Origin of the sequence: Caballeronia sp. LZ065 (genome assembly GCF_031450975.1) — a bacterium.
GTDB lineage: Bacteria > Pseudomonadota > Gammaproteobacteria > Burkholderiales > Burkholderiaceae > Caballeronia.
The window spans coordinates 2,641,445-2,696,696 of the sequence record NZ_JARUXV010000001.1 but is presented as its reverse complement, the minus strand read 5'-3'; the positions used below and the strand labels follow the sequence as shown (position 1 = coordinate 2,696,696).

The 55,252-nt window shown below is 64.8% G+C and carries 54 protein-coding genes and 2 pseudogenes (2 of these 56 cut by a window edge); 31 read left to right on the top strand and 25 right to left on the bottom strand.

Annotated features, from left to right (window positions below; genetic code table 11):
• On the bottom strand, positions 1 to 379 hold the 5' portion of the coding sequence (locus QCE63_RS12415; RefSeq protein WP_309833185.1) for an acyl-CoA dehydrogenase family protein. The gene continues 782 nt to the left of window position 1, outside the view; 379 of the gene's 1,161 nt are visible here — the first part of the coding sequence; its start codon is at positions 377 to 379; its stop codon lies beyond the left edge, outside the window.
• A gap of 106 nt (positions 380 to 485) precedes the next feature.
• Between QCE63_RS12415 and ybaK the strand changes: the two genes are divergently transcribed.
• Both ybaK and plsY read left to right on the top strand, forming a co-directional pair.
• Positions 486 to 977, top strand: coding sequence for a Cys-tRNA(Pro) deacylase (gene ybaK / locus QCE63_RS12410; RefSeq protein WP_309833182.1), 492 nt, complete (start codon positions 486 to 488; stop codon positions 975 to 977).
• Between the two features lie 36 nt (positions 978 to 1,013).
• A complete protein-coding gene (plsY, locus tag QCE63_RS12405; RefSeq protein ID WP_309833179.1) occupies positions 1,014 to 1,649 on the top strand; it encodes a glycerol-3-phosphate 1-O-acyltransferase PlsY in 636 nt (211 codons plus the stop codon).
• A gap of 18 nt (positions 1,650 to 1,667) precedes the next feature.
• Here the strand turns inward: plsY and QCE63_RS12400 are convergent, their stop codons facing one another.
• The gene (locus tag QCE63_RS12400; protein ID WP_309833177.1) at positions 1,668 to 1,937 is read right to left on the bottom strand and encodes a hypothetical protein; all 270 of its coding nucleotides are present in this window, start codon (positions 1,935 to 1,937) and stop codon (positions 1,668 to 1,670) included.
• A gap of 131 nt (positions 1,938 to 2,068) precedes the next feature.
• Here QCE63_RS12400 and QCE63_RS12395 point away from each other — a divergent pair, with 131 nt between their 5' ends.
• Positions 2,069 to 3,280 (top strand): DUF2252 family protein, encoded by a 1,212-nt coding sequence (locus tag QCE63_RS12395; RefSeq protein WP_309833174.1) that lies wholly within the window; start codon positions 2,069 to 2,071, stop codon positions 3,278 to 3,280.
• A gap of 91 nt (positions 3,281 to 3,371) precedes the next feature.
• On the opposite strand, the gene QCE63_RS12390 is transcribed toward QCE63_RS12395, so the two are convergent.
• Positions 3,372 to 3,857, bottom strand: a complete 486-nt coding sequence (locus QCE63_RS12390; RefSeq protein WP_309833172.1) for a YajQ family cyclic di-GMP-binding protein — start codon at positions 3,855 to 3,857, stop codon at positions 3,372 to 3,374.
• A gap of 154 nt (positions 3,858 to 4,011) precedes the next feature.
• On the opposite strand from QCE63_RS12390, the gene murB reads away from it, so the two are divergent.
• Entirely contained in the window at positions 4,012 to 5,043 is a 1,032-nt protein-coding gene (gene murB, locus QCE63_RS12385) for a UDP-N-acetylmuramate dehydrogenase (protein ID WP_309833170.1), read from the top strand.
• A gap of 69 nt (positions 5,044 to 5,112) precedes the next feature.
• Here the strand turns inward: murB and argF are convergent, their stop codons facing one another.
• Positions 5,113 to 6,042, bottom strand: coding sequence for an ornithine carbamoyltransferase (argF, locus tag QCE63_RS12380; protein ID WP_309833168.1), 930 nt, complete (start codon positions 6,040 to 6,042; stop codon positions 5,113 to 5,115).
• A gap of 540 nt (positions 6,043 to 6,582) precedes the next feature.
• On the opposite strand from argF, the pseudogene QCE63_RS12375 reads away from it, so the two are divergent.
• Positions 6,583 to 6,900 (top strand): annotated as a pseudogene (locus tag QCE63_RS12375) (DUF3579 domain-containing protein); the annotation flags it as partial.
• A gap of 244 nt (positions 6,901 to 7,144) precedes the next feature.
• On the opposite strand, the gene rpsT reads toward QCE63_RS12375, so the two are convergent.
• The gene (gene rpsT, locus QCE63_RS12370) at positions 7,145 to 7,423 is read right to left on the bottom strand and encodes a 30S ribosomal protein S20 (protein ID WP_309833165.1); all 279 of its coding nucleotides are present in this window, start codon (positions 7,421 to 7,423) and stop codon (positions 7,145 to 7,147) included.
• A gap of 436 nt (positions 7,424 to 7,859) precedes the next feature.
• On the opposite strand from rpsT, the gene murJ reads away from it, so the two are divergent.
• Both murJ and QCE63_RS12360 read left to right on the top strand, forming a co-directional pair.
• Positions 7,860 to 9,410, top strand: a complete 1,551-nt coding sequence (gene murJ, locus QCE63_RS12365; protein ID WP_309833164.1) for a murein biosynthesis integral membrane protein MurJ — start codon at positions 7,860 to 7,862, stop codon at positions 9,408 to 9,410.
• Positions 9,410 to 10,255 carry a SirB1 family protein gene (locus QCE63_RS12360; protein ID WP_309833163.1) on the top strand — a complete coding sequence of 282 codons (846 nt, stop codon included), beginning with the start codon at positions 9,410 to 9,412 and terminating at the stop codon, positions 10,253 to 10,255. The genes murJ and QCE63_RS12360 overlap by 1 nt, the downstream gene beginning before the upstream one ends.
• A gap of 54 nt (positions 10,256 to 10,309) precedes the next feature.
• On the opposite strand, the gene QCE63_RS12355 is transcribed toward QCE63_RS12360, so the two are convergent.
• The 5 genes from QCE63_RS12355 to lpxK form a co-directional block, all read right to left on the bottom strand.
• Complete coding sequence (locus QCE63_RS12355) at positions 10,310 to 11,068, bottom strand: 3-hydroxyacyl-CoA dehydrogenase (protein WP_309833162.1); 759 nt, start codon at positions 11,066 to 11,068, stop codon at positions 10,310 to 10,312.
• A gap of 184 nt (positions 11,069 to 11,252) precedes the next feature.
• Positions 11,253 to 11,918 (bottom strand): adenylate kinase, encoded by a 666-nt coding sequence (gene adk, locus QCE63_RS12350; protein WP_309833160.1) that lies wholly within the window; start codon positions 11,916 to 11,918, stop codon positions 11,253 to 11,255.
• A 294-nt stretch (positions 11,919 to 12,212) separates the two neighbouring features.
• Entirely contained in the window at positions 12,213 to 13,013 is an 801-nt protein-coding gene (gene kdsB, locus QCE63_RS12345) for a 3-deoxy-manno-octulosonate cytidylyltransferase (RefSeq protein WP_309833159.1), read from the bottom strand.
• A gap of 12 nt (positions 13,014 to 13,025) precedes the next feature.
• Positions 13,026 to 13,241 (bottom strand): Trm112 family protein, encoded by a 216-nt coding sequence (locus QCE63_RS12340; protein WP_309833157.1) that lies wholly within the window; start codon positions 13,239 to 13,241, stop codon positions 13,026 to 13,028.
• Positions 13,222 to 14,238, bottom strand: a complete 1,017-nt coding sequence (lpxK, locus tag QCE63_RS12335) for a tetraacyldisaccharide 4'-kinase (protein WP_309833155.1) — start codon at positions 14,236 to 14,238, stop codon at positions 13,222 to 13,224. The genes QCE63_RS12340 and lpxK overlap by 20 nt, the downstream gene beginning before the upstream one ends.
• A 503-nt stretch (positions 14,239 to 14,741) precedes the next feature.
• On the opposite strand from lpxK, the gene xseA reads away from it, so the two are divergent.
• From xseA to QCE63_RS12320, 3 genes are all read left to right on the top strand, one after another.
• Positions 14,742 to 16,109: an exodeoxyribonuclease VII large subunit gene (gene xseA / locus QCE63_RS12330; RefSeq protein ID WP_309833153.1), complete on the top strand. Its 1,368-nt coding sequence runs from the start codon at positions 14,742 to 14,744 to the stop codon at positions 16,107 to 16,109.
• A gap of 210 nt (positions 16,110 to 16,319) precedes the next feature.
• A complete protein-coding gene (gene sodB / locus QCE63_RS12325; RefSeq protein ID WP_309833152.1) occupies positions 16,320 to 16,901 on the top strand; it encodes a superoxide dismutase [Fe] in 582 nt (193 codons plus the stop codon).
• A gap of 357 nt (positions 16,902 to 17,258) precedes the next feature.
• A complete protein-coding gene (locus tag QCE63_RS12320) occupies positions 17,259 to 17,411 on the top strand; it encodes a hypothetical protein (RefSeq protein ID WP_309833151.1) in 153 nt (50 codons plus the stop codon).
• A gap of 56 nt (positions 17,412 to 17,467) precedes the next feature.
• Here the strand turns inward: QCE63_RS12320 and QCE63_RS12315 are convergent, their stop codons facing one another.
• From QCE63_RS12315 to QCE63_RS12305, 3 genes are all read right to left on the bottom strand, one after another.
• Positions 17,468 to 18,742, bottom strand: a complete 1,275-nt coding sequence (locus QCE63_RS12315; protein ID WP_309833150.1) for an EAL domain-containing protein — start codon at positions 18,740 to 18,742, stop codon at positions 17,468 to 17,470.
• Between the two features lie 232 nt (positions 18,743 to 18,974).
• Positions 18,975 to 20,408: a multidrug transporter subunit MdtD gene (mdtD, locus tag QCE63_RS12310; protein ID WP_309833149.1), complete on the bottom strand. Its 1,434-nt coding sequence runs from the start codon at positions 20,406 to 20,408 to the stop codon at positions 18,975 to 18,977.
• A gap of 6 nt (positions 20,409 to 20,414) precedes the next feature.
• On the bottom strand, positions 20,415 to 21,161 hold the full coding sequence (locus QCE63_RS12305; RefSeq protein ID WP_309833147.1) for a GntR family transcriptional regulator: 747 nt from the start codon (positions 21,159 to 21,161) through the stop codon (positions 20,415 to 20,417).
• A gap of 146 nt (positions 21,162 to 21,307) precedes the next feature.
• On the opposite strand from QCE63_RS12305, the gene QCE63_RS12300 reads away from it, so the two are divergent.
• Entirely contained in the window at positions 21,308 to 21,622 is a 315-nt protein-coding gene (locus tag QCE63_RS12300) for an addiction module antidote protein (protein WP_309833145.1), read from the top strand.
• A 31-nt stretch (positions 21,623 to 21,653) separates the two neighbouring features.
• Here QCE63_RS12300 and QCE63_RS12295 read toward each other — a convergent pair whose 3' ends face one another.
• Complete coding sequence (locus QCE63_RS12295; protein ID WP_309833143.1) at positions 21,654 to 22,874, bottom strand: MFS transporter; 1,221 nt, start codon at positions 22,872 to 22,874, stop codon at positions 21,654 to 21,656.
• Between the two features lie 334 nt (positions 22,875 to 23,208).
• On the opposite strand from QCE63_RS12295, the gene xdhA reads away from it, so the two are divergent.
• The 3 genes and pseudogenes from xdhA to xdhC all read left to right on the top strand — a co-directional run bounded on the left by xdhA (position 23,209) and on the right by xdhC (position 27,622).
• Positions 23,209 to 24,732 carry a xanthine dehydrogenase small subunit gene (gene xdhA, locus QCE63_RS12290; protein WP_309833142.1) on the top strand — a complete coding sequence of 508 codons (1,524 nt, stop codon included), beginning with the start codon at positions 23,209 to 23,211 and terminating at the stop codon, positions 24,730 to 24,732.
• 15 nt (positions 24,733 to 24,747) lie between these two features.
• Entirely contained in the window at positions 24,748 to 27,111 is a 2,364-nt protein-coding gene (xdhB, locus tag QCE63_RS12285) for a xanthine dehydrogenase molybdopterin binding subunit (RefSeq protein ID WP_309833141.1), read from the top strand.
• Positions 27,108 to 27,622 (top strand): annotated as a pseudogene (gene xdhC, locus QCE63_RS12280) (xanthine dehydrogenase accessory protein XdhC). The gene xdhB and the pseudogene xdhC overlap by 4 nt, the downstream one beginning before the upstream one ends.
• A gap of 9 nt (positions 27,623 to 27,631) precedes the next feature.
• Here the strand turns inward: xdhC and QCE63_RS12275 are convergent.
• From QCE63_RS12275 to QCE63_RS12260, 4 genes are all read right to left on the bottom strand, one after another.
• Positions 27,632 to 28,576 (bottom strand): AraC family transcriptional regulator, encoded by a 945-nt coding sequence (locus QCE63_RS12275; protein WP_309833139.1) that lies wholly within the window; start codon positions 28,574 to 28,576, stop codon positions 27,632 to 27,634.
• Positions 28,577 to 28,645: 69 nt separating this feature from the next.
• A complete protein-coding gene (locus tag QCE63_RS12270; protein WP_309833137.1) occupies positions 28,646 to 29,665 on the bottom strand; it encodes a LysR family transcriptional regulator in 1,020 nt (339 codons plus the stop codon).
• Positions 29,666 to 29,906: 241 nt separating this feature from the next.
• Positions 29,907 to 30,566, bottom strand: coding sequence for a 2-hydroxychromene-2-carboxylate isomerase (locus QCE63_RS12265; protein ID WP_309833136.1), 660 nt, complete (start codon positions 30,564 to 30,566; stop codon positions 29,907 to 29,909).
• A 136-nt stretch (positions 30,567 to 30,702) separates the two neighbouring features.
• Positions 30,703 to 32,211: a TAXI family TRAP transporter solute-binding subunit gene (locus tag QCE63_RS12260; RefSeq protein ID WP_309833134.1), complete on the bottom strand. Its 1,509-nt coding sequence runs from the start codon at positions 32,209 to 32,211 to the stop codon at positions 30,703 to 30,705.
• A 653-nt stretch (positions 32,212 to 32,864) separates the two neighbouring features.
• Here QCE63_RS12260 and QCE63_RS12255 point away from each other — a divergent pair.
• Positions 32,865 to 33,218, top strand: coding sequence for a BON domain-containing protein (locus QCE63_RS12255; RefSeq protein WP_309833133.1), 354 nt, complete (start codon positions 32,865 to 32,867; stop codon positions 33,216 to 33,218).
• A 247-nt stretch (positions 33,219 to 33,465) separates the two neighbouring features.
• Positions 33,466 to 35,601: a 3-hydroxybutyrate oligomer hydrolase family protein gene (locus QCE63_RS12250; protein WP_309833132.1), complete on the top strand. Its 2,136-nt coding sequence runs from the start codon at positions 33,466 to 33,468 to the stop codon at positions 35,599 to 35,601.
• On the opposite strand, the gene QCE63_RS12245 is transcribed toward QCE63_RS12250, so the two are convergent.
• Positions 35,585 to 36,328: a DUF2242 domain-containing protein gene (locus QCE63_RS12245; RefSeq protein WP_404990104.1), complete on the bottom strand. Its 744-nt coding sequence runs from the start codon at positions 36,326 to 36,328 to the stop codon at positions 35,585 to 35,587. The genes QCE63_RS12250 and QCE63_RS12245 overlap by 17 nt on opposite strands.
• Before the next feature lie 203 nt (positions 36,329 to 36,531).
• A complete protein-coding gene (locus QCE63_RS12240; protein ID WP_309833131.1) occupies positions 36,532 to 36,870 on the bottom strand; it encodes a DUF4148 domain-containing protein in 339 nt (112 codons plus the stop codon).
• A gap of 463 nt (positions 36,871 to 37,333) precedes the next feature.
• Here QCE63_RS12240 and QCE63_RS12235 point away from each other — a divergent pair, with 463 nt between their 5' ends.
• Both QCE63_RS12235 and groL read left to right on the top strand, forming a co-directional pair.
• On the top strand, positions 37,334 to 37,624 hold the full coding sequence (locus tag QCE63_RS12235) for a co-chaperone GroES (protein WP_061168960.1): 291 nt from the start codon (positions 37,334 to 37,336) through the stop codon (positions 37,622 to 37,624).
• A gap of 95 nt (positions 37,625 to 37,719) precedes the next feature.
• The gene (gene groL, locus QCE63_RS12230) at positions 37,720 to 39,360 is read left to right on the top strand and encodes a chaperonin GroEL (protein WP_309833129.1); all 1,641 of its coding nucleotides are present in this window, start codon (positions 37,720 to 37,722) and stop codon (positions 39,358 to 39,360) included.
• A 124-nt stretch (positions 39,361 to 39,484) separates the two neighbouring features.
• On the opposite strand, the gene QCE63_RS12225 is transcribed toward groL, so the two are convergent.
• From QCE63_RS12225 to QCE63_RS12215, 3 genes are read right to left on the bottom strand one after another with little or no spacing between them, the layout of a single operon-like run.
• Positions 39,485 to 39,916, bottom strand: a complete 432-nt coding sequence (locus QCE63_RS12225; RefSeq protein WP_404990103.1) for a hypothetical protein — start codon at positions 39,914 to 39,916, stop codon at positions 39,485 to 39,487.
• 28 nt (positions 39,917 to 39,944) lie between these two features.
• Entirely contained in the window at positions 39,945 to 40,724 is a 780-nt protein-coding gene (locus QCE63_RS12220) for a DUF72 domain-containing protein (RefSeq protein WP_309833128.1), read from the bottom strand.
• A gap of 54 nt (positions 40,725 to 40,778) precedes the next feature.
• Entirely contained in the window at positions 40,779 to 41,654 is an 876-nt protein-coding gene (locus QCE63_RS12215; RefSeq protein WP_309833800.1) for a hydroxymethylpyrimidine/phosphomethylpyrimidine kinase, read from the bottom strand.
• Positions 41,655 to 41,977: 323 nt separating this feature from the next.
• On the opposite strand from QCE63_RS12215, the gene QCE63_RS12210 reads away from it, so the two are divergent.
• Together QCE63_RS12210 and QCE63_RS12205 are read left to right on the top strand one after the other, a co-directional pair.
• Entirely contained in the window at positions 41,978 to 42,169 is a 192-nt protein-coding gene (locus QCE63_RS12210; RefSeq protein ID WP_309809560.1) for a rubredoxin, read from the top strand.
• A gap of 301 nt (positions 42,170 to 42,470) precedes the next feature.
• Positions 42,471 to 43,886: a hypothetical protein gene (locus QCE63_RS12205; RefSeq protein ID WP_309833125.1), complete on the top strand. Its 1,416-nt coding sequence runs from the start codon at positions 42,471 to 42,473 to the stop codon at positions 43,884 to 43,886.
• Here the strand turns inward: QCE63_RS12205 and QCE63_RS12200 are convergent.
• Positions 43,883 to 45,379: a deoxyribodipyrimidine photo-lyase gene (locus QCE63_RS12200; protein WP_309833123.1), complete on the bottom strand. Its 1,497-nt coding sequence runs from the start codon at positions 45,377 to 45,379 to the stop codon at positions 43,883 to 43,885. The genes QCE63_RS12205 and QCE63_RS12200 overlap by 4 nt on opposite strands.
• Positions 45,380 to 45,409: 30 nt before the next feature.
• Between QCE63_RS12200 and QCE63_RS12195 the strand changes: the two genes are divergently transcribed.
• From QCE63_RS12195 to QCE63_RS12170, 6 genes are read left to right on the top strand one after another with little or no spacing between them, the layout of a single operon-like run.
• Positions 45,410 to 45,988: a YqgE/AlgH family protein gene (locus QCE63_RS12195; protein ID WP_309833122.1), complete on the top strand. Its 579-nt coding sequence runs from the start codon at positions 45,410 to 45,412 to the stop codon at positions 45,986 to 45,988.
• Entirely contained in the window at positions 45,985 to 46,431 is a 447-nt protein-coding gene (gene ruvX, locus QCE63_RS12190) for a Holliday junction resolvase RuvX (RefSeq protein WP_309833120.1), read from the top strand. The genes QCE63_RS12195 and ruvX overlap by 4 nt, the downstream gene beginning before the upstream one ends.
• Positions 46,418 to 46,933: a bifunctional pyr operon transcriptional regulator/uracil phosphoribosyltransferase PyrR gene (gene pyrR, locus QCE63_RS12185; RefSeq protein ID WP_309833117.1), complete on the top strand. Its 516-nt coding sequence runs from the start codon at positions 46,418 to 46,420 to the stop codon at positions 46,931 to 46,933. The genes ruvX and pyrR overlap by 14 nt, the downstream gene beginning before the upstream one ends.
• Positions 46,934 to 46,976: 43 nt before the next feature.
• The gene (locus QCE63_RS12180) at positions 46,977 to 48,002 is read left to right on the top strand and encodes an aspartate carbamoyltransferase catalytic subunit (protein WP_309833116.1); all 1,026 of its coding nucleotides are present in this window, start codon (positions 46,977 to 46,979) and stop codon (positions 48,000 to 48,002) included.
• A gap of 9 nt (positions 48,003 to 48,011) precedes the next feature.
• Positions 48,012 to 49,289 carry a dihydroorotase gene (locus tag QCE63_RS12175; protein ID WP_309833114.1) on the top strand — a complete coding sequence of 426 codons (1,278 nt, stop codon included), beginning with the start codon at positions 48,012 to 48,014 and terminating at the stop codon, positions 49,287 to 49,289.
• Positions 49,290 to 49,291: 2 nt separating this feature from the next.
• The gene (locus QCE63_RS12170) at positions 49,292 to 50,098 is read left to right on the top strand and encodes a lysophospholipid acyltransferase family protein (RefSeq protein ID WP_309833113.1); all 807 of its coding nucleotides are present in this window, start codon (positions 49,292 to 49,294) and stop codon (positions 50,096 to 50,098) included.
• Here the strand turns inward: QCE63_RS12170 and QCE63_RS12165 are convergent.
• Positions 50,067 to 50,921 (bottom strand): symmetrical bis(5'-nucleosyl)-tetraphosphatase, encoded by an 855-nt coding sequence (locus QCE63_RS12165; protein ID WP_309833111.1) that lies wholly within the window; start codon positions 50,919 to 50,921, stop codon positions 50,067 to 50,069. The two genes, QCE63_RS12170 and QCE63_RS12165, sit on opposite strands and share 32 nt — an antisense overlap.
• A gap of 358 nt (positions 50,922 to 51,279) precedes the next feature.
• Between QCE63_RS12165 and rfbB the strand changes: the two genes are divergently transcribed.
• The 5 genes in view from rfbB to QCE63_RS12140 are tightly spaced (at most 14 nt apart) and all read left to right on the top strand, a layout consistent with a single transcriptional unit that may run on beyond the window.
• Positions 51,280 to 52,341, top strand: a complete 1,062-nt coding sequence (gene rfbB, locus QCE63_RS12160) for a dTDP-glucose 4,6-dehydratase (RefSeq protein WP_309833109.1) — start codon at positions 51,280 to 51,282, stop codon at positions 52,339 to 52,341.
• A 10-nt stretch (positions 52,342 to 52,351) separates the two neighbouring features.
• On the top strand, positions 52,352 to 53,245 hold the full coding sequence (gene rfbA, locus QCE63_RS12155; protein WP_309833108.1) for a glucose-1-phosphate thymidylyltransferase RfbA: 894 nt from the start codon (positions 52,352 to 52,354) through the stop codon (positions 53,243 to 53,245).
• Positions 53,230 to 53,781, top strand: a complete 552-nt coding sequence (rfbC, locus tag QCE63_RS12150; protein WP_309833107.1) for a dTDP-4-dehydrorhamnose 3,5-epimerase — start codon at positions 53,230 to 53,232, stop codon at positions 53,779 to 53,781. The genes rfbA and rfbC overlap by 16 nt, the downstream gene beginning before the upstream one ends.
• A complete protein-coding gene (rfbD, locus tag QCE63_RS12145) occupies positions 53,778 to 54,686 on the top strand; it encodes a dTDP-4-dehydrorhamnose reductase (protein ID WP_309833106.1) in 909 nt (302 codons plus the stop codon). Before rfbC ends, rfbD begins: the two co-directional genes overlap by 4 nt.
• Positions 54,687 to 54,700: 14 nt before the next feature.
• Positions 54,701 to 55,252, top strand: the 5' portion of a protein-coding gene (locus QCE63_RS12140; protein WP_309833105.1) for an ABC transporter permease. Its footprint extends 273 nt past the window's final position; 552 of the gene's 825 nt are visible here — the first part of the coding sequence; the start codon lies at positions 54,701 to 54,703; its stop codon lies beyond the right edge, outside the window.

Genomic DNA, 55,252 nt, shown 5'->3' with positions numbered 1-55,252 from the left:
GTTCAGTGAGACAGAACGAGCCGATCAATTCGCCAGAAGCGAGCTTTGGCAGATAGTGCGACTTCTGCGCCTCGGTGCCGTCCAGCACGATACCGATGGAGCCGATGCCGTTGTTCGTGCCGATCACCGAGCGGAACGCCGGCGAGGTCTGCCCGAGCTCGAACGCGATGCGCACTTCTTCTTCCATGGTCAGGCCGAGACCGCCGTAGGCTTCGGGAATGGTCAGCCCGAACATGCCGATCTCGCGCATGGCGTCGATGAGGTCCGCGGGAATCTCGTCGGTTTCGTCGACTTCACGCTCGCGCGGGACGAGCTGTTCGCGAACGAAGCGGCGAATGGTGTCTTCGAGAAGGGTCTGGATTTCGGTGTCGCGGATCATTTCATTCTCCTGGTGCTGGAAAACGATCGTGCCACAGTTGCCGGGGCGCGCACACTCGGCCATCCGGCCAATGGTGACGCGCTGGACGCGCCGCTACAATGCGTCCATGTCGAAAAGCAAACACGTATCCGAAACGCCCGCAACGCAGTTCCTGCGCCGCCATCAGGTCGCGTTCGGCGAGCATCCGTATGAGTACGTCGAGCACGGCGGCACCGAGGAGTCGGCACGCCAGCTCGGCGTGGACGAGCATCACGTCGTCAAGACGCTGGTGATGGAAGACGAACACGCCAGGCCGCTCATCGTGCTCATGCACGGGGACCGCACGGTGTCCACCAAGAACCTCGCGCGGCAGACGGGGGCGAAGCGCATCGAGCCGTGCAAGCCGGAAGTCGCGAATCGCCATTCAGGGTTCCTGGTGGGCGGCACGTCGCCGTTCGGCACGAAGAAGGCCATGCCGGTGTATGTCGAGGCCAGCATTCTCGAACTGGATCGCATCTATCTGAACGGCGGACGGCGCGGTTATCTCGTCAGCCTCGCCCCGGAAGTCCTGACGCGCCTGTTGCATGCCACGCCCGTGCAGTGCGCAAGCGTCGATTAGAATGCACTCCGCTCTCGTCACCACCGAAAAGACACCATGATTTCTTTGATCGTCGCCGTCGTGTCCTATCTGATCGGCTCGATTTCATTTGCCGTCGTCGTCAGTCACGCCATGGGTCTCGCCGATCCGCGCTCCTATGGCTCCGGCAATCCCGGCGCCACCAACGTCCTGCGCACCGGCAACAAGAAGGCCGCGATCCTCACGCTGATCGGCGATGCGTTCAAGGGCTGGCTGCCTGTGTGGGTCGTTGTGCATTTCGGCGCGAGCTTCGGCTGGGATCCGGTGGTCATCAACACGGCCACCGCGCTCGCGGCCATCGCCGTGTTCCTCGGGCATCTGTTTCCGGTCTTCTTTCGTTTCCAGGGCGGCAAGGGCGTGGCCACGGCGGCGGGCGTGCTGCTGGCCATTCATCCGGTGCTCGGTCTGGCCACACTGCTGACCTGGCTCATCATTGCGTTCTTCTTCCGCTATTCATCGCTGGCGGCGCTCGTCGCGGCGGTGTTCGCGCCGTTCTACCAAGTGTTCCTGTTCGGCCCCAGCCGTATTTCGCTCGCGGTGCTCGCCATGAGCCTGCTGCTCATCTGGCGGCATCGCGCGAATATCTCGAAGCTGCTGGCGGGGAAGGAAAGCCGTATCGGCGACAAGAAGAAGGCGGCGGAAGCGGCCGAATAAGGCGCCGGCCGAAACGGCTCAGCTGACGAAGACCACATACGTATCCGCAGGACTCGAATAGAAGAAGCTCGCGATGCGTCCTGCGCGGACGGCGGACAAGACCTCGCCAATGCCGTTGACTTCGGCGCCGTCCTTCCTCTTGCCGACGATGATCGACGGCCCGGCCGTGCCCGGCAAGCCGCGCCTGATGCAGACGAGCCGTCGAATGGCGCCTTCCTGTGTCGTGAAATAGTTGTCCATGCGTGCGTGACCGTGCGTGACCGTGCGTGGCGTGCGGTGATGCGCCAAGCCTAGCTGTCATCGTCTGATGATTATGTTGGCCAAGGCACACCCGCATCCGGCGTGCCCGCTGTAAGACGACTGCAAGACCGCGGCACGCATTCTGCGCCCGAAGCGTTCGAACGCGAGCGCAAAGGCACATGAGCACAATCACAAAAGCAAAGAAGGGGCTGCCCACAGCCGAGGACCGGCAGGCCGTATTGACGGAACGACGTCGATGGAAAATGGCGCGTTCCCCGCATGCCTATGTCAGAGGCAATACGGAGCGCTTCTACGAGTGGGTGATCGAGGCAAATGGCGATACCTTGCCGCATGGCCCCGCTGTCTGGATCTGCGGCGACTGCCACACGGGCAACCTGGGCCCGATCGCCAACGCGAAGGGAAAAGTCGAAATCCAGATTCGCGATCTGGATCAGACCGTCATCGGCAATCCGGTGCATGACCTGGTGCGGCTCGGGCTGTCGCTTGCGACTGCCGCGCGGGGTTCGTCGCTGTCCGGACTGAATGTCGTCCGCATGATCGAAGCGCTGGCCGCCGGCTATGAATCAGCCTTCTCGAATCAGGTCGTCGAGTCGAGGCGTCCCGAACCCATTCACTTGACGATGAAAGAGGCGGTCCGGCGCTCGTGGCAGAACCTCGCACGTGAGCGCATCGACGACCTGCATCCGTCGATACCGCTGGGCAAGCGGTTCTGGCCGCTCACAAAAGCAGAACGGCGCGAGATTGAAGCGCTCTTCCGGGAGAAGGACATCGCCAGCCTCGCGACGGGCCTGCGAGGCCGCGACGACTCCGGCGACGTCGTGATGCTCGACGCCGCCTATTGGGTCAAGGGCTGCAGCTCACTCGGCCGCACGCGCTATGCGGTCTTGCTCGACGTGGATGGCGGCGTCATCCAGGGCGACGATCTCTGTCTGATCGACATCAAGGAGGGCGTGAAGGCGGCCGCTCCGCGCTACAAGGACGTCACGATGCCACGCGACAACGCGTTGCGCGTCATCGAAGGTGCGCGGCATCTCTCGCCATTTCTCGGCGAACGCATGCGGGCAGCGCGTCTGCTTGATCGCGCGGTGGTCATTCGTGAACTTCTGCCGCAGGACATGAAGCTCGAAATCGAGCAACTGGACAAGGACGACGCGATGCACGTGGCGCACTATCTGGCCGCCGTCGTTGGGAAGGCGCACGCACGGCAGATGGAGGCGGCCACCCGGAAGGAATGGCAAGCCGACCTGCGACGCAACCGGTCGAAAACCATCGATGCGCCGTTGTGGCTCTGGAACAGCATCGTGCAGCTGGTGAGCAGTCACGAGGCTGGCTATCTGGAGCATTGCCGCCGTTACGCGACCGGGACGTAAAGGCCTCGGAAGTCAAAGAGCGGTCAAAAGACAAAAGCCGTTCCGGTGCAACCGGAACGGCTTTGTCGAATCGTCAAAAACCCGCAAACAATCAGTCGCGGAAGTTGTTGAAGTCGAGCGGCGTATCCGTCACGTCCTTCTTCAACAGTGCGATGGCGCTTTGCAGGTCGTCGCGCTTCGTGCCTTGTATGCGCACCGCGTCGCCCTGAATGCTCGCCTGCACCTTGATCTTGCTGTCCTTCACCACTTTGACGATCTTCTTCGCGAGATCGCCCGACACGCCTTTCTTCACGGTCACGACCTGCTTGAGCTTGTCGCCGCCGATCTTTTCCTGCTTGCCGTAGTCGAGAAAGCGCACGTCGACGCCGCGCTTGGCCATCTTGTTCAACAGCACGTCCTTGACCTGGCCTAGCTTGAAGTCGTCGTCGGCGTAGAGCGTGAGTTCACGCTCCTTCTGCTCGACGCGCGAATCCGAACCCTTGAAGTCGAAGCGCGTGGAGATTTCCTTGTTCGCCTGCTCGATGGCGTTCTTCACTTCGATCATGTTTGCTTCGCTGACGACGTCAAACGACGGCATGTGCCTTCTCCTTCGATGAGGCAAGCGCGCTGGGCGCGGCTCGCATAATGGCATTGGTTATAATTCGATCTCCCGTCATTCTACCGACGCGGCGCCGAGTTCCCCAAGGCCGCGCCGATTCTCCTGAATCTCCCGAATTTCCACGCGGTCATTCATGCCTCACGCATCCCACGCGCCCGAACTTCTCGACGCCTATCCGCTGCGCTCGCACAATACGTTCGGCTTCGACATGCGCGCGCGCCATGCGATGAAGATCAACAGCGTCGAAGCCGCGTCCATGCTGTGCCGCGACGGCCGTATCGCCGGGATGACGCAGCTGGTGCTCGGCGGCGGCAGCAATCTCGTACTCACGCAAGACTTCGACGGCGTTGCGCTGATCGTGAATATTGCGGGCAAGCGCGTGATCGCCGAAGATGCCGGCACATGGCTCGTCGAAGCCGGCGCGGGTGAGAACTGGCATGGCTTTGTGGCGTGGACGCTCGCGCAGGGCATGCCGGGACTCGAAAATCTCGCGCTGATTCCGGGTACGGTCGGCGCGGCGCCGATTCAGAATATCGGCGCCTATGGGCTGGAAATGGGCGAGCGCTTCGAGCGGCTCGGCGCCGTGGAACTGGCGACGGGCGCGTGCGTCGAGTTCGATCGCGCCCAGTGCGCGTTCGGCTATCGCGACAGTTTTTTCAAGCGGGCGGGGCGCGGGCGTTTCATGATCACGTCCGTGGTGTTCCGTTTGCCGAAGCGCTGGCAGCCGCGAGCGGATTATGCCGACATCGCGCGCGCGCTCGAAGGCGCCTCTAGCTACGACGCACAAGCGATCTTTGACGCGGTAGTCGCCGTGCGGCGCGCCAAGTTGCCCGACTGGACCGTGCTGGGCAACGCGGGCAGTTTCTTCAAGAATCCGGTCGTGAGTGCCCAGGCATTCGCTACGCTCAAGCAACGCGAGCCGGGCATCATCTCCTATCCGCAGCCCGACGGCAACGTGAAGCTCGCGGCGGGCTGGCTGATCGACCAGTGCGGGTGGAAAGGGCGCAGCATTGGCGGCGCGGCCGTGCATGACCGTCAGGCGCTCGTGCTGGTGAATCGCGGCGGCGCGACGGGCGCGCAGGTGCTCGAACTGGCCGGCGCCATTCAGCGCGACGTGCGGGCGCGCTTCGACGTGGAACTGGAAATCGAACCGGTGACGCTCTGAAAAAGCGTGGCCCGCAAAATGAAAAACCCGCCGGTGCGGGTTTTTTCATAGGCGGCGCGCTTCAGCTGCTCAGTGATTGAGCTTGCCGAGCAACAGATACTCCATCAGCGCCTTCTGCACGTGCAGACGGTTTTCCGCTTCGTCCCAGACGACGCTCTGCGGACCGTCGATCACCTCCGCGCTCACTTCCTCGCCGCGATGCGCGGGCAGGCAGTGCATGAACAGCGCGTCGGGCTGGGCGCGCGCCATCATGTCGGCATCGACGCAATAGTCGGCGAACGCCTTCATGCGCGCTTCGTTCTCCGCCTCGAAACCCATGCTGGTCCACACGTCCGTGGTCACCAGATGAGCGCCGGTGCAGGCGTCGTTCGGATCGTCGAATTCCTCGAAGAACGGCTTGCTGTCTTCGGAAACCAGCGCGGCATCGAGCTTGTAGCCTGCCGGCGTCGACAGCCGCAGCTTGAAGCCCAGAATCTGCGCGGCTTCGATCCACGTGTAGAGCATGTTGTTCGCGTCGCCGACCCACGCGACGGTCTTGCCGTGAATCGGCCCGCGATGCTCGTAGAACGTGAAGATGTCCGCGAGCACCTGGCACGGATGGTATTCGTTGGTAAGACCGTTGATGACCGGCACGCGCGAGCTTTCCGCGAAGCGCTCGATGATGTCCTGGCCGAACGTGCGGATCATGATGATGTCGACCATGCGCGAGATGACCTGCGCGGAATCCTCGATCGGCTCGCCGCGACCGAGTTGCGTGTCGCGCGTGTTCATGAACACCGCATGGCCGCCGAGCTGGAAGATGCCGGCTTCGAACGAGAGGCGCGTGCGCGTGGAGCTCTTCTCGAAGATCATCGCGAGCGTGCGGTCGTGCAGCGGATGATAGGTCTCGTAGTTCTTGAACTTGCGCTTCAGGATGCGCGCGCGTTCGAGCACGTACTCGTAGTCGTCGAGCGAAAAATCCTTGAACTGAAGATAGTGGCGAATTTTCTTGGAGGTCATGAAACGCAAGCGGCGGCTTCGAACCGGCGCGTAGCGCTGCGCTCATTGGCGAGGCGCCCGGCCGGACGGCGCCGCCGTCGGGAGTGGTATCGCGTTTGAGCATAAAGGATTTCACGATGTTTGACGAGGCCGTTGGTGCGGGCGCATGCGCCGCACGTGCCCGTCCAGCGGCCTTCAGAGCTGGCTTTGCCGCATGCGCGGTGTTTGTGTGCGCTGCGGAAAACAGGTCGCTGCGGTATAATCGCGCTCGCTCGTTTCAACAGTTCTGCAACATCAAGCACCGTTTCACTCGCATGTGCGAAGGGGCTCGCAAGCGTCCCGCAGGCGTGTTTTTGTGCGTGTTTTGTGCATACGGATCGCGGTGAAGAACCCAGTGCTGTCGAGTCTGCCATCCTCTCGCGGACGCGGATGTTCCCCTTCAACGGAGAGCACTTCGCGAACAACCGCCCGGCGCCTTTCGCTGCGCTGGCACCCGCGGTTTCCGTCGTGCGGATGTGCGTTCGCCGGTGCGCGTCACCGGCCGTCAACAGGTATTGCTACATGGCTGAATCATCCCCTACCGAATATTTCATACAAGGCATCACCAAGAACGGGAGGAAGTTTCGGCCGAGCGACTGGTCGGAGCGCCTGTGCGGTGTGATGTCGGGATTCGGTCCGAAGGCGAGAGGGCCGAACGCGCGGCTGCAATATTCCATCTACGTGCGTCCGACGATGATCGGCGACATCAAGGTCGTGATCGTCGATTCGCGCCTGCGCGACATCGAGCCGATGGCGTTCGACTTCGTGCTGAACTTTGCGAAAGACAACGACCTGCTCGTGACCGAGGCGTGTGAATTGCCGCCGCATCACGGCACGCAGGGCGCGTCGGGCGCGCCGTCCCAGCCGGCGCACGAGCAACCGAATCAGGAATCTGAGGTGCCGAACACGGGAAGTCCGCACGCCCAGCCGTAAGCAGGCTGGTCATAAGCAGGCTGAAGTAGAGCAGACGCAAAAAAGCCCGCCGAAGCGGGCTTTTTCGTTACTGCGCAGCGGAAACAGGAAGCTGCTTCGACGAACGCCGGAACGCAGGAAGCGTGCGGCGCCCGCCTGAAGCGGGCCGGAATTACTGGGCAGCCGGGGCTTGCAGGCCCTTGATGGCTGCAGCCAGGCGGCTCTTGTGACGAGCGGCCTTGTTCTTGTGGACGATCTTCTTGTCCGAGATGATGTCCATCGTCTTGACCGACGACTTGTACACTTCGGCGGCCTTGGCCTGGTCGCCGGCTTCGATAGCCTTGCGAACTGCCTTGATGGCCGTGCGGAATTTCGAGCGCAGCGCCGAGTTGTGCGAGTTGGCTTTGGCGGCCTGACGGGCGCGCTTGCGAGCTTGTGCGGTATTTGCCATGACGGTTCCTTGTCCTGTTTCTGCTGTTACTTGTCTGGAGCGCGCGGGCCGGAGAGGGCCTTGAACTGGCCTGAGCCGGTGGTTCGAGCGTGCTGCCTTGTCCTGTTTGTCTTGCTGGAAATCCCGGGCACGCATGCAGCGTTGCAGCGTGGCGATGGCCCGAGAACCTCTGATACTTCGCCGGCCAGAGCCGGGGAGAGACGCGAAGCTACACGGATCCGGATCACACTTTGGGTGCTCACTCTGGTTGAGCCGGGCGTTTTCGGAGCTTCGAAACCCGCGATTATAGCAACGGAACCGGAATCGTGACAAGCGCGGCGTCATCCGTGGGTTGGCGAGCGAGATTGGCACGATCGGTCAATCTTGCGGGCTTTGCCGCCAGCCAGCGGCGGCGTGTCGCAGGCGCGCCGCACGCGGCCCGTATAATAAGCGCCCCATGAATCTATTCCGAGCCCTCCTGACGGTCAGCGGCTTCACGCTGCTGTCCCGCGTGACCGGCCTGATCCGCGAAACGCTGATCGCCCGAGCCTTCGGCGCCAGTCTCTATACCGACGCGTTCTACGTCGCGTTCCGTATCCCCAACCTGCTGCGGCGTCTGTCCGCCGAGGGTGCGTTCGCGCAGGCGTTCGTGCCGATCCTCGCCGAATTCAAGAACAGCCAGGGCCACGATCCGACCAAGGCGCTCGTCAATGCGATGTCGACGGTGCTGACCTGGGGGCTCGTCGTGTTGTCGCTGGCCGGCATGGCGGGGGCGAGCTGGGTCGTGTTCGCGGTTGCCTCGGGGCTCGCGCACGAAGGCGCCGCGTACGGTCTCGCCGTCGAGATGACGCGCATCATGTTCCCGTACATCGTCTTCATCTCGATGACGACGCTCGCGTCCGGCGTGCTCAACACCTACAAGCAGTTCTCGCTGCCCGCGTTCGCGCCGGTGCTGCTCAACGTGGCGTTCATTTTCGCGGCGGTGTTCGTCGCGCCGCACCTGAAGGTGCCGGTGTACGCGCTCGCCTATGCGGTGATCGCCGGGGGCATCCTGCAGTTGCTCGTGCAGCTGCCGGGCCTCAAGAAGATCGACATGATGCCGCGCATCGGCTTCAACTTCCGGCGCGCGCTCGCGCATCCGGGCGTGAAGCGCGTGCTGCTCAAGATGGTGCCCGCGACCTTCGCCGTCTCGGTCGGGCAACTGAGCCTCATCATCAACACGAACATTGCGTCGAACATCGGGCCGGGCGCCGTGTCGTGGATCAACTACGCCGACCGCCTGATGGAATTCCCCACCGCGCTGCTCGGCGCGGCGCTGGGCACCATCCTGCTGCCGAGCCTCTCGAAGGCGCACATCGACGCCAATAACGACGAATACTCCGCGCTGCTCGACTGGGGCTTGCGCATCACTTTCCTGCTGGCCGCGCCGAGCGCGGTCGCGCTGTTCTTCTTCGCCGAGCCGCTCACCGCGACGCTCTTCCACTACGGCAAGTTCGACAGTCATTCGGTGGTGATGGTCGGCCGCGCGTTGTCGGCATACGGCATCGGGCTGATCGGCCTGATCCTCATCAAGATCCTGGCGCCGGGCTTCTACGCGAAGCAGGACATCAAGACGCCGGTGAAGATCGCGATCTTCGTGCTGGTCATGACCCAGGTGAGCAATTACCTGTTCGTGCCGATCTTTTCCCACGCGGGCCTGACGCTGTCGATCGGCCTCGGCGCGCTCGCCAATGCGTCGCTGTTGTTCGTTGGCTTGCGCCGCCGGCAGATCTACCGGCCGTCCGCGGGCTGGCTGCGCTTCATCGTGCAGTTGCTGGGCGCGTGCCTGATTCTTGCGGGCGTGATGCACTGGGTGGCGATCAATTTCGACTGGATCGGCATGCGCGCGACGCCGCTGCTGCGCATTGCATTGCTGGGCGCGAGCCTGGTCGTGTTCGCGGCGCTATATTTCGGTATTCTTTCCGCGATGGGCTTCAAGTACGCCTACTTCAAGAGACGCACGCTTTGATGACGACAACGCGTATCCTCGACTACTTCTCGTCACTGATGGCGGACGACGACACGCTTCCGCTCACGGAAGCGGCCTTGTCGCTTTCCCAGGACGCGTACCCGGATCTCGACATGCAGGCGGTGCTCGCCGAGATCGACGAGCTCGTCGTGCGCGCGCGCCGTCGCCTGCCCGACGACGCCGACGTCAGGACGCGCGTCGATGCGCTCAACCGTTACTTTTTCCGCGAGCTGGGCTTCTCCAGCAATCTCAACGATTACTACGATCCCGACAACAGTCATCTGAATGTCGTGCTGCGGCGCAGGCGCGGCATCCCGATCTCGCTCGCGGTGATCTATCTGGAAATGGCCGACCAGCTCGGCCTGCCGGTGCGCGGTGTGTCATTCCCCGGGCATTTCCTGCTGCGCGTCGCGTTGCCCGCCGAAGATCTGATGCTCGATCCGACCACTGGCCAGACGCTCTCCGAAGCACAGATGGTCGAAATGCTGGAGCCTTACGTGCAGCGCGCCGGCGAATCGATCGGCAGTGCATTGCGCGTGCTGTTGCAGCCCGCGACGCGGCGCGAGATCGTCGCGCGCATGCTCCGCAACCTCAAGTCCATCTATCTGCAGACGGAGCGCTGGCAGCGCTTGCTCGCGGTGCAGGAGCGGTTGGTGATCGCGTTGCCGCTCAGCATCGAGGAAGTGCGCGACCGCGGCTTCGCCTATGCGCGGCTCGATTACCTGCGTCCGGCGCTGGAGGACTTGCAGCGCTACATCGAACATCGGCCCGACGCGGAAGATGCGACGGTCGTCGAAACCGAGCTGCACGAGCTGCGGCAGCGCACCCAGCAAAACGGCGACTGAACAAAAAACGGCGGGCTTCGAAGGAAGCCCGCCGTTTTCACAACTGAAACGCCATCATTTCGGCTGCATGCGGATTGCGCCATCCAGACGGATCACTTCGCCGTTGAGCATCGGGTTGTCGAAGATCTGCTTGACGAGCATCGCGTATTCGTCGGGCTTGCCGAGGCGCGGCGGGAACGGCACCATCGCGCCGAGCGCGTCCTGCACGTCCTGCGGCATGCCGAGCAGCATCGGCGTCTCGAACAGGCCCGGCGCGATGGTCATCACGCGAATGCCGCTCCTGCTCAGGTCGCGGGCGATGGGCAGCGTCATGCCCGCCACGCCGCTCTTCGAGGCCGCGTAGGCCGCCTGGCCCATCTGTCCGTCGTAGGCGGCCACCGACGCCGTGTTCACGATCACGCCGCGCTCGCCCGCGCTGTTGGGCTCGTTCTTCGACATCGCGCTGGCCGCGAGCCGGATCATGTTGAAGGTGCCGATGAGATTGACCGCGATCACTTTCGAGAACAGATCGAGTGCATGCGGGCCGTCGCGGCCCACGGTCTTCGCTGCCGGTGCGATGCCCGCGCAGTTCACGAGGCCGCGCAGCGTGCCGAGCGACAACGCTGACTCGATGGCGCGTTGTCCGTCGTTCTCCTGGCTCACGTCGCACTTGACGAACGCGCCCGACAATTCCTTCGCGAGCGCTTCGCCTGCGGCCTCGTTCATGTCGGCGAGCACGACCTTGCCGCCGAGCGACGCGACGAGGCGCGCCGTCGCGGCGCCAAGACCCGATGCGCCGCCGGTGATGAGGAACACGTTGCCCTGTATCTCCATGTCTCTTCTCCTTTGTGTGATTCGTGCAGGCGAGGGCGGGGTGGATGCCGCTCGCCGGAAATGTGCCTTGGGGTGTCCTTGTGGGAGCCGCGTCGATTGTAGCGAAGCCGCTCGCCGCGCCCGACAGGCGTAAAAAAACCCGCTCCTGGGAAGCGGGTTTTGGCAAACGCGACGCGAAGCGCGCTTACTTCAGCGCGTCGAACACGCGCGTGCGGATTTCATCGACGGTGCCGAGACCCGAGATCGCGCGATACGCCGGCGCCTTCAGGCCGTTCGGCGCGGTGCCGTGCTTCGCCCAGTCGTTGTAGTACGAAATCAGCGGCTTGGTCTGCGCAACGTACACGTCGAGCCGCTTCTTCACGGTCTCTTCCTTGTCGTCGTCGCGCTGGATCAGCGGTTCGCCGGTGACGTCGTCGGTCATGTCCACTTTGGGCGGATTGAACTTGACGTGGTACGTGCGGCCCGACGCCGCGTGAACCCGGCGGCCGCTCATGCGCGTGATGATTTCGTCGAAGGGAACGTCGATCTCGAGCACGTAGTCGATGGCGACGCCCGCGTCCTTCATGGCTTCGGCCTGCGGCAGCGTGCGCGGAAAACCGTCGAACAGATAGCCGTTCTTGCAGTCGTCGGCCTGCAGGCGTTCTTTCACGAGGTTGATGATGAGCGAGTCCGGCACCAGTTCGCCCGCGTCCATGAAGCCCTTCGCCTCGACGCCGAGCGGCGAGCCTGCCTTGACGGCCGCGCGCAGCATGTCGCCGGTGGAAATCTGCGGAATGCCGAATTTTTCCTTGATGAAGTTTGCCTGGGTGCCCTTGCCCGCACCGGGTGCCCCCAACAGGATCAAACGCATGGTGATATCTCCGAATCGTCTAGAAACCGCTTCACGCCGCGAGGCTCAATGACATCCGGTGGGCTGGCTCGTGCGGCGTCGACGACAGGGCGCGCGGCCGGTGGAGACGGCGGGCACCTGCGGACAGCGGCGCAACGTTGAGCGTGGCGCTGACCGGAAGGCTCGCGCAATCGTTCGATTATGCCACGGCTCTTTACGGCCGCGACCGTAATAACGCGCATAGGAAACCCCGAGAACCGCGCCGGCCGGGCGTTCCGGCGGGGTTTACACGGGTTGCTTCCAGCTTTCAGCGCTTCACTTGGACGCGGGGAAGAGCGCTTGTACGCGGGCGAGATCGGCGGGCGTATCGACGCCGGGCGGCGGCGCGTCCTGCGTCACGCGCACCGCGATGCGTTCGCCATGCCACAGCGCGCGCAGTTGTTCGAGCGCTTCGGCGGCTTCGATCGGCGCCTGCGCGAGGTTCGGAAACTCGCGCAGGAACTTCGCGCGATAGGCGTACAGGCCGATGTGGCGCAGCACGTTGTCCGGCACCGCGGGCAGTTGTCCGAGCGCGGCGACGTCCGGCCAGTGCGGCTGCCAGAGATCGCGCGCCCAGGGAATCGGCGCGCGCGAGAAGTACAGCGCGACGCTCTTCGCATCGAGCACGACCTTCACCACGTTCGGATTGAAGACGTCGGCGGGATCGTGGATCGGATGCGCGGCGGTCGCGATCGCGCAGGCGGGAAACGCGGCGAGGTGCGACGCCACGTCGCGGACGAGTTGCGGATCGATCAGCGGTTCGTCGCCCTGCACGTTGACGACGATCGTGTCGTCGCTCCAGCCGAGCCGGGTCGCGACTTCGGCGAGACGGTCCGTGCCAGTGGGGTGATCCGAGCGCGTCAACATCACTTCAATGCCGTGATCGCGCGCGGCTTCGACCACGCGATCCGAGTCGGTCGCGACGATCACCTGGCGCGCGCCCGACTCACGCGCGCGCTCGGCGACGCGCACGACCATCGGCTTGCCGCCGATATCGGCGAGCGGCTTGTTGGGCAGACGGGTGGACGCGAGACGCGCGGGAACGACGGCGATGAACGGTGCGGAGATGTCAGGCATGTTCAGGCTGAATCAGGCGTCGCCGGCCGGCTTGAGCGGCTGGACCGGTTCGACGGGCGTGCCCTCGACGGTCTGGCGCGCTTCGTCGACGAGCATCACGGGAATGCCGTCGCGGATCGGGTAGGCGAGTTTGTCCGCGCTGCAGATGAGTTCCTGCGCGGCGCGGTCATAGCTGAGCGGGCCTTTGCAGATCGGACAAACAAGGATTTCAAGCAGACGTGCGTCCACGGAGTTTCTCCACAACAAGAGCGATGAGGCGCGGTCTGAGCACGGCTTGCACCGGAACGACCCAGATGCGTGCGTCGCGCCAGGCGCCCAATTTTACTGCATCCTTTTCGGTAATCAGGATCGCATCGGCCTCCACGCCGGCGAACGGATTCTCGCGGTAAGCGTAGTGATCCGGGAACGCGCGCGTCGCCGGCGCGATGCCCGCCGCGCGCAGTGTCGCGAAGAAGCGTTCGGGCGAACCGATGCCCGCCGCCGCCACCACTTTCTCGCCGGCGAACTCGCCGAGCGGACGGCGTACCGAGGGATCGTCGAGCAGCCAGGCGTCGCCGGTTTCGAGGTCGAGCGAGAACGTGTCCGGCCACGGCGGCAAGGTGCGCTCGTAGGGACTGTTGATGAGCGTCGCATCGCGGCGGCGCGACATCGGCTCGCGCAACGGGCCCGCCGGCAGCAGGAAGCCGTTGCCGCCCAGACGGTCGTCGAAGACGACGAGTTCGAACGCGCGGGCCAGCCGATAGTGCTGCAGGCCGTCGTCGGAGACGAGGACGTCGACATTCGGATGCGCCGCGAGCAGCGCTTGCGCGGCGGCCACGCGGTCCGGGCAGACGAACACCGGCGCGTGGGTGCGGCGCGCGATCAACAGCGGTTCGTCGCCGACCTGCGCGGCCTCGCTCGCCGGCGTCACGCTGACCGGCTTCGGCACTTTCGCGCCGTAGCCGCGCGAGACCACGCCCGGCTGGAAGCCGGCGGCGCGCAACGCCTCGACGAGCGCGATGACGGTCGGCGTCTTGCCCGTGCCGCCCACGGTCACATTGCCGACGACGACCACCGGCACGCCCACGTCGATCCGCTTGAGCCAGCCGAGTTCGAAGCAGGCGCGGCGCAGCGCGGCGATCGCGCCGAACACGCAGGCGAAGGGCGTCAGCGCCCAGGCGACCGGACCGCGGCGGCGCCACTCGCGGGCGAGGAAGTTTTCGACGGGCGGCTTGAAATCAGACATGGACCGCCTTTACGCGGAACGCTGGCGGGACAAAAGCGGGATAAAACGGATAAGGCGTGGCGTGCAACGGCAGCTCCTCGAGTGTCGGTTGGCGTTGAACGGATCGACCGGCGACGGCGGCGGCGCGCCGCGATTGCGCATGCGTGCCCGCCGGTGCTGGAACCCGGCACTCTAGCGCGCGCAGGCCGTGCGCGCCAGTCGCCGATCGTTCGCGCCTCCGGGCCGGCGCATCGCGCGCCTGTGGATAACTCTGTGAAGAACTTCCGGAGTCGGGAGCCAAATGCCGCGTCAGGAAAGAGTTGCTTCGGAGAAGACAGTGTTCATATCAATCTATTTTTGCAAAATCAATGAGTTAGGACGAATCCTAAAGCCTTGAAGCGCGCGCGCCGCCGCGGCCGGTAAGTCTTTCTGTGTGGACACTTGCTACACTGCCGTACCTCGCCGAACGGTTCCTGTCCCTTGGGCCAATCAGCCGTAGCGGCTCGTCTCTTTCCGGTTCAGCCATGACTCCTGATTCCCTGCCGCAGCCAGGCGGCGAAGCCGTCATTCCCGTTTCCGCGCTCAATCGCGCGATCAGTTCGATGCTCGAGCGGACCTTTCCCCTCGTCTGGGTGTCGGGCGAGGTGTCGAATTTCACGCGGGCGGCGAGCGGCCACTGGTATTTCTCGATCAAGGACGCGGGCGCGCAGATGCGCTGCGTGATGTTCCGCGGCCGCGCGCAATACGCCGAGTTCACGCCGCGCGAAGGCGACCGCATCGAGGTGCGCGCGCTCGTCACGATGTACGAGCCGCGCGGCGAATTGCAACTGAATGTCGAGGCGGTGCGCCGTACCGGACAGGGGCGGCTCTACGAAGCGTTCCTGCGGCTCAAGGCGCAACTTGAAGGCGAAGGTCTGTTCGCGGCGGAGCGCAAGCGCGCGCTGCCGTCGCATCCGCGCGGCATCGGCATCGTGACGTCGTTGCAGGCGGCAGCGCTGCGCGACGTGCTCACGACGCTTGCGCGGCGCGCGCCGCACGTGCCGGTCGTGGTGTATCCGGCGCCGGTGCAGGGCGCGGGCGTCAGCGCGAAGCTCGCCGCGATGGTCGAAGCCGCCAATGCGCGGCGCGAGGTGGACGTGCTGATCGTGTGTCGCGGCGGCGGGTCGATCGAGGATCTGTGGGCCTTCAACGAGGAAGTGCTCGCGCGCGCGATCGCGGAGAGCGCGCTGCCGGTGGTGAGCGGCGTCGGACACGAGACGGATTTCACCATCGCCGATTTCGCCGCCGATGTCCGCGCCCCGACGCCCACGGCCGCCGCCGAACTCGTGAGTCCGCAACGCGTGCTGCTGTTGCGCGAACTCGATCATCGTCATGCGGCGCTCGCGCGCGGTTTCGGCCGCGCGATGGAACGCCGCGCCCAGCAACTCGACTGGCTGGCGCGCCGGCTCGTCAGTCCGGCCGAGCGGCTGGCGCGGCAGCGTGAGCATGTGCGGCAACTGTCCGGCCGTCTGGTATCGGCGGGCGCGCGGCCCGTGCGCGATGCGCGCGCGCACTTCGCGCTGGTTCATTACCGCTGGCAGCGGAAACGGCCGGACGTGGCGGCGGCGCGCGAGCAGGTATCGAGGCTCGCGCAGCGCCTGCAACGCGCCAGCGAGCGCCGTGCGGAGCGCGAGCGTGCGTGTGTGTCGGAACTGGCGGCGCGCCTGCAGGTGCTCAGTCCGCAGCGCACGCTGGAGCGCGGTTATGCGGCCTTGATCGATGCACAGACGGGACGCGCGCTGCGTGCGCCGAACGCATTGAAGCCGAAGCGCCCTCTGACGGTGCATCTGGCGGAAGGATCGGCGGATGTGTTGCTCGCCGATGTCCAGCCGCGTCTGTCAGATGAATTCTGACGCCTGAAAAATGGCGTGTTCAGGCGTACATTGAAGGGCGCTGTGTCGCCTGTCGAAGCACTTTTTACGCCGTCGAAGGCGATTGGAAATCAATCTTACTCATAAAGGGCACACGGTTTGCTGGGTTATCTCAACTCGCCTACAATCCATTGCTCCACTGCCTCACTCCCCCGCAAACATACATTCCACATAGAAAGGAAGGCTCGCATCATGGAACATACGCTCCCGCCGCTGCCGTTCGAAAAGAACGCGCTCGCTCCGCACATGTCGGAAGAAACGCTCGAGTATCACTATGGCAAGCATCACCAGACCTATGTGACCAACCTGAACAAGCTGATCCCGGGTACCGAATTCGAGAACCTGTCGCTTGAAGAAATCGTGAAGAAGTCGTCGGGCGGCGTGTTCAACAACTCCGCTCAAGTCTGGAACCACACGTTCTTCTGGAACAGCCTGTCGCCGAAGGGCGGCGGCGCCCCCACCGGCGCGCTGGCTGACGCGATCAACGCGAAGTACGGCTCGTTCGACAAGTTCAAGGAAGAGTTCGCCAAGGTTGCCACCGGCACGTTCGGCTCGGGCTGGACCTGGCTCGTGAAGAAGACTGACGGCAGCCTCGACATCGTTTCGACGAGCAATGCCGCCACGCCGCTCACGACGGACGCCAAGGCACTGCTGACCATCGATGTGTGGGAACACGCGTATTACATCGACTATCGCAATGCGCGTCCGAAGTTCATCGAGGCTTACTGGAACATCGTGAACTGGGACTTCGCCGCGAAGAATTTCGGCGCGTAAGTTTTGGGCTGAATGAAGCTTGTCGCGGCCTGCGGGCCGCTTCGGCAAGAGCCGCATCGGTTAAGTTCGGTGCGGCTTTTTTTGTTTTTGTAATTCGGACAATGTCACTTATGTGAGGCGGGGGGGCGAGCTCAAAAGACCAACGGCTGCCGAAGGGCAGCCGTTGTAGGCGGGACTCTCTATTCACCGTAAGGTGAAACACCCACTCCAGGCGGGACCCGGTTTCCCGAGCGGCGCTACGCTTTTCTCACCCGCTCCACGTAGTTTTAACGAATGTTTAGCAGACTGCACCGCCCCATCCGAGCGCGACAATTCCCAAAACCCTAAAATAGCGCTTTGGATCCCCGCACTACCGTCATGAAACGCCTCGCCGGCCTATGCCTTGCCGCTTGGTCCGCTGCCGCGCTGCTGTATTTCGGACGTCATTCCGTCGCGCTGATCGTGCTGTCCGGCGTGGTCATGCTGGCGGGATTCGATCTCGTCCGGCCCGAATCCGACCACCGTGCCTGATCCCGCATTCGAAAAAAAAGCTCCCGCTCCGTCAACCACGCAAAACGCGCAACGCGCTACCGCCGTCGCGGCACCGCTTCCCAGTTAATGTCGACACACAGCACCTGCAATCCATAAGGCGTCTGCGCCGCGATCGACGCCGTCACGCACAGATGCGCCTCGTTGATCGACAGATACGGCGCCGTCAACTGAACCCGTCCCGGCGCGCGCAGCGCCTCGATGAAATACGGACGTCGCTCCCAGCTGGCGCCCTCTGAATGCAGCAGCGGGCTGAAGCGTTTCGCGCGTTGCGACGTGCGCACGATCGGCACCACGTTATCGCCAATCTGCCGTCCGGCCTGATCGAGCAGGAAGCAGCGGGCGGTGTCGGCGAGTTGCAGCAGCTCACTCGTGGCAGCAACGAGCGTCTCACCCTCCATCAACTTCACCGCCGCCCGTTCGAGCCCGCTCACATACGGTTCGAGACGCGTGGCCTGGGCCCGGTCGCGCGCGCCGATGCGCTCGCGCGACGCCGCCGTCAACGCATCCATCACGCTCGCGGCAACCTGCGGATGCACGGCATCGACGCTCGGTTGCGCGAAATACGCGCCCTGCACGAAATCCACGTTGCACTCCAGCGCGATCAACGCATCGCGTTCGGTGGAGAGGCCGCCCATCAGCACCAACTGGCCGGACTCGTGCAGCAGCGAAACGAGCCGCGGCAGCACGCGCTCGATGTGCGAATGCTCGGTGGCCTGCTGCAGGATGCAGCGGTCGAGCGTCACGATGTCGGGCCGCAACTGCCACACGCGGTCGATGTTCGAATGCTTGACGCCAAAACCATCCAATGCGATCAGAAAGCCCGACTTGCGCAGCGAATCGATGATCTCGGTAAAGCGCGTCGTCTCCCCGCCGGCCTGCTCGGGCACCTCCAGCACCACGCGCTGCGGCGACAGGCCGATGTCCTTCAGCGCGGCGACCAGCGCGTCGCCATAGCTCATGTCCATCAGCGCGGCGGGATGCAGGCTCAGGAAGAGCCATTCGTCGTGGCTGTCGAACGCGTTGAAATTGCCGAGATGAAGGGATTCGGCGAGCCGTCCGAGTTCCAGCAGATCGCCGCGCCGCGCGGCCTGGGTGAAGACTTCATGCGACGGCACATGACGATGCGAGTCGTCGCGGGCGCGCAGCGAAGCGTGATAGCCGATGGCGCGCCGGTGCGACACCGAGAACACCGGCTGGAACACGCTGAAGACGGTGAATTCGCCGTATAGCACGGTGCGTCGCGAGCCGTCGTCGCCGGCGATGGGGCGCGGCGGCTGAAAGCGGGGAGGGTCGAGATCAACCATGCTCATGGTGTCGAGGCATCGGGGCAGGGAAACTGAACAGCGCTAGTTTACAGGAACGGCTTACCTCCGTTCGAGCAAAAAGCGTGCAAATTCAAGCGGCAAGCGGGTCCCGGAAAGCTTGCGACGGCACGCCCGCAATAATTCGTGTGCGGATACCCGGATCATGCCGCACACCCGGGAACGCGCGCCGCGCCGCTGTGCGCGCGGGCACCGGCGCGGTGCGCGGGTGCGCGGCGGGCTAGTTGGCTTCCGACGGATCAGGCTTGCGCGGCGCCGCGCGCACTTCGGGCGCCAGTTGGCCGAAGATCCATGCCGTCGCCGCCGTGATGACGCCGACGCACAGAAACGTCGCGTGAAACGCCGGCAGCGAGTTCGATGCGGTCACCTGCGGCAGCAGATTGGTGAAGGTCGCGAGGATCGCGCCGGCGACGGTCACGCCCAGGCTCATCGACAGCATCTGCACGAGCGAGAACAGGCTGTTGCCGCTGCTCGCGCCGCCCGTGCCGAGATCCTTCAGCGTGAGCGTGTTCATCGCCGTGAACTGCACCGAGTTGACGGCGCCGAACACCGCCAGCTGCACGAGCCGCAGCCACAGCGGCTGATGCGCGCTGGCGAGCGAGAAGCTCGCCATCATCAGCCCGACGAGCACGGTGTTCACCACCAGCACGCGCCGGTAGCCGCGCCGCTCGATCAGCCGCGTCACCAGGCGCTTGGACAGCATGCCGGCGGCCGCTACGGGCAGCATCATCATGCCGGCCTGGAACGCCGTGTAGCCGAGACTCACCTGCAGCAGCAGCGGGATCAGATACGGCATCGCGCCGCTGCCGATTCGCGCGAACAGATTGCCCAGCAGCCCGACGCTGAAGGTGTGGATCTTGAACAGATCGAGGGAGAAGATCGGCTGGGCGGCGCGCGTCGCGTGCAGGCCGTAGGCGACGAAGCAGCCGAACGACAGCACCAGCAGCACGATGACGATCGCGTGCTGCAAGCCGAGATCGGCGAGGCCGTCGAGCGAGATCGTGAGCGACACCATGCCGATCGCCAGCAGCAGGTAGCCCGCGAGATCGAACGGTGGGGTGGCCGGATTGCGGCTGTCCGGCATATACATATTGGTGGCGATGCAGCCGACGATGCCCACCGGCACGTTGATCAGGAAGATCCAGTGCCACGAGGCGATCTGCACCAGCCAGCCGCCGAGCGTCGGACCGATGAGCGGACCGATCAGCCCGGGAATCGCGACGAAAGCCAGCGCCGACAGATAGCGTTCGGCGGGAAACACGCGCAGCACCGCGAGGCGTCCGACCGGCAGCAGCATCGCGCCGCCGATGCCCTGCACGACGCGAAACGCCACCAGCGCCTGCAGCGACTGGGCCTTGGCGCACAGCAGGGAGCCGATGGTGAACACGAGGATCGCGCTGAAGAACACGCGCCGCGTGCCGAGCTTGTCAGCGAGCCAGCCGGAGACGGGGATCATCATCGCCATCGTGAGCGAATAGCCGATCACGACGCCCTGCATGCGCAGCGGCGCTTCGCCGAGGCTGCGGGCCATCGCGGGCAGCGCGGTGTTGACGATCGTCGAGTCCAGCGTCTGCATGAAGAAGCCCGTCGCGACGATCCACAGCATGACGGAAAGCGAGCGGTCGGTGGGCGTGCCTGTTGCGATATCGGTCATGGGCGCTTATTTGCGGAGTTCCGCGACGAAGTCGTAGTAGTCGTTGCGACAGTAGGTGTCGGTGAGTTCGATGGCCCGCTGGTCCGCCGTATAGCCCACGCGCGTGATGAGCAGCAGCGCGTCGTGCGGCGCGATGCCCATCTGCGCGGCGATCTCGTGGCTCGCGTTCACCGCGCGGAAGTGCTGGAGCGCGCGCACGATCGAGAGTCCGCGCGAGTCGAGATAGCTGTAGAGCGAATCGCCGATGGCCTGCGGCTCGGGAATGCAGGCGGCCGGAAAGGTGGAGTTTTCGACGGCCATCACGATGTCGTCGGCGAGACGCAGGCGCTTCAGGCGCGCCACCGCGGCGGCGGGCGAGAGGCCGAGCTGGATGACCTCTTCGCGATTGGCGGGCTCGATGCTGCGGGAGAGCCACTTGGAACTGGGGGTGAAGCCGCGCCGCCTGAGCATCTCCGAAAAGCTCGACAGGCGCGAGAGCGGGTCTTCATAGCGCGGCGTGATGAAACTGCCCGCGCCTTGCTCGCGCCGTATCAGCCCTTGCTCGACGAGCAGCGCGATGGCCTTGCGGGAGGTGATCCTCGATACGCCGAGTGCATCGGACAGGACGCGTTCGGAGGGCAGTGCTTCGCCCGCGTTCCAGCGATTGTCGTGGATGGCGCTGGCAAGCTTGCGGGCGAGCTGGAGGTAGAGCGGGGTGTCGCTGTCCGGGTCCGGGCGCAAGTCGCGCCAACGGTCTTCCGAGGTCGAGTTCATAAGCGGACGCAGAGGGGCCAAGCGGCGATTTTAAGACAAACCTTGAAGACGAAGGTCGCGCAGATTCTTATCCTGTCTGCGATCACGTGGTTCGGATTGGCTTTCGGCACGTCCTTCGGTTCACGCGATCCAGAATTCGCCTTCACATGGAGCAGGTAGTGACGCCAGGCAGGATCAGGACAAGACCGTGGGATTCCGCGGGTCATTTGCGTACCGAAGAAGACATCGCCGGGTACGTGGAGGCGTGTCTCCAGGAAGGCGGCGACGATCCGGCTTTCATCGCCCATGCTTCAGGCGTCGTTGCCCGCGCGCGCGGCATGGCACTGCTCGCGCGCGACACAGGCATCACCCGGGAAGGTCTCTACGAAGCTTTGTCGGAAGACGGCAATCCCAGCTTCGGAACCATCGTGAAGGTCGTCAGGGCGCTCGGATTGCAGCTTCATGTTTCCAGGATCGGCTGACCGCACGGCTTGCCGCCGATCCTGCAAGCCATCAAGCCGTCGCGGGTCCGCCCACGCCGCGTCCCGCGCGCACATACAGCGCCACGGAAAGCGCCACCGCCGCGGCTGCCGCCAGCGCCGCGAACAGGAACACCGAGCCGTAGCCGAATTCGCCCGCAACATATCCGGCGAGCGGCCCGGTCAGTCCGAGCGACAAATCCAGGAACACCGAATACGCCGACAATGCCGCCCCCCGGCTGGCCGGCGGCACGAGTCCGACCGCTTCCACGCCGAGCGCCGGAAACACGAGCGCAAAGCCGAAGCCCGTCAGCGCCGCGCCCGCGAGCGCGAAGGTCGGTTCCGCGGCGAGCCACAGCATCAGCAGGCCGGCGCACTCGAATGCGAACGAGACAATGGCCACCCGAAAGCCGCCGTAGGCCTTGATCGTGTTGGCGAACAGCAGGCGCGCGCCGATGAACATCGTGCCGAACACGGTGAGCGACAGCGCCGCGTTCGGCCAGTTGTGAGCCGCGTAGTACAGCGTGATGAAGGTGGCGATCGAACCGAAGCCCGCCGAACCCAGCGCCAGGCCCAGGCCATGCGGCAGCACGCGGAAGAACACGCTGCGATACGACATGCGCTCGCCATGCACGATAGGCACGCTGGCCATGCGCGTCGCGAGCCAGTAGCCGAAGCCGCCCAGCGCGATCACGATCACCCCGAGCACTGCGAACCCCAGCGCATGATCGATCGCCACGCCCAGCGGCGCGCCGATCGCCAGCGCGCCATACGTGGCGATGCCGTTCCACGAGATCACTTTCGCGTTGTTCGCCACGCCCACGCGCCCGATGCCCCACGTGATCGAGCCGGTGCCGACCCAGCTTTCGCCGAAGCCGAGCACGAGCCGCGCGATCACCAGCAGCACCAGGCTCGCCACATGCCATTGCGCCGCGAGCGCCGAGCCCAGCAGCAGCACGCCGCTCACGGCGCAGGCCGCGAGTCCGTACAGCACGGTTTTCTTGGGGCCGAGGGTGTCGGCGGTGCGGCCCGCGAGCGGCCGCGACATCAGCGTCGCGAGATACTGCACGCTGATCGCCGCGCCCGCCATTACCGAGCCGTAGCCGAGATCCGCATGTACAAACCCCGGCAGCACCGCCAGCGGAATGCCGATGGTCAGATAGCACAGGAACGTGTACAGCACGACCGGCAGGATGCGCAGCGTGACGGCGAAGTCGCCTTGCGACGCGGCGGCGGAGCGGGGCTCGGTGGACATAGGGAAATTGCGGGCTTGTATTTGGCGCGAAGCCGTGATTGTCACATATGTTGCGTCGCAGCGTCGCACGGCTTTTGTAACCAAGTGGGACAAATCGCCTGTTCGAACGGTCGGACGGCAACGCGCGAAGCCTTGTCGGACAAGGCTCGGACGGCATATCGGGACAGGAGTATGCCCACCATGCAATGTCACCTATGGGTTGTGGATATTGGCGGTGATAGCTTTTGAACCATCGAAGCGACAGGACCGGCCCAGCCAGCCATCCCTGTCGCGCATGCCACCGGCTGCGCACCCCGCGCAACCAGCAGAACAGCATCGAAGAGCCCACATCCCCATGAGCCAGCCGATCCGCTTCTATCACCGCAACGCGATCCAGGAAGTCAGCGACGCATCGACGACGCGCACCGTCCTGCAATACCTGCGCGAAGACGCGCGCTGCACCGGCACCAAGGAAGGCTGCGCGGAAGGCGACTGCGGCGCGTGCACCGTGGTCATCGGCGAGCCGGACGGCCAGGGCGGCGTCGCGTTCAAGGCCGTCAATTCGTGCGTGCAGTTCCTGCCGACGCTCGACGGCCGCGCGCTCTTCACCGTCGAAGACCTGCGCCAGCCCGACGGCACGCTGCATCCGGTACAGCGTGCGCTCGTGGACTGCCACGGCTCGCAATGCGGTTTCTGCACCCCGGGATTTGCCATGTCGATGTTCGCGCTCTATGAAAAACACGGTCATGCGACCACCGGCTGCCCGAGCGGCTGCGAGAAGTCGAAGCCTTCGCGCCAGGAAATCAGCGACGCGCTCACCGGCAATCTGTGCCGCTGCACGGGCTACCGGCCGATCATCGACGCCGCCGAGCAGATGTTCGATCACGCGCCGCTCGCGCCCGTCAACGTTCCGGCGCTCGCGCGTTCGCTCGACAGCCTCCGCCGCACCGACACTTTCCACTACGAACACGCGGGCCGCCGTTTCGACGCGCCGCGCACCGTCGAGGCGCTCGCCGCGCTCAAGGACAGCAATCCGAACGTGCGGATTCTCTCGGGCAGCACGGACGTCGGCCTGTGGGTGACGAAGCAACTGCGCGATCTCGGCGACATCGCGTATGTCGGGCAGATCGACGCGCTCAAGCGCCTGGAGACGACCGGCGAGTGGATCGAGATCGGCGCGGGCGTGTCGCTCGAACGCGCTTACGCGGAACTCGTCAAGACGTATCCGGAACTCGAGGAAACGCAACTGCGTTTCGCGTCGCTGCCGATCCGCAATGCCGGAACGCTCGGCGGCAACGTCGCCAACGGCTCGCCGATCGGCGATTCGATGCCGGGTCTCATCGCGCTGAACGCGCGCGTCGTGTTGCAGAGCGTGAACGGCACGCGCGAGATGGCGCTCGAAGATCTCTACATTGCGTATCAGAAGAAGGACATGGCGGCAAACGAGTTCGTCGCGGCCATCCGCGTGCCGACCCGCACGGGCCAGCATGCGAAGCGCCAGTTCCGCGCCTACAAGCTCTCGAAGCGCTTCGACTCCGACATCTCCGCCGTCTACGCCGCGTTCTCGTTCATCGCCGATGGCGAATTCATCCGCGAGCCGCGTCTGGCCTATGGCGGCATGGCCGCGACGCCGAAGCGCGCCGCCCATGCCGAAGCCATTCTCGCCGATGCCCAATGGCACGAAGCCACCGTCCAGGCCGCGATGATTGCCTTGAGCAAGGACTATCAGCCGCTCACCGACATGCGCGCGAGCAGCGACTACCGTCTCGACACGGCCAAGAGCCTGCTGTATCGCTTCTGGCTGGAGACGCGTCCGAACGATCCGCTGGACAAGTCGAAGCTGGATGTGCGTGCCATCGAACTGGTCGAAGCGAAGTAAGAAGGGGAGACGAACATGAATCAGCAAGCAGAAGCTTTCCTCGCCGAAGCCAAGTCGCTCGCGAACGAAGCGGACGATTTCAAGCAGGTCCACGTGTCGCGTCCGCATGAGTCGGCGCATCTGCACGTGAGCGGGCGCGCCAGCTACACCGACGACATTCCGATCGTCGCGGGCACGCTGCACGCGGCGCTCGGCACGAGCCCGAAGGCGCACGCGAAGATCGTGTCGATGAACTTCGACGCCGTGCGCGCGACGCCGGGCGTCGTCGCCGTCTTCACCGCCGACGACATTCCCGGCGTCAACGACTGCGGCCCGATCATCCACGACGATCCGGTGCTCGCGCAGGGCATCGTGCAGTTCGTCGGCCAGCCGATGTTCATCGTCGTCGCGACGTCGCACGACACGGCGCGTCTCGCTGCGCGCCGCGCGAAGATCGAGTTCGAGGATCTCGTGCCCGTGCTCACGCCCGCCGACGCGCGCAAAGCCGAATCCTACGTGCTGAATCCGCTGAAGCTCTCGCGTGGCGACGCCGCTGGCCGCATGGCGAAGGCCGCGCACCACGAACGCGGCGCGATGAAACTGGGCGGCCAGGAACAGTTCTATCTGGAAGGCCAGATCGCCTACGCCGTGCCGAAGGACGACGACGGCATGCACGTCTATTGCTCGACGCAGCACCCGACGGAAATGCAGCATCTCGTCGCTCACGTGCTCAACGTGCATTCGCACAACGTGCTGGTCGAATGCCGGCGCATGGGCGGCGGCTTCGGCGGCAAGGAATCGCAGTCGGGTATCTTCGCGTGCTGCGCGGCGCTGGCGGCGTGGAAGCTGCTGTGCCCGGTGAAGCTGCGCCCGGACCGCGACGACGACATGATGATCACCGGCAAGCGCCACGACTTCATCTATGACTTCGAAGTCGGTTACGACGACGACGGCAAGATCGAAGGCGTGGCCGTCGACATGACGTCGCGCTGCGGCTTTTCCGCCGACCTGTCCGGCCCCGTGATGACGCGCGCCGTGTGCCACTTCGACAACGCCTACTGGCTGTCGGACGTGAAGATCGAAGGCTATTGCGGCAAGACCAACACGCAGTCGAACACCGCGTTCCGCGGCTTCGGCGGGCCGCAGGGCGCGTTCGCGATCGAATACATCATGGATAACGTCGCGCGCGCGGTCGGCCGCGATTCGCTCGACGTGCGCCGCGCGAATTTCTACGGCAAGACGGACAACAACCAGACGCCGTACGGCCAGACGGTGGAAGACAACGTCATCCACGAACTGATCGCCGAACTGGAAGAGACGAGCGACTATCGTCGCCGCCGCGAAGCCATCAACGCCTTCAACGCCAGCAACGAGATCCTGAAGAAGGGCATGGCGCTGACGCCGGTGAAGTTCGGCATCGCGTTCAACGTGACGCACTTCAACCAGGCGGGCGCGCTGGTTCACATCTATACCGACGGCTCCATGCTCGTGAATCACGGCGGCACGGAAATGGGCCAGGGGCTGAACACGAAGGTCGCACAGGTGGTCGCGCACGAACTGGGCGTGAACTTCGAACGCGTGCGCGTCACGGCGACCGACACGAGCAAAGTGGCCAATACGTCGGCGACGGCGGCCTCCACCGGTACCGATTTGAACGGCAAGGCCGCGCAGGACGCCGCGCGCCAGTTGCGCGAGCGGCTCGCGAAGTTCGCGGCCGAGAAGTTCGGCGGCGGCACGGTGACGGCGGACGAAGTGCGCTTCGCGAACGACCGCGTGATCGTCGGCGCCGATGCGATTCCGTTCGGCGAAGTCGTGCAGAAGGCGTATCTCGCGCGCGTCCAGCTGTGGTCCGACGGCTTCTACGCCACGCCCAAACTCTATTGGGATCAGGCGACCATGCAGGGCCGGCCGTTTTTCTATTACTCGTACGGCGCGGCGGTGTCGGAAGTGGTGATCGACACGCTCACCGGCGAGATGCGCGTGCTGCGCGCGGACGCGCTGCACGACGTGGGCGCGTCGCTCAATCCGGCGCTCGACAAGGGCCAGGTGGAAGGCGCGTTCGTGCAAGGCATGGGCTGGCTGACCACGGAAGAACTGTGGTGGAACGAGCAGGGCAAGCTGATGACCCATGCGCCGTCCACCTACAAGATTCCGACGACGAATGACACGCCCGCGGACTTCCGCGTCGAGCTGTTCAACAATAGCAACGTCGAGGACAGCATTCACCGTTCGAAGGCGGTCGGCGAGCCGCCGCTGCTGCTGCCGTTCTCGGTGTTCTTCGCGATCCGCGACGCCGTCTCGGCAGTCGGCGATCACACGGTGAATCCGCCGCTCAACGCGCCTGCGACGGCCGAGGAGATCCTCAAGGCGGTCAATGCCGTGAGGAGCGCACGCTCATGATGCACGTCGTCCTGTTCGGCGCGGGCCATGTGGGTCACGCGCTCGTGAAAGTGCTCGGCACCTTGCCATGTGTCGTGCAATGGGTGGATGCGCGCGACGAACTGTTCCCCGACGAAGTCCCGGCCAACGTGCAGGTCGAAGCCACCGACCTGCCCGATGCCATCGTCGACGAAGCGCCCGCCGGCGCCTACTTCATCGTGATGACGCACGATCACGCGCTCGATTTCTCGCTCACGCAGCGCATCATGCGGCGCGACGACTTCGCGTATTTCGGGTTGATCGGTTCGAAGACCAAGCGCGTGAAGTTCGAACGCCGTCTGCTGGAGCGCGGCGTCGCGGCGTCGCGGCGGACCGGCTGGCGGAGATCACCTGTCCGATCGGCGTGGAAGGCATCGTCGACAAGGCGCCCGGTTCGATCGCGCTGGCGGTCACCGCGCAACTGCTGCGCGTGCGCGAGATGACCGCGCGCTACGGCGCCGATGCCTGGAAGACTGTCCGCGCCACCGCGTGACGCGCGCGTTCAGGTAATGGCGTTGGCCTGCCGGAACCGTCCCGGCGCCACGCCGTACAGCTCCTTGAAGCGCTTGCTGAAGGCCGCCTCCGATTGATATCCGACATCCGCCGCCACGTCGGCGATGCTCTTGCGGGTGCGCGTCAGCATCGTGCTCGCGAGCTGCATGCGGACGTGGCTCAGCAGCGCGAGCGGTGAGCTCTCCGAATGCGCGGAGAAGGCGCGCATGAAGGTGGCGCGCGACATCGCCGCTTCCCGGGCCAGCATTTCGAGGGTCCACGGCTCGGCGGGACGCTCCAGCATCGCGATGATCGATGCACCCAGCCGCCGGTTCGAGAGCAGTCCGAGCACGCCCGCGAGCGACGGCTGACTGGCCAGCCATGCGCGCAGCACCATCGTGAAGAGGGCGGTGGAGAGTGCCGTGACGATCGACGGCGCGCCCAGTTGCGCATCCTCGGCTTCGCGCCGCATGGTCTGGACAAGCGGATCGAGATAGGGCGCGGACGTGCGCGAGAACGACACATGCACGACGTCCGGCAGGACATCGACGAGCAGGGCGCGCGGCGCGTACAGGAAGCGGCCGCACAGCAGGTCGACCACCGGATCGCGCTCGCTGCAATTGCTCTTCACAATCACCGCGCCGTTGTCGCGCTTCTCCACGTCCGCCTGAACTTTCGCCTGCACTTCCGCCCGAACCGCGCCGGCATTGCGCGCCTCGATGCTCAGCACGTGCGCATCGCCGCGCGGCAGCACGAAGATATCGCCGGCGGCGAGTTCGAGCGGTGCATGACCCGGACGCAGGACCGTGCACGCGCCGTCCAGCACGACGTGATAGACCGCTTCGCCTGCCGGCGCGGGCGCGTGATCGAGTTCGAGCGGTCCGCTCAGCAGGCAGCGCAGATCGAGCGCGCCGGACAGATTCGCCAGCTGGATCAGTTTGTCGAGAGCATCCATGGGAGCGTCGGGGTCGGGCAGTTCGCTTCGGATACTACCGAAAGTCATGTAGCCGCGCTGCCCGCACGCTCATTTCGGCAGTTCTGCTTCGCCGAGTTCGGCGCTGTCGTCCGTGCCGGATGTGTCGGTTGCGTCGGGCAAGCGGGTCGCCGTCGCCGCGCCTTTCTTGCCGGTGAGGGAGGCGGACACCGTCGAGATCAGGGTGCGCAGCCACGCGATGTCGGTGGGCTGATCGGGCTGCGGCAGCGACAACTGGTAGCACTTGATGCGCGGAAACGGCACCGGCGATTCGAGCACGGCGAGCGGCAGCATCGACGCGTAGTGCTGCGCGAAGCGGCGCGGCGCCGTGAAGATCAGGTCCGACTGCAGCAGCACCTGCGGCACCAGGCCGAAGTAGGGAATCGTCGTAACGATGCGCCGCTCGATGCCCGCGCGCGCCAGTCCGATATCGATCGGATGGCGCCGGCCGCCGCTGTACGGCGTGGGCGCGAGGTGCGCGGCGCGCGCGTAGCGCTCCATGGTGAGCGGCTCGCGCGCGAGCGGATGGTTCGCGCGCATCAGGCAGACGAAAACGTCCGAGAACAGGTCGCGGCGTTCGAAGCGCGGCTCGGGCTTGGTCCAGTTGGCGACCATCACGTCAATTTCGCCGTGGTCGAGCATGCGCTCGTGATCGCGCATCGGATTCAGGGACTCGATCTCCAGCCGGGCGTGCGGCGCCGCATCGCGAAAGGCGGCGACGAGCGTCGGCATGAAGAAATCGTTCAGGTAATCGGGGGCGGCGAGCCGGAAAGTGCGGCGCGAACTGGCCGGATCGAAATCGCCGTGCGGGGTTGCGACGAATTCCACTTCGCGCAGCGCGCGCTGGGCCGGCGCCAGCAGCGACTCGCCGTATTCGGTCGGCACCATGCCCTGCTTGCCGCGCACCAGGATCGGGTCGTTCAGGATCTCGCGCAGACGGCGCAGCGCCGTGCTGATCGCCGGCTGGGTCTGGTTCAGCCGCTGCGCGGTCTGCGTGACGCTGCGCTCCTGCAGCAGGGTGCGCAGCACGCGGATGAGCCAGATATCGAGGGAGTCGGCGGGTTCGTTCATGATCGGGCGATTGGGTTCGGTCAGGCCCACAACGCACGTCCACTGGTGTTCGTCAGCGTCCGCACGCCGCGCGCGACGCTGCCCGGACGTCCGGAAACGCCCAGGTCACCGATATGTCACGCAGCCTGTTCCGAAGTTAACCGCTTATCCTTTTTTGACGCCATAGCGGGAGCGCTATTTGTGAGATAGGCGCCGGCACTGTTCGTGGCACAGACGCGCCTCTGCTGCCCGTCCGTGCGCGTCAGGCGAAGTCGGCGTCGCGCGGGGCGGTCGGCAATGCACTGATGCGCTTCACCTCCTTGCCGTCCAGCCAGTTCGGCGAACGCGCGACGTACAGCACCATCGGCAGCGTGTCCTCGCCCCAGAAGATCTGCTCGTTGACGAGGAAAGTCGGCACGCCGAACACGCCCATCTGCACCGCCCGGTCGTTGTTGTCGCGCAGCTTCGCCTTGATGTCCTCGTCTTCCACGCGCGCCACCGCGTCCGGCATGCCGACGTGCTCGCACAGCCCGCGAAAGCCGTCCTTGGTGGCGGGATCGCGCCCCTGGCGCCAGATGTAGCGGAAGATTTCGCGCACGCAATTGATCTCGCCGTTCGCCAGCACCGCGAGCCGCAGCGCCTTGCTCGGGTCGAACGGATGGGCGGGCGGCATCTTGAACGGAATGCCCAGTTGTTCCGCCCGGAACAGCGCATGGCGGTAGGTAAAGACGCGCTTGGAGGGAATCGTCGCGGCGTGCGGCTGGCCCCAGCGTTCGAGCAGCGTCATCAACTGGACGGGCACGAGTTCGAATGGCATGTCGGGCCATTTTTCGTGCTGCTCGAGCAGCAGATACGAAAACGGCGAAATGAAATCGAAGAAAAAGTACGGCTGACCGGAATTGCTCGAAAGCGGGGCACTCATGTTGCCTCTCCCTGATTTTCCCGGGCGGTCCCACGCGGCGGACACCCGGGCTGCGTCTGTTATTCGTCGTGCGCGGCGCTCAACCCTTGGTAGCCAGAGCGGAGCGGCGCGCTTTGCAACGTCGCTGCTATCGATATTATGTGCTGCGCGCCCCGGTGTCTGCCTGCGTTGCGATGGCCGGGGCGTCGGTCTGCGCCGCGTCGCCTTTGGGGTTGCTGTCCGTCGCGCCTTCCGCCCCATTACCGGGCGTCGCTGGTGCATTCGCCAGCCGCTGGCGCACGAAGCCGATATGCTCGCGCAGCACATAGAACTGATCCGCGAAGGCGAGCGGCATCTTCATCCGGTTCACGGCGGTTTCGATCGCGTCGATGCGGTCGAGCAACGCATCCCGCTGCGGGCGGTCGGGACCGTTGATCGCCTCCCGCTCTATTGCAATGAGCGCGCCATACCAGCGGTAGATGCGCGATTTCACCCGCCACCGGTACAGCCCCGGCACCAGCCGCAGCCCTGGAATCAGGACCACGATCAGCGGCACCAGCAGCCACACCGCGCGATCCGCGAGACTGGCGACCCAGAACGGCAGCGAGCGGTACAGGAAGCTCTTGCCGGATTTGTAATAACGCTCGGCGTTGTCGCTGATGCGGAATTCGTGGACCAGCGGCGCCGGAAATTCGTTTGCGCGCTGCATCAGACCGGCGCGGCCGTGGACTTCGCGCGCCGCCTCGATCAGCAGATCCGACAAGGCCGGATGCAGGCTGTCGCGCGCGACCAGTTCGGCCGTCGGCGCGATCATGTGCACCGGGCGCGGCGGCAGGTTGCGGGCGAAGTCGAACGAGCCCATCGGCAACTGTATCTCGGTGAGATACGGGAAGCGGCGCGTATAGGCGTCGGCCTGGGCGAAATCCATGAAGCGGATGCCGGGCGTGCGCATGAGCTTGATCATCGTCCGCGGCTGGGCGGAATCGCCCGCGAGGAAGACGGCGTCGACGCGCCCGGCTTCGAGCGCCTGCGCGGCTTCGTCGCCGGCGAGCGGCAGCAGTTCCGGGTCGCCGCCCGGTTCGATGCCGTTCGCCTTCAGCAGCGTGAGCGCCAGCACGCGCGAGCCGCTGCCCTCCGCGCCGATCGCGAGGCGCTTGCCCTTCAGTTCGGACAGCCGGTTCACGACCGTCGGGCTGCGGTAGAACACCGCGAGCGGCACATACGACACGCTGCCGAGCGATTCCAGGTTGTCGTGCGTTTCGCCCGGCTTGGTCAGGCCGCCCTGCACGAAGCCGACATCGACCTTCGAACCCGGGGCTTCCAGGCGCGTCAGGTTGTCGAGCGAACCCTGGGTTTCCAGCACGTTCAGCGTGACGCGGTTGCGCGCGAGGATCGTCTTGTACTTCTGCGCGGCGTTCCAGAAGGAACTGCCCTTCGGGCCGGCCGCGAGGGTCAGCGTGTTCGGCGGCGCGGGCTGGATCAGCCGGACGGCCAGGTAGAGCGCGGCGGCGCAGACCAGCAGGATGGGCCCGAAGGTGAGCGCCAGGTCGCGCCAGGAGATCGCCACGAAGCGGGCGACGATCTTCGGCTGCGGCCGGCGGCGCCGCGGAGCGTCCGGTTCGCCGCCGGGATTGCCGTGCGGATCGGGGCCTGTGGATTGAGTCATTTCGTAAATGATCGTGAAACTTCGTGCAGATGAGCTTACCCGATCGCGCCGTGGCCCCGGCGTGGCTTCATTTGCACGCATGTTCCAAAAGTGCCGGCCTGACGTCGCGTCTTGCCGGAAACGAGCGACGCTCAATCCCATGCCCTTGTGAACGCCGACTGTGACATCGATGTGTCTCCGGCGCCGCCGATGTTGCTCGCACGGGCCGCGTCGTTAAATGTTTTGCGCTAATGGCCGCGCTGGGCTAAATTGACGATCGCCGCCGCATGTCAGAAGCCTCGCGCGCCGCTGCCCGCAGTTTGGGCTCGAGCCGCGCGCAACGCGTCACGAAGCCTGAACGACGCATGAATCGAGGCCGCGCAACGCAGTGTCGCGCCATGCGTCAGGACATATTCGAGCCGACGGGCATGCCACCCGATCAACCGGCCACTGATTGTTTCGTTCGCCAGCCTCTCGCAGCACCGTGAGCCGCATCCGCCGGCTTGCCTCCGCCATGCCCTCGAGCCGTTCACCGCTCCGGGCGATGCGCGTGGTCACGGGGCAACCGCTCGATGTCGTAGCCAGCCGCCAGCAAGCGCGGCCCGGATTTGAAGTGCAAAACGAGCGAAGTAGCAAACTGTGCGAAGTCAACAAGCGAAACAAAAGGAGAAACCATGAAAGCAGTTGATCTCTTGAAGGCGCTGGGCGTGGTGCTGTCCGTGACCATTGCCTCGAGCGCCTATGCCCAGTCGAGCGACACGTCGGCGGCGCCGACCAAGGCGCAGAAATCCGCGGTCAAGAAGGAAGACCGCAAGCTCGGCTACGCGGTGCGCCGCGCGCTGTCCAAGGCGCAAGGCTTCGATGTCTCCAACGTCTTCGTGCGCGCGCGCGGCGGCGCGGTGACACTGACCGGTACGGTGCCGGATGGCGGCCAGATTGCCCAGGCGGAAGAAGTGGCGAAGGGCGTCCAGGGCGTCACATCGGTGAGCAACAAGATCACCCTCGGCGTGCAGGGCGGCGGAGGCTGATCCGGGGCGCAGGCGCCGGACCTCGGGTGGCGTCGCACCGCCGCCCGGGTCTCGCGCCATCGCCATTGCAACGGGCTCCGGCTTGATCGCCGGAGCCCGTTGTCGTTTACGCGGTGCGCGTGTCTTCCGCCCGTTGCGTTGCAGACAGGGAAATTCAGCAGCGACTGATTTCAGCTTCCGCGTGATACTGGCGTTTCGAAAGCGGTGCGCGGCGTGTGCCTTGAAGCAAAACAGTACGGGAGACGAAATGAAGCGATTCGCACGTTTTCAGGGCTCGGGAATCCGGGCGCGCGCGGCGGCGTCCGGGGTGATCGCGCTGCTGGCGGCCGCTACGCTCGCCGCCTGTCACGGCGGCGATGACGACAATGGCGGCGGCCCGGCCACCAACAGCGTGCCGAAATTCGTCTCCGGCGCGATCAAGTCACAAACCTACGACGGCCAGTCCGACGATCTGCTGACCGCCGGCCTCGGCAAGACCGGGCTCGCTTCGGCTACCACGCCTTCAATCGCCAACCCGGCGTCGCCGAGCGCTGCCGAATTGCGGCGCCTCGCCATCTGGTCGAATTACCGCGCGCTCGTCGACATGTCGGCGAACGGCGGCTACGGTCGCTTCTGGGGGCCGAATGTCGATCTGAACGGCAACGACACGCTCGGCGAAGGCAAGATCGCGGGCAAGGAATATCTCGCGTTCGCCGACGATGGCAGCGGCACGCAGAACGTCTCGCTATTGGTCCAGGTTCCGGCGAGCTTCAATCCGGATCAACCTTGCATCGTCACGGCGACGTCGTCGGGATCGCGCGGCGTGTACGGCGCGATCTCGGCGGCGGGCGAGTGGGGCCTGAAGCGCGGCTGCGCGGTCGCCTATACCGACAAGGGCAGCGGCAACGGCGCGCACGAGTTGGCGAGCAATCTCGTCACGCGCATCGACGGTACACTCGTCAATGCCGATTTCGCCGGCACCAGCGCAATCTTCAAGGCGAACGCGAGCGCGTCCGCCATTGCGTCGTTCAACTCGGCCTTCCCGAACCGTTACGCCTACAAGCACGCGCATTCACAGCAGAATCCCGAGAAGGACTGGGGCACGAATACCCTGCAAGCAATCCAGTTTGCCTACTGGGCGCTCAACGACATGTTCGGACCGCTGAGCGGCTCGAATCATCAGGTGCGCTATGGCAAGGGCAGCATCACGACCATCGCCGCGTCGGTGAGCAACGGCGGCGGCGCGGCGCTCGCGGCCGCCGAGCAGGATACCGATGGCTGGATCACCGCGGTCGTCGTCGGCGAGCCGCAGATCAATCTGAACCTGCCGTCGCAGGTGTCGGTGCGGCAGGGCGGCCTGCCGGTCGGCTCGTTCGGCCGGCCGCTCGCCGACTACATGACGCTCGCCAACCTGCTGCAGCCGTGTGCCGCGCTCGCGCCCGCCGCAGCCGGCGCGCCGTATCTGACGACGGTTCCGCTCGCGAGCGCCACGGCGATCCGCACCGCGCGCTGCGCGTCGCTGGCGGCGGGCGGGCTGATTTCGGGCGCCACGACGATCGCGCAAGCCAACAGTGCGCTCGACCAGTTGCATCAGGCGGGCTACGAAACCGACTCCGACACCTTGCAGGCGCCGATGTGGGATTCGCAGGCGGTGCCGGCTGTCGCGGTCACGTATGCCGATGCCTATATGAAGGCGAGCGTGCTCGACAACCTGTGCAACTTCAGCTTCGGCACGACCAACGCGGTGAGCGGCGCGGCGGGCGTGGCGCCGCTGGTGTCGCCGATGCTTACCGTTTTCGGCAACGGCAACGGCGTGCCGCCGACCAATGGCATCAACCTGGTCTACAACCTCGGGACGAGCGGAGCGGCGGATCATCGTTTCGCCACGGCCGATGCAAGTTACGCGGGTGCGGCGTGCCTGCGATCGTTGTGGATCAATGGCAATGCGACGATGGCGGGCAGCGTGAATGCGATCCGCGTGAATGCGAACCTGCGCGGCAAGCCCGCGATCATCGTGCAGGGACGCGCGGATGCGCTGGTGCCGATCAACCATGCCGGGCGGCCGTATCTCGGCGCGAACCGCGTGGCGGAGGGCAACAAGAGCCAGCTGTCGCTGTACGAGATCACCAACGGGCAGCATTTCGACGCGTTCCTGAGCGTCGCGGGCTTCGACACGCGCTTCATTCCGGTTCACTACTACAACATTCAGGCGCTGAACCTGATGTGGAATCATCTGAAGAACAACGCGGCGCTGCCGCCTTCGCAAGTGGTGCGGACGGTGGCGCGGGGCGGCACGCCGGGCTCGGCGCCCGCGCTGACGACTGCGAACCTGCCGGCGATCGCAGCCGATCCTGGCGGCAATGCGATCAGCGTGGCAGGCGGCGCGGTCAACGTGCCGAACTGACGGGCGCCTCCGCCGCTGCCGACGCCGCCGGTGACGCACCCGCCGCGACGGCTTCCGAAGTCGGGATCGCGGTGGCGGCGGCGGGCGTCTGCACGACGATCGGCGTGGGCGTGAGTTCCGGCGAGTTCACGATCAGCGAAGGCACGAGGGGCTTGCTCTTCACCTCGTCGGCCGCGACGGGCGCGCTGCGCGGCACCGTGTTCAGATAGTGGCTCATCAGGTTGAAGAAGCGGTCGTAGAACTTGCCGGCGGGCACGGTCTCGCTCGAGATCTTGACCATCGCGTCGCTGTTCGAGCGGATCGGCAGCGACAGCGAACCGAGCACGCTCAGTCCCACGCTCGCCGACGTATCGCTTTTCTTGAGCGCATAGCCGTCCTGGACGGCGTTCACATACGCGATGCTCTGGTTCGTCGCGTTTTCCCCCGGCGTGCAGACAACGTGGAACGACACCACGACGTGGGTTTCGGCGCTCGGCTGGAAATTCTTGGTGGCGTCGACGGTGTCGGGCTGACCCATGGTCGTCAGGAAGCCTTGCGACAGCAGCGCGCGGCGCGCGGCTTCGCAGGTTTCGTTGACGGTGGCGTCATAGTCGCGCGCGAATGGGCTCGCGCCGGTGTTGAACAGTTCCTGCTGATAACTGGGCGTGGTGGCCGAGCGGCCCCCGCAAGCAGTGAGGGCAATCAAACCAAGGAGAACGAGACTGGAGCGCAACGACGGCATGGACATAAAGCGGCGGATCCGGAGTGTGAGTCAACGGCAGAGACAAATTGTAGTGCCGTCGGACTGGACGAAGAAAAAACGCGGTCTGCAACCATCGTCCGGTCCGTGACTGACAGCGTGATGAATCGGCGTGCGCGGGCTTCATCGTGGATGAAAGCGCAAAACCCGGCGCGCGGCCGGGTGGGCTGCTGCTGCCTTCGCCAGAAGGATTACGGACGATTGAAATCGACCGGATTGGCGGCTTCCGGACGCACGATGCGATCCAAAAAGTTCAGCCGATGCGCATGGCCCGCCGCAGAAGCGCCTTCGGCCGCGCCGCCGTAAGCGCTGGCGCTGGCCTGGCTGGCGCCGACCCGGGCTTCGGCAGCCTGGATGTCGGCCGGATAGGTGGTTTGATCGCCGACCGGGTTATAGCCGGCGTGCTCGAGCTGGACCAGTTCGGCACGCACCTGGGCACGGGTGACGGGACCGTCTTCGCGGGCCTGGGCAAAACCGGGAGCGGCCAGCACGGCGGCGATGGCAAGGGCGGGAACGATGGACTTCAACATGACGACCTCCGAATCTTGATTAGGGAAACGATGCGGCAGTAAGTAGCTGCTGTTGCTTGCTGTTGCTTCGTCGTTGAAGGCAGTCTAGTTCTCAGCGTTCTAGGTAAAAACCCTGATTCGGATAAATCAGAATTCTCCAATCGACATTAATCGCTTCAATCGGTGTCGGCTGGCTCATAGATAGTGCCGTGGAGTAGCAGGAGGAACGCGAGGGTGCGTGAACCTTTTTGCGGCTGCTTCGGTCAAGACGAATCCATGCGGCGCTGGCCAGTTGGTCGGCTGTTTCAAGGAAATTTCGCTGCTACGGGATTCCCCGCTTGTCCCCATCCTTGAAATTGTCAAATCCGGTCCATATAATTGGCACTCACCGCACGCGAGTGCTAACAAGTTTGCCGTCCCACGAGATCTTCCTCGCAGGACGGGTTTTCCAGCGTTTTCAGTCTCAATCAAGAGAGGAGTGTGTATGAACCTTCGTCCTTTGCACGATCGCGTCATCGTCAAGCGTCTGGATCAGGAAACCAAGACCGCATCGGGCATCGTGATCCCGGAAGCCGCGGCAGAAAAGCCGGATCAAGGCGAAGTCCTGGCCATCGGCCCGGGCAAGCGCGATGACAAGGGCGCGCAAATCGCCCTCGACGTGAAGGTCGGCGACCGCATCCTGTTCGGCAAGTACGCTGGCCAGACCGTCAAGGTCGACGGGCAGGAACTGCTCGTCATGCGCGAAGAAGACATCATGGCCGTCCTGGTCAAGTAAGCATCCTTCCCGCACATCCGGTTTCGCTCCTGGCCGCAGCCCTCCGGGCGCGCGTGGCGAAGCCGGAAATCTGAATCGAATCAAGGAGTCTGGATATGGCAGCTAAAGAAGTTATTTTTGGCGATTCCGCACGCGCCAAGATGGTCGAAGGTGTGAACATCCTGGCCAACGCGGTCAAGGTCACGCTGGGCCCGAAGGGTCGCAATGTCGTGCTCGAGCGTTCGTTCGGCGGCCCGACGGTCACCAAGGACGGTGTCTCGGTCGCGAAGGAAATCGAGCTGAAGGACAAGCTCCAGAACATGGGCGCGCAAATGGTCAAGGAAGTGGCTTCCAAGACCAGCGACAACGCCGGCGACGGCACCACGACCGCAACGGTCCTGGCGCAATCCATCGTCCGTGAAGGCATGAAGTACGTTGCATCGGGCATGAACCCGATGGACCTGAAGCGTGGTATCGACAAGGCCGTTGCTGCCGCCATCGAAGAACTGCGCAAGATCAGCAAGCCCTGCACGACCAACAAGGAAATCGCGCAAGTCGGCTCGATCTCGGCAAACAGCGACACCTCCATCGGCGACCGTATCGCTGAAGCCATGGACAAGGTCGGCAAGGAAGGCGTCATCACCGTCGAAGACGGCAAGTCGCTGGAAGACGAACTCGACGTCGTGGAAGGCATGCAGTTCGACCGCGGCTACCTGTCGCCGTACTTCATCAACAACCCGGACAAGCAAGTCGCCGTCCTCGAAAACCCGTTCGTGCTGCTGCACGACAAGAAGGTTTCGAACATCCGTGACCTGCTCCCGGTACTGGAACAAGTCGCGAAGGCTGGCCGTCCGCTGCTGATCATCGCTGAAGACGTCGAAGGCGAAGCCCTGGCTACGCTGGTCGTCAACAACATCCGCGGCATCCTGAAGACCGTTGCTGTCAAGGCTCCGGGCTTCGGCGACCGTCGCAAGGCCATGCTGGAAGACATCGCGATCCTGACCGGCGGTCAAGTCGTCGCGGAAGAAACCGGCCTCACGCTCGAAAAGGCAACGCTGGCTGAACTGGGCCAGGCGAAGCGCATCGAAGTGGGCAAGGAAAACACGACGATCATCGACGGCGCTGGCGAAGCCGTGAACATCGAAGCGCGCGTGAAGCAAGTGCGCAAGCAGATCGAAGAAGCGACGTCGGACTACGATCGTGAAAAGCTGCAAGAGCGCGTGGCCAAGCTGGCCGGCGGCGTTGCAGTGATCAAGGTCGGCGCTGCGACCGAAGTCGAAATGAAGGAAAAGAAGGCACGTGTCGAAGACGCACTGCACGCAACCCGTGCGGCTGTGGAAGAAGGCATCGTGGCGGGCGGCGGTGTGGCGCTGATCCGTGCACGTCGTGCAATCGACGGCCTGAAGGGCGCGAACGCCGACCAGGACGCCGGTATCAAGATCGTTCTGCGTGCAATGGAAGAGCCGCTGCGCCAGATCGTGACGAACGGCGGCGAAGAAGCGTCGGTCGTGGTGGCAGCGGTTGCTCAAGGTTCGGGCAACTACGGCTACAACGCAGCGACGGGCGAGTACGGCGACCTGGTGGAAGCCGGTGTCGTGGACCCGACGAAGGTCACGCGTACGGCGCTGCAAAACGCGGCATCGGTGGCAGGCCTGCTGCTGACGACGGACGCAGCTGTTGCCGAACTGCCGAAGGAAGATGCTCCGATGGCTGGCGGCATGCCCGGCGGCATGGGCGGCATGGGCATGGACATGTAAGCTGGCTTTACGCCGGATGACATCGGCGCGAGTCTCGAAAGAGGCTCGCGTCTGCCAGAAAAAAACCTGCAGCGATGCAGGTTTTTTTTCGTCCACGGTTTCCTGACATGACAAGGCGACAAGGCTACTTGTTCATCTCCTCGCGCAGCTTCTGCGCTGCGGCCTTGTAGTCGTAGGTCGGATAGAACTCCGTGCGATATCCGCCCCACGCGGTGCTTTCTATCGCGCGATTCACCTCGCGCAGCCGGTCTGCCGGCACGCGCAGCGTCACCACCTGGCCGATGCCCATCAACACGTACCACGACACCACTTCCACGCCCGGTGGCGGGAACTGCTTGAAGTAACCCTGCTCCTTCAGTTGCTGATTGATCTGCGGCAGCGTCTTCGATTCATCGTGTTTCAGGAAGATCGTCAGCAGGAAGGTGCCGTCGCCTGCGGGCGTCACGCCGGGCGGCGGCGCGGCGTTCTGCGCCTGTACCGGCATGCAGAGGCCGAGCAACGAGGCCAGCAGCGCGGCTTCCAATAAACGGGTGAGTCGTCCTGCCGGCTTGTGCATCGGATGAACCTCCGTCGCGTCGAACGCTTCAGACTTTGTGATGAATCCGCAAGCGCTCCATCAGATACAGCGCGTTGGGCTGGGCATGGCCTTCGGCCGTGTTGTCGAAGATGCACCAGACCTCGGCCGTCTTTTTGGCGCGCGCATGCAGCGTGCGCGCCAGATCGTCGAGATAGGTGTAGTTGTAGGAAGACTTGTAGAGCTCCGGCGAGCCATGCAGCCGCACATACACCAGCGAACCCTCCGCCCGATGCCGGATCTCACAGTCGTCGGGAATCGGATCGGCGTCGACATAGGCGATGTGATGCGCCTTCAGCAGCGCGGCCGCGTGCGTCGTGAACCAGCCGTGCTCGCGCGCTTCGCAGGCAATCGGCAGGTCGGTGCGCGCACGCAGCGCCTTGAAGAAAGTCTCGGCGATGTCGTGATCGAACGGCAGGCTGGGCGGCAACTGCACGAGCCAGCAGCCGAGGCGGTCGCCGAGCTTGCCGGCGGCGTGCAGGAATTCGTCGAGCAGCGCTTCGCTATCGACCAGCCGGGTTTCGTGCGTGATGGCCTTGGGCAGCTTCACCGAGAAGCGAAACGAGTCGGGCACGCTCTCTGCCCAATGCGCGTAGGTTTCCGGCCGATGCGGCTTGTAAAAACTCGTGTTGATTTCGACGCACGTCAACGTGTGCGCGTAGCGTTCGAGATGCGAGCCTTCGCCGGGGAAGCTGGTTGCGACGGCGCTCGACAGACCCCAGCCCGCGCAGCCGATGCGGATCGCGCCTTGTGGGCCGGGCTTGTGCAGGTGGGGCAGTCGGTACGGCATGCGTTCGCGAAGCCTCCCTCTTGGGATTCACTGCATGTGGTTCACTGCAAGAACTCAGTGCCGCGCTTCTCCCGGCAGGCCGGTGGAATCGTCGGACAGCGAGGAGGCGTCGCCTTCCTCGTCCGTGTCATTCGAGCGCGCCCAGAAAAAGCGGTCCGGCAAATAGGCACCCATGCCCGGACGAAAGGCGGCGCGCGCCGCCTGAAACACATATTCCTGCGCCTCGCGCGCGGCTTCGGCGGGCTCCTGGCCGTTCGCGAGCAACGCAGCAATGGCCGAGCCCATGGTATCCGTCAGGCCTACGACCCGATGCACCGCGCGGTCCCACGTATCCTGCCGCACTTGCCCCTCTTCGCTGTACAGCGTGATCACGTGCCGGTGCGTGCCCGCTTCCAGAGCGAGCACATATTCGCAGCCCTGCGACAAAAGGTGCGAAATCGCGGTGTCCAGCGTGGGGGAGTCCGCGTCGCTGTCCGGTTGTGCGAGTTGCAGCAGCGTGGCGTGATCGGCGATCAGCATGGTGGTTTGCGGCACGAGCAGATCGGCCAGAGACTCGCGCAACTCATCCGCGGCGAGCACGTGCTCGTCGTCGAGGGTGAAGTCGGGGGCGAGGATCAGCGGGACGTCGTCGTAGTCGGAGACCACCTCGGCAATCGCCGACACGACTTCAGCCCGGGTCGCCGCGCCGATCTTGAACGCGGCCACCGGCATGTCCTCCAGCAACATGCGCGCCTGGGTTGCCACGGTATCCGGATCGAGGCCGGTCACTTCGTCGCAGGTCGCGGAGTCGCGCACCGCGTAACCGGTGAGCACCGTGACGCCGTGACAGCCCATGCTCGCGAGCGTCAGCAGGTCGGCCTGCAGGCCCGAGCCGCCGGTAGGATCCGAAAGGCCGAAGGTGAGTACGATCGGTGGGGAGTCGCCGGTCATGGCAAAAGCGGACATTGTGGTATTGGATTGCTTGGATGGACTTGGCGGCTCGAAGCGGGTCCGCCCGCGGGTGTTCGTGGGTGTTCGTGTTAATTGCTCGTGTGAAGGATTGCCCGCTCAGACACGCTCCGATTATGCGGCCTAACGCCGTCCGACTGTTCTCTTTGCGCACTTTTTTCCGACGCGCTAGCCTTTGCATGAAGCGGCCATGGGACGGGCAAGATTAAAACGCAGTGCGCGGGCGGGACGCTTGCTAGGCATCGTTACAGCAACACGGTACCATCTTGTCCTAATTTCAACCGACCAATCGACCCGGCCTGAGTATGGAACAGAGCGAATCTCAACACGAACCGCGCAGCTGGATGTGCCTGATCTGTGGCTGGATCTATGACGAAGCCGCGGGTCTGCCCGAAGAGGGGATCCCGCCGGGAACCCGCTGGGAGGACGTCCCGATCAACTGGACCTGCCCTGAATGCGGAGCCCGCAAGGAAGACTTCGAGATGGTCCAGATCTGACTTCATGTTTTGACGCGCCGCATGACCTCTGTCATGCGGCGCGCGTTTTTTGGCGAGACGCCGGCCGAAGCGAGGCGCATCGCGGCCGGGTGGTGGCAGGCTGAGCGCTCGGGTCTGTGTCGTGTGACGAGACGCGCCAGCCCGTCCAGCAGCACGTACGCAACACCCACGCAGCACGCGCGGCGGCCGGCCCTCCAGCGACGCCGGCTTCGCATCCACCGAAGACGCAGTGACGCAGTTCAACCGCGTGCGGCGGCCCGACCGAGCCACGCGCCCGCGCAACGGCTTGTGAGCGCCCGACATGACATCACGTCCCGATCTGCACGTTCCGTTCGAAGCCTTGCCCAATCCGCGCGGCGGATCGGTGCGGCTCGCCGAGATGGCCCTCACCGATGCCCAGCACGCGTTCCAGCGCCAGGGCGAAACCGGCGCGGCGCTGAAACGGGCGATCGCCGCACTGCATTCGGCCGGCTGGCTGCCGGCGCAGCGTTTCGCGGAAGCGCTCGCGCTGGTCGCGCCGCTCGGCGATGAATCCGACGGCAATCGTGCGCGCATCGCGGATGCGATCGCCGTCTTTGGCGCCGCGGTGGAACGTCACAATTTGCGCGAACTGGCCTGCTCGACGGCGCTCTTCGATCACTATCGCGGGCTGCATGCGCTGCTCGCCGCGCATACGCGGGTGGCGCCCGTTTCGTACGACGACCTGGCGCTCGCCGGCCGCGCGATTGCTCCGGCGACGCTGCGCGGCTTCGCGCTTGAGCGGCTCGCGCGCGTGCGGGCGCATTACGAGGAAGCGCTGCTCAGGCTGTTGCGCGGACCGGCCGACGAATCCGCCGCTGCCTACGCTCGCCTGGATGCTTGCCTGGCCGATCTGCGTGGCCCCGATCCTTACGATTTCTGGCGCCTGGCGTCGTCGTGCGTCATGTCGTTGCGCGCGCGGGCCAAGCGTGCCAAACCTGACGATAGCGCCCGACAAAATGCCCACGACGCCGACGCGAGACGTCTCTACGCGCGCTTCAACCTCGTGCTGGCCGATCAGGCGCACGCGCTGACCTACGCTCCGCGCTCGCTGGTGCGCGCGACCCTCGCCCTGCTGTGGCGTGATTTCGCGCTGTACGGCGCGGCGCCGGAGGAGGCGGAGCATGTCGATGTGCTGCGCGACTACGGGCTGACGGTCGCGTGGCACGTGGCGGCCACGCCGGCGTCGGAGGCGGCGTGGGAAGAGGGCGCGGCGCAGGCCGGCGAACTTGCCCGCGACGCCGCCACGCGCGATCTCGGTGTGCTGCGTGTGAACGCAACCGCCTACGAAGATTTCCTGCAGAGCGCGGAGACGGCGATCGAGGCGCTGGTCGAGCGGGGCGCGCAGGCGAGCGAGACCGGTACGGTGGATGAGGCGGCGGCGCTTGCGGCGGCGAATGCTTCGCACCGGCTGGGCGCGGCGGCGTGCGCGCTGGGGCTGGGCCACGTCGCGCTGCTCGCCGATACGCTCGGGCTCGCGTGGCGGCGCGTCGCGTATCACGGCGAGGCCCGCGGAGCGGCATCCACCGCACCCGAAGCCGCGACTCGCGGTCTCGACGCCACCGTGCCCGAACGCGCCGCACACATGCTGCGCTCGATGCTGCATCAGGCGGCGGCGGGCATTGCGCCGTCGGAGGGGCGCGGCTCGATCGTCGCGCTCACCGCGATGATCGAGAAGCCGATGCCCGTTACGCGTTAATCGTCGTCGCTGGAACGGGGCTCGGCGGGCCGCTTGCCCGGCCCGCGCACCACGTCATAGCGCGCGAGGGTGCGTTTGCGCGCTGCATCGTGATCCACCACGGGCTGCGGATAATCCGCGCCAAGCGCGATCTTCGCGGCCTTCAGCGCGTCCGGTTTCGCACGCCACGGCGCGTGGATGTCGCGATCCGACAGCCCGGCGATCTCCGGCACGTAATGGCGGATGAACTTGCCCGCTGCATCGAATTTCTGTGACTGCGTGACCGGATTGAAGATGCGGAAATACGGCTGCGCATCGCAACCGCTCGACGCGGCCCACTGCCATCCGCCGTTGTTGTTCGACAGCTCGAAGTCGTTCAGCAGCGCTTCGAAATACGCTTCGCCGCGCCGCCAGTCGATGCCGAGATCCTTGGTCAGGAAGCTCGCCACCACCATGCGCAGACGGTTGTGCATATAGCCCGATGTGTTGATCTGCCGCATGGCCGCATCGACGAGCGGATAGCCCGTCTGGCCAGCGCACCACGCGGTGAAGTCGGCCTCGGCGGCGTCGCCGGTTTCCCATTGGATCCGGTCGTATTCCGGCTTGAACGCACGATGATCCCCCGGCACGCCGACATGCGGGAAATGGTGCAGCACGGAGAAGTAGAACTCCCGCCAGATCAGCTCGCCGAGCCAGGTTTCGGCGCCCTTGTCGCCGTGCCGCTGCGCATCGTGCGCGCTGCGGGTGAGCGCGCGAGCGGACACGGTGCCGTGCCGCAAATGCACGCCGAGATAGCTCGGGCCCTTTTGCGCGGGAAAGTCGCGCGTGCGGCCGTAATCGGTCATGCGCTCGCGGAAGTCGTCGAAGAGTTCATACGCGCCGCTCGAGCCGGCGGGAAACGCCGGGCCGCCGGCCTCCGCGAAGCCGAGTTGCCCGAGCGAGGGCATCGCGTGCTTGACGTCCGCAGGCGGCTTCGCCAGCGCCTGCAGATGGTCCTCCGACGCATACGGTTTCAGCGCATCGGGCGTCAGCGTCGCGAGCCACTTGCGCTTGTACGGCGTAAACACGGTGTAGGGCTTGTTCGCGCCGGTCAGCACGTCGTCGTGATCGAAAACGGCCTGATCCTTGAAGGTGAAGAACGCGATGTCGTCGCTGGCGAGCCGCTTCGCCACGGCTTCGTCGCGCGCCTTCGCGGACGGCTCGTAGTCGCGGTTGGCGAACACCGCATTCACGCCGCACGCGCGCGCCAGCGCGGGAATCTCGTGCAGCGGCGCGCCGTGCCGCACGATCAGGGCGCCGCCCGCATCGTGCAAAGTGCGATTGAGCTCGACGCAACTGGCATGATTGAACGGCACGCGGCGGTCCTGTTTAGCCAGCGGCGCGAGGATTTCGCGATCGAAAACGAACGCACACAGCACGCGGCGGCAGCGTGTAAGCGCGTGATAGAGTGCAGCATTGTCTGCCGCGCGCAGGTCCCGCCGAAACCAGACCAATCCCACATCGAAGTCGGCCATCTCGCAGCGCCTTTGTTAAAATCCTGAATTATGTCCAAGACTTCCGATCGCATCAATTTGACGAATCAGTTCCTGATCGCCATGCCGAGCATGGCCGATCCGACGTTCTCAGGAACCGTGGTCTATCTGTGCGATCACACCGAGAAGGGCGCGCTGGGTCTCGTCATCAACCGGCCGACCGACATCGATCTGCAGTCCCTCTTCAACCGCATCGATCTTAAGCTCGAAATCGAACCGCTGGTTCATTTGCCTGTGTACTTCGGCGGTCCCGTGCAGACCGAGCGCGGCTTCGTGCTGCACGAAGCCGGCGAAGGCGAGCCCTACAGTTCATCGATGAGCGTGCCCGGCGGCCTGGCCATGACCACGTCGAAGGACGTGCTCGAAGCCGTCGCAAGCGGCACCGGCCCCGAACGCTTCCTGCTTACCTTGGGTCATGCAGGCTGGGGCGCGGGCCAGCTCGAGGAAGAGATCTCGAAGAACGGCTGGCTCACCGTGGAAGCCGATCCGCGCATCATCTTCGACGTCCCTGCCGAAGACCGTCTGGAAGCCGCGCTCTCGCTGCTCGGCGTCTCGCGTTCCATGTTGTCCGGCGAAGCAGGGCACGCATGAGCCGCGAAGCCACGCTGCTGGCATTCGACTACGGCGAAAAACGGATCGGTGTTGCCGTCGGCAATACGCTCACTCGTCAAGCGCGCGCACTTCTCACGCTGGAAAACCGCAACCAGGACTATCGCTTCCTCGAAATCGGCAAGCTGCTGAACGAATGGAAGCCGAACGCCGTGGTGGTCGGCATGCCCACGCATCCCGACGGCACGCCGCACAAGATGAGCGGGCTGGCCAAGCGCTTCGGCAATCAGGTGAACGGGCGTTTCAACGTGCCCGTGCAATGGGTGGACGAACGCTATTCCTCCGTCGATGCCAAGGCCGACCTTCGTGAACGCGGCGTGCGCACCAACGCGCGCGGCCGCTTCGACGAGATCGATGCCGAAGCCGCCCGCGTCATCCTTCAACAATATCTTGACGAACTAGCCGACGATCATGAGTTCCATTGACGCCGAGGCGCTGTACCGCGCGCTCGTCGAGCAGATTCGCAGCGCTGTCGGTCCCTCGCTCGATGCGCCCGACGGCGCCGTGCTCGCCGGCATCTACAGCGGCGGCGTGTGGCTGGCCGAGCGGCTCGCGCAGGATCTGAAGGCGCCGCATATCGGCGTGGTGAACGTGGCGCTGCATCGCGACGACTACGCGAAGAAGGGCCTGCACAGCCAGGCGCGCCCCACCGAACTGCCGTTCGACGTGAACGGCCGCCGGATCATCCTGATCGACGACGTGCTGTCCACCGGCCGCACCGTGCGCGCGGCGATCAACGAGTTGTACGACTATGGCCGGCCCGCGTCGATCGACCTCGCCGTGCTCGCGGATCGCGGCGGACGCGAGATGCCGATCGCGGCACGCTTCACCGGCGGCATGGTCGACGTGCCGGCGGGAGACACGCTCGTGCTGGCGCGCAACGAATCCAACGCGTTCACTTTCACGACGGAACCGCGCGCGCAGTGACGCGCGGCTTCGAGCTTTCTCCAGAGAAACACCCGGGATCATCATGACTACGGCAACCCAGGGCGCGCATAGCGCGGCGAATCCCCCGGCCGACACCTTCCGCTACGGCTTCCTCAAGGGCAATCCGCAGCTCACGAAGAACGGCGAACTCAAGCATCTGCTGACCATCGAGGGCTTGCCGCGTTCGATCGTCACGCACATCCTCGACACCGCCGAGCAGTTCGTGAGCGTGACCGACCGCGAAGTGAAGAAGGTGCCGCTGTTGCGCGGCAAGTCGGTCTTCAACCTGTTCTTCGAGAACTCGACGCGCACGCGCACGACCTTCGAGATCGCGGCCAAGCGCTTGTCGGCGGACGTGCTGAATCTCAACATCAACGCGTCGTCGACGAGCAAGGGCGAATCGTTGCTCGACACGATCAACAATCTCTCGGCGATGCATGCCGACATGTTCGTCGTGCGTCACGCATCGAGCGGCGCGCCGTATCTGATCGCGGAGCATTGCGCGCCGCACGTGCACGTCATCAACGCAGGCGACGGCCGTCACGCGCACCCGACTCAGGGTCTGCTCGACATGTACACGATCCGCCACTACAAGCGCGACTTCACGAAGCTGCGTGTGGCGATCGTCGGCGACATTTTGCATTCGCGTGTCGCGCGTTCGGACATTCATGCGCTGACCACGCTCGGCGTGCCCGAAGTGCGCGCCATCGGTCCGCGCACGCTGTTGCCCGGCAACCTCGAGCAGATGGGCGTACACGTCTATCACAATCTCGATGAAGGCCTGAAGGGCGTCGACGTCATCATCATGCTGCGCCTGCAGAACGAGCGCATGAGCGGCGCGCTGCTGCCTTCGGCGCAGGAATACTTCAAGAGCTGGGGTCTCACGCCCGAGCGTCTCGCGCTCGCCGCGCCCGATGCCATCGTGATGCATCCGGGACCGATGAACCGCGGCGTCGAGATCGACTCGCAGGTGGCCGATGGCCCGCAGTCGGTGATCCTCAACCAGGTGACCTTCGGTATCGCCGTGCGCATGGCGGTCATGGGCATCGTGGCCGGCAACAGTGACTAAGAACGCGACATGAAGATCCAGATTCAGGGCGGCACGATCATCGATCCGGCCGCGGGCACCGAAACACGCCAGGACGTGTTCATTGCGGCGGGCAGGATCGTCGGCGTGGGCGCTGCGCCCGCCGACTTCAGCGCCGCGAAGGTGATCGACGCCAATGGGCTCCACGTGGCGCCGGGCTTCGTCGATTTGTCGGCGCGGCTGCGCGAGCCGGGCTTCGAACACAAGGCGACGCTCGAATCCGAAATGGCCGCGGCCATGGCGGGCGGCGTGACGAGTCTCGTGTGTCCGCCCGACACCGACCCGACGCTCGACGAACCCGGTCTCGTCGAGATGCTCAAGTTCCGCGCGCAGAAGCTGCATCAGGCGCATGTGTATCCGCTCGGCGCGCTGACGGTGGGACTGAAGGGCGAGACCATCACCGAGATGGTCGAGCTGACCGAGGCGGGCTGCATCGGCTTTTCGCAGGCGGATAACCCGATCGTCGATACACGCACGCTGCAACGCGCGCTGCAGTACGCGACCACCTACGGTTACACCGTGTGGCTGCGTCCGCAGGATGCGTACATGTCGAAAGGCGGCGTTGCGGCGAGCGGCCCGGTGGCGTCGCGGCTCGGGCTTTCCGGCGTGCCGGTGTCGGCGGAGACTATCGCGCTGCACACGCTGTTCGAACTGGTGCGCGTGACGGGCGCGCGCGTGCATCTGTCGCATCTGTCGTCGGCGGCGGGCGTCGCGCTGGTGCGCACGGCGAAGGCCGAAGGGCTCGCCGTCTCCGCCGACGTGACCATCAATCACGTGCATCTGGTTGATGTGGATATCGGCTATTTCGATTCGCAGTTCCGCCTGGATCCGCCGCTGCGCTCGCAACGCGACCGCGAGGCGATTCGCGCGGGTCTGGTCGACGGCACCATCGACGCGATCTGTTCCGATCACACGCCGCTCGACGACGACGAGAAGCTGTTGCCGTTCGCCGAGGCGACGCCGGGCGCGACCGGCCTCGAACTGCTGCTGTCGCTGACGGTGAAGTGGGCGCGCGAAGCGGACGTGCCGCTTGCCAAGGCGCTTTCGCGCATCACGTCGGCGCCGGCGGATGCGCTGAAGCTGCCGGCGGGACGCATCGTGACGGGCGCGCTCGCCGATGTCTGCGTGTTCGATGCCAACGCCGACTGGCGCGTCGATCCGCGCAAGCTCCGGAGCCAGGGCCGCAACACGCCGTTCCTGGGCTACGAACTGCCGGCGCGCGTGCGTGCGACGGTGGTCGGCGGCCATCTCGCCTACGAGAGCCGCTGAACATGCGGCTGGCGCTGCGCAAACTGAGGCTTCTCGCCCACTTGTTGATCGGCCTGGGGATCGTGGCACTGCGGTTTCCGCGCGCTTCCGCGAGTGAGCGCAGCGAGATGAACCGCCTCTGGTCGATCGAGATGCTGCGGCTCGCAGGCATGAAGCTCGTCGTACATAACGACGAAGCGCGGCTCGATGCCGGCGTGCTGGTGGTCGGCAATCACGTGTCGTGGATCGACATCTACGTGATCAACGCGTGGCGTCCGACGCCGTTCGTGTCGAAGGCGGAGATCCGCAAGTGGCCGGTGGTCGGCTGGCTCGCGCAACAGCTGGACACGGTGTTCGTGCAGCGCGAGAAGCGCAGCGACGCGAAGCGCATCATGCACGAACTCGCGCAACGGCTGATGGCGGGCGAGAAGATGTGCGTGTTTCCCGAAGGCACCACGAGCGATGGCCGCGCACTGCTGCCGTTTCACGCCAATCTGTTCCAGGCGGCCGTGTCGGCATCCGTGCCGGTGCAGCCGATCTGCCTGATGTACGAGGATGCGCAGGGCCGGCAATCGGTCGCGCCCGCGTATATCGGCGACATGTCGCTCAACGATTCGCTCGATGCGCTGTTGCGCGCGGGCGAGCTCACCGCGCATCTCTACGTGTGCAATCCGCTCGCGCCGGGCGCGGACCGGCGACTGCTCGCGAGCGAGGCCCAGGCTGCGGTGAGCGCGGCGCTGGATCAGATGCGCGGCGCGCCGGCGGTCGTCACTGAGCCGCGTTTTGTCGAGCCGGTCGTCACTTCTTCATCGAACAACTCACCTGCGTGACGACGCGCTGCGCCGGATCGGCCGTGAGCCGCACCGCCGACAGCTTGTTGCCCCACACGCAGCCCGAGTCCAGGCACAGCACGTTGTCGCGGATCATCAGGCCGAGCGCGGCCCAGTGGCCGAACACCACCGTCACGTCCTGCGTGCGGCGTCCGGGTACGTCGAACCACGGCAGATAGCCGGGCGGCGCGGCATCGGGGCCGCCGTTGTTGGCGAACTCCATCGCGCCTTCGGCCGTGCAGAAGCGGATGCGCGTCAGCGCGTTGTAGATCACGCGCAAGCGGTCCAGACCCGTCAGCGTGTCGTCCCAGCGATGCGGTTCGTTGCCGTACAGGCCCGCCAGCGTCTCCTTCCAGTCCGGCGCGCGCAACGCGGCTTCGAGTTCATGCGCGAGCGTCATCGTCAGCGCGGCGTCCCATTGCGGCAGCACGCCCGCATGCACCATCAGCATGCCGTCCGCGAAATGCGCGACGGGCTTGTGCCGCACCCACTCGATGAGTTCGGCCGCATCGGGCGCGGCGAGGATCTCGTCGAGCGTGTCGCCTTTCTTCGGCTTGCGCAGGCCGGCCGCGACCGACAGCAGGTTCAGATCGTGATTGCCCAGCACGACCGTGGCGCGCGAGCCCAGCGCGATCACCTCGCGCAAGGTCTGCAAGGACTGCGGCCCGCGATTGATCAGGTCGCCCGCGAACCAGAGCGGCACGTCGTCGGCGACGGCCGCTTTCTTGAGCAGGCGCTCGAAGGGTTCGCAGCAGCCTTGCAGGTCGCCGAAGACGAGGGGAGCGAACGCGGCGGCGGTGCGGGAGGTCAGGGCTTCGGTCATTGAGTAGCGGGTTTCAGGCTGCGCGCCTGTCATGATTTGTCTGGTCGGAGATTATGAAGCAGAGGGCGATGAGCGTCTGTTCGTATGAAGAAGCGAACGGCCGCAAGGTTACACAATGCAACCTGATGCAACCATGAATCCCTAGCTGTATCAAGTTGTTAGCCGTGTCGTTTTCGAAGGGCGTGGCCTTATAATGCACGGTTGATCAAACAGGGTCGAATTCAGCGAATCGGTAATGGATTCCGGTTAGCTTGAAGATCCGCCGCAACTGCACATTTTTCGCATAGTCGAGCTGACGCTGCTTGCCAGGCATCGCTCTTACGCAAAATGCAGATCGGAAGCACTGAAGGGGCCAGGTATGATTTTCGTGACGGGCGGCGCCGGTTTTATTGGCGCAAATTTTGTTCTGGATTGGCTCAAAGGTTCGGATGAACCCATTCTTAACGTCGACAAATTGACGTACGCAGGCAATTTGGGAACGCTCAAGTCGCTCAAGGACGATGCTCGCCATGTCTTCGAGCGCGCGGATATCTGCGACCGCGCCTCGATGGACGCGCTGCTGACGAAGTACAAGCCACGCGCGATCCTGCATTTCGCCGCCGAGAGCCATGTGGATCGTTCGATCCACGGCCCGGCTGATTTCGTGCAGACGAACGTCGTCGGCACCTTCACGTTGCTCGAAGCGGCGCGGACTTACTGGAGCACGCTGCCCGAAGACGGGAAGCAGGGGTTTCGCTTCCTGCACGTGTCGACCGATGAGGTGTACGGCTCGCTTTCCGCCACCGATCCGCAATTCTCCGAAACCACGCCTTACGCGCCAAACAGCCCGTACTCCGCGACCAAGGCCGGTTCCGATCACCTGGTCCGCGCATATCACCACACCTACGGTCTGCCGGTTCTGACGACCAATTGCTCGAACAACTACGGTCCGTACCAATTTCCCGAAAAGCTGATTCCGCTGATGATCGCCAATGCGCTCGGCGGCAAGCCGCTTCCGGTCTACGGCGATGGCCAGAACGTACGCGACTGGTTGTACGTGGGCGACCATTGTTCCGCGATCCGGGAAGTGCTGGCCCGCGGCGTGCCTGGCGAAACCTATAACGTCGGTGGCTGGAACGAAAAGAAGAATATCGATGTCGTGCATACGCTGTGCGACCTGCTCGACCAGCAAAAGCCGAAGTCGAGCGGCTCCTATCGCGACCAGATCACCTATGTGAAGGACCGCCCTGGCCACGACCGCCGCTATGCGATCGACGCGTCCAAGCTCAAGCGCGAACTCGGGTGGGAGCCTTCGGAAACCTTCGAGACGGGTCTGGCGAAGACGGTCCAGTGGTATCTGGACAATCAGGCGTGGTCGGATGAAGTGGCTTCCGGCGAATACCGGAAATGGGTCGAGACAAACTACGCGCAGCGCGCGTAAGGGGCTGATCATGGCGCGCAAGGGCATCATCCTCGCCGGCGGTTCCGGCACGCGGCTTTATCCGATCACGCATGCGGTGTCGAAGCAGCTGCTGCCTGTCTACGATAAGCCGATGATCTACTACCCGCTGTCCACGCTGATGATCGCGGGCATCCGGGACGTCCTCGTCATCTCGACGCCGCAGGACACGCCACGCTTCGAGTCGATGCTCGGCGACGGCAGCCAGTGGGGCATGAACATCCAGTACGCAGTGCAGCCGTCGCCGGACGGGCTCGCGCAGGCATTCATCATCGGGCGGGAGTTCGTGGGCAACGATCCTTCGGCGCTCATTCTCGGCGACAACATCTTCTACGGGCACGATCTCGCCAAACAACTCGAAGCCGCGAACACCCGTACCGAAGGCGCGACGGTGTTCGCGTATCACGTGCATGATCCCGAGCGCTATGGCGTGGTCGAATTCGACCGGCAATTCCGTGCGCTGTCGATTGAAGAGAAGCCCGCGAAACCGCGTTCGAACTACGCGGTCACGGGGTTGTACTTCTACGATAACCAGGTCTGCGACGTCGCTGCGGACATCAAGCCGTCGGCACGAGGCGAGCTCGAAATCACCGATGTCAACTCGCGCTATCTCTCGAAGAAGGCGCTCGACGTCGAGATCCTGGGACGCGGCTATGCGTGGCTCGACACGGGCACCCACGATTCGCTGATCGAAGCGGCAACCTTCATCGCTACGTTGCAGAAGCGTCAGGGTCTCGTGGTGGCGTGTCCCGAGGAAATCGCGTATCGCAAGCGCTGGATCGACGACGAGCAACTGCTCGCGCTCGCGCAACCGTTGTCGAAGAACGCCTACGGTCAATACCTGCTCAATCTTCCTGAGGACCAAGTCGCATGGCCATCCAGGTAACCGCTACCGCACTGCCCGAAGTCAAGATCATCGAGCCGAAAGTCTTCGGTGACGCGCGTGGCTTCTTCTATGAGAGCTTCAACGCCCGCGAGTTTGCGGAGCACGTCGAGGCGGGCGTCGATTTCGTGCAAGACAATCACTCCCGTTCAGCGAAGGGCGTGCTGCGCGGACTGCATTTTCAAATCCAGCATGCGCAGGGCAAGCTCGTGCGCGTGGTCGAGGGCGAGGTGTTCGATGTCGCCGTGGACATCCGCAAAAGCTCGCCCAACTTCGGCAAGTGGGTGGGCGTGCGCCTGTCCGCCGACAACAAGCGGCAACTCTGGGTGCCGCCCGGTTTCGCACATGGTTTCTACGTGACGTCCGAAAGCGCCGAGTTCCTCTACAAGACCACGGACTATTGGTTCCCCGAGCACGAGCGCAGCCTGCTGTGGAATGATCCCGCGCTCGGCATCGACTGGCCGGTCGAGGGTGTGCCCCAAGTCGCGGCAAAGGATGCCGCGGGCCGTCTGCTGGTGGACTGCGAGGTGTTCGAGTGAGAATTCTGTTGACTGGACGCAACGGGCAGGTGGGATGGGAACTGCACCGCGCGCTGGCGCCTCTCGGTGATGTCGTGGCCTTCGACCGTCAGGGTGCGGACCTGTCCCGGCCCGAGACCATTGCGCCCCTGGTGGCATCGGTTCAGCCCGATGTCATCGTGAACGCAGCGGCTTACACCGCGGTCGACAATGCCGAAAAGGAGGAGGCGCTTGCCCAGCGGGTCAACGCCGACGCGGCCGGCGAGCTCGCCGGCGCGGCGCGCAAGCTGAAGGCGTTGCTCGTGCATTACTCCACGGATTACGTCTTCGACGGGCGCTCGGCCGAGCCCTATCGCGAACATGACCCGGTTGCGCCGCTCAACGCCTATGGCCGCACGAAGCTGGCCGGCGAGCAGGCCATCGAAGCGGCCGGCGGCGACTGGCTCACGCTGCGCACCACCTGGGTCTACGGTGTGCGCGGCCGCAACTTCTTGCGCACCATGCTGCGACTCGGATGCGAACGGGAGACGCTGCGTGTCGTCGCCGATCAAATTGGCGTGCCGACGTCCGCGCGCATGATCGCCGACCTCACCGCCCAGGTCATCTCCCGGGCTCAGCGTGAGCGCTCCGACGGCGCGTTTGCTTCGGGGCTGTTCCACATGACGGCCAGCGGCCGGACCGACTGGCACGGCTTCGCAAGCGCGATCATTTCCGCGGCGCGTGAAGCGGGCCGTCTGCCGATCAAGACCACGAGCGTCGAACCGATCACGTCGCGTGAATTTCCGACGCCGGCGGCGCGTCCCGGCTTCTCGGTGCTGGACAACTCGCGATTCGACGAGCGTTTCCGTTTGCATCGCATGGACTGGCGCGAAGCGCTCGCTCTCGTGATGGACGATCTGCTGGTTGGCGGGAGCAGCCTGAATTGAATACTGGAACACCTATGGCAACTTCGACCCGACTGCGGCATCCGCTCGCGGTCCTGTATTCGCTGACCGAAAACTGGAGCTTGATCGTTCAGTTCGTCAAGCGTGAAGTGGCGGGCCGGTACAAGGGGTCCTTTCTCGGACTCTTTTGGTCCTTCATCACCCCGTTGCTCATGCTGGGCATCTATACGTTCGTGTTCGGCTATGTGTTCAAGTCGAAATGGCGGGCGAATTCCACCGATCCCGTCGAGTTTGCCGTCGTCATGTTCGTCGGCGTGCTCGCGCACAACCTGATCTCCGAGTGCCTCACTCGCGCGCCGCTGCTGGTGGTCGGCAACCCCAACTATGTGAAGAAGGTGGTGTTCCCGCTCGAGACCTTGCCATGGATCGCCGTCGGCACGGCGCTGTTTCACATGCTGGTTGCAGGCGTCATCCTGCTGGTCGCCATCTTTCTGTGGCAGGGCCACGTGCCCTGGACCATCGTCTTCGTGCCGCTGATCCTGTTGCCCTACCTCGTGCTGATCGCGGGTCTCGTGTGGTTTCTGGCATCGTTCGGCGTCTTCATGCGC

Bases quoted from the DNA above. Each gene is read 5' to 3' on its own strand.
- ybaK (WP_309833182.1), top strand. From the start codon at position 486: ATGTCGAAAAGCAAACACGTATCCGAAACGCCCGCAACGCAGTTCCTG.
- plsY (WP_309833179.1), top strand. From the start codon at position 1,014: ATGATTTCTTTGATCGTCGCCGTCGTGTCCTATCTGATCGGCTCGATT.
- QCE63_RS12395 (WP_309833174.1), top strand. From the start codon at position 2,069: ATGAGCACAATCACAAAAGCAAAGAAGGGGCTGCCCACAGCCGAGGAC.
- QCE63_RS12390 (WP_309833172.1), bottom strand. From the start codon at position 3,857: ATGCCGTCGTTTGACGTCGTCAGCGAAGCAAACATGATCGAAGTGAAG.
- murB (WP_309833170.1), top strand. From the start codon at position 4,012: ATGCCTCACGCATCCCACGCGCCCGAACTTCTCGACGCCTATCCGCTG.
- argF (WP_309833168.1), bottom strand. From the start codon at position 6,042: ATGACCTCCAAGAAAATTCGCCACTATCTTCAGTTCAAGGATTTTTCG.
- rpsT (WP_309833165.1), bottom strand. From the start codon at position 7,423: ATGGCAAATACCGCACAAGCTCGCAAGCGCGCCCGTCAGGCCGCCAAA.
- murJ (WP_309833164.1), top strand. From the start codon at position 7,860: ATGAATCTATTCCGAGCCCTCCTGACGGTCAGCGGCTTCACGCTGCTG.
- QCE63_RS12360 (WP_309833163.1), top strand. From the start codon at position 9,410: ATGACGACAACGCGTATCCTCGACTACTTCTCGTCACTGATGGCGGAC.
- QCE63_RS12355 (WP_309833162.1), bottom strand. From the start codon at position 11,068: ATGGAGATACAGGGCAACGTGTTCCTCATCACCGGCGGCGCATCGGGT.
- adk (WP_309833160.1), bottom strand. From the start codon at position 11,918: ATGCGTTTGATCCTGTTGGGGGCACCCGGTGCGGGCAAGGGCACCCAG.
- kdsB (WP_309833159.1), bottom strand. From the start codon at position 13,013: ATGCCTGACATCTCCGCACCGTTCATCGCCGTCGTTCCCGCGCGTCTC.
- lpxK (WP_309833155.1), bottom strand. From the start codon at position 14,238: ATGTCTGATTTCAAGCCGCCCGTCGAAAACTTCCTCGCCCGCGAGTGG.
- xseA (WP_309833153.1), top strand. From the start codon at position 14,742: ATGACTCCTGATTCCCTGCCGCAGCCAGGCGGCGAAGCCGTCATTCCC.
- sodB (WP_309833152.1), top strand. From the start codon at position 16,320: ATGGAACATACGCTCCCGCCGCTGCCGTTCGAAAAGAACGCGCTCGCT.
- QCE63_RS12320 (WP_309833151.1), top strand. From the start codon at position 17,259: ATGAAACGCCTCGCCGGCCTATGCCTTGCCGCTTGGTCCGCTGCCGCG.
- QCE63_RS12315 (WP_309833150.1), bottom strand. From the start codon at position 18,742: ATGAGCATGGTTGATCTCGACCCTCCCCGCTTTCAGCCGCCGCGCCCC.
- mdtD (WP_309833149.1), bottom strand. From the start codon at position 20,408: ATGACCGATATCGCAACAGGCACGCCCACCGACCGCTCGCTTTCCGTC.
- QCE63_RS12305 (WP_309833147.1), bottom strand. From the start codon at position 21,161: ATGAACTCGACCTCGGAAGACCGTTGGCGCGACTTGCGCCCGGACCCG.
- QCE63_RS12300 (WP_309833145.1), top strand. From the start codon at position 21,308: ATGGAGCAGGTAGTGACGCCAGGCAGGATCAGGACAAGACCGTGGGAT.
- QCE63_RS12295 (WP_309833143.1), bottom strand. From the start codon at position 22,874: ATGTCCACCGAGCCCCGCTCCGCCGCCGCGTCGCAAGGCGACTTCGCC.
- xdhA (WP_309833142.1), top strand. From the start codon at position 23,209: ATGAGCCAGCCGATCCGCTTCTATCACCGCAACGCGATCCAGGAAGTC.
- xdhB (WP_309833141.1), top strand. From the start codon at position 24,748: ATGAATCAGCAAGCAGAAGCTTTCCTCGCCGAAGCCAAGTCGCTCGCG.
- QCE63_RS12275 (WP_309833139.1), bottom strand. From the start codon at position 28,576: ATGGATGCTCTCGACAAACTGATCCAGCTGGCGAATCTGTCCGGCGCG.
- QCE63_RS12270 (WP_309833137.1), bottom strand. From the start codon at position 29,665: ATGAACGAACCCGCCGACTCCCTCGATATCTGGCTCATCCGCGTGCTG.
- QCE63_RS12265 (WP_309833136.1), bottom strand. From the start codon at position 30,566: ATGAGTGCCCCGCTTTCGAGCAATTCCGGTCAGCCGTACTTTTTCTTC.
- QCE63_RS12260 (WP_309833134.1), bottom strand. From the start codon at position 32,211: ATGACTCAATCCACAGGCCCCGATCCGCACGGCAATCCCGGCGGCGAA.
- QCE63_RS12255 (WP_309833133.1), top strand. From the start codon at position 32,865: ATGAAAGCAGTTGATCTCTTGAAGGCGCTGGGCGTGGTGCTGTCCGTG.
- QCE63_RS12250 (WP_309833132.1), top strand. From the start codon at position 33,466: ATGAAGCGATTCGCACGTTTTCAGGGCTCGGGAATCCGGGCGCGCGCG.
- QCE63_RS12245 (WP_404990104.1), bottom strand. From the start codon at position 36,328: ATGTCCATGCCGTCGTTGCGCTCCAGTCTCGTTCTCCTTGGTTTGATT.
- QCE63_RS12240 (WP_309833131.1), bottom strand. From the start codon at position 36,870: ATGTTGAAGTCCATCGTTCCCGCCCTTGCCATCGCCGCCGTGCTGGCC.
- QCE63_RS12235 (WP_061168960.1), top strand. From the start codon at position 37,334: ATGAACCTTCGTCCTTTGCACGATCGCGTCATCGTCAAGCGTCTGGAT.
- groL (WP_309833129.1), top strand. From the start codon at position 37,720: ATGGCAGCTAAAGAAGTTATTTTTGGCGATTCCGCACGCGCCAAGATG.
- QCE63_RS12225 (WP_404990103.1), bottom strand. From the start codon at position 39,916: ATGCACAAGCCGGCAGGACGACTCACCCGTTTATTGGAAGCCGCGCTG.
- QCE63_RS12220 (WP_309833128.1), bottom strand. From the start codon at position 40,724: ATGCCGTACCGACTGCCCCACCTGCACAAGCCCGGCCCACAAGGCGCG.
- QCE63_RS12215 (WP_309833800.1), bottom strand. From the start codon at position 41,654: ATGACCGGCGACTCCCCACCGATCGTACTCACCTTCGGCCTTTCGGAT.
- QCE63_RS12210 (WP_309809560.1), top strand. From the start codon at position 41,978: ATGGAACAGAGCGAATCTCAACACGAACCGCGCAGCTGGATGTGCCTG.
- QCE63_RS12205 (WP_309833125.1), top strand. From the start codon at position 42,471: ATGACATCACGTCCCGATCTGCACGTTCCGTTCGAAGCCTTGCCCAAT.
- QCE63_RS12200 (WP_309833123.1), bottom strand. From the start codon at position 45,379: ATGGCCGACTTCGATGTGGGATTGGTCTGGTTTCGGCGGGACCTGCGC.
- QCE63_RS12195 (WP_309833122.1), top strand. From the start codon at position 45,410: ATGTCCAAGACTTCCGATCGCATCAATTTGACGAATCAGTTCCTGATC.
- ruvX (WP_309833120.1), top strand. From the start codon at position 45,985: ATGAGCCGCGAAGCCACGCTGCTGGCATTCGACTACGGCGAAAAACGG.
- pyrR (WP_309833117.1), top strand. From the start codon at position 46,418: ATGAGTTCCATTGACGCCGAGGCGCTGTACCGCGCGCTCGTCGAGCAG.
- QCE63_RS12180 (WP_309833116.1), top strand. From the start codon at position 46,977: ATGACTACGGCAACCCAGGGCGCGCATAGCGCGGCGAATCCCCCGGCC.
- QCE63_RS12175 (WP_309833114.1), top strand. From the start codon at position 48,012: ATGAAGATCCAGATTCAGGGCGGCACGATCATCGATCCGGCCGCGGGC.
- QCE63_RS12170 (WP_309833113.1), top strand. From the start codon at position 49,292: ATGCGGCTGGCGCTGCGCAAACTGAGGCTTCTCGCCCACTTGTTGATC.
- QCE63_RS12165 (WP_309833111.1), bottom strand. From the start codon at position 50,921: ATGACCGAAGCCCTGACCTCCCGCACCGCCGCCGCGTTCGCTCCCCTC.
- rfbB (WP_309833109.1), top strand. From the start codon at position 51,280: ATGATTTTCGTGACGGGCGGCGCCGGTTTTATTGGCGCAAATTTTGTT.
- rfbA (WP_309833108.1), top strand. From the start codon at position 52,352: ATGGCGCGCAAGGGCATCATCCTCGCCGGCGGTTCCGGCACGCGGCTT.
- rfbC (WP_309833107.1), top strand. From the start codon at position 53,230: ATGGCCATCCAGGTAACCGCTACCGCACTGCCCGAAGTCAAGATCATC.